Below are 56,957 nucleotides of genomic sequence, written 5' to 3'. Positions count from 1 at the left end.
GCAAACGCCCCCGGTTCACATCGGGGGTGTTTTTCTTTCACCGGAGACGCAGATGACCGACCGTTACGAACAGTCTATGATGGACAATCTATATTGGTGGGGGATACCGACCCTATTTCGGTGCCCCAATCAAGGTCCCGAAGGGCAGGACATCGCTTTGGTCGGAGTGCCGCATTCGGCAGGCAACGGCACAACCGAGCGGGATCAGCATTTGGGCCCGCGTGCTTTGCGGCATGTCTCTGCCGTACAGCGGCGGGTACATTCGGTGTTTGAAATTGATCCGTGGAATTGTGCGAAGATTGCAGATGTAGGCGACGTTCCATTTCCGCGGGCAAACGATAACGAAGACTGCATCGAACGGATTACGGCTTTTTACAAAGACATCGATGCAGCCGGTGCGCGCCCGGTGTCGATTGGCGGCGACCACTCCATCACTGGCGGGATCGTGCAAGCGCTGGGTCGCGGTAAACTGGCTGGTGGAGAGCCTGTCAGCTTTCTGCATTTGGACGCGCATACGGACGTCTTCACCAAGGTCGATCATTTCCTGGGGGCGAAGAAATCAGCGGCCCATTGGGGCGCGTATCTGGCGGATCAGGGGCAGGTCGACCCCACGCGATCCATGCAAATCGGACTTAGGGGCCATCCGCGAAGCTTGGACTGGCTGCAGCCGTCCTACGACTATGGCTACAACATCGTCACCATGCGTGAGTTTCGCCAGCGCGGGTTGGAAGACGTCGTGGCTCAGACCAAAGAAGTGCTGGGGGACCGCCCGGTCTATATCACGTTCGATCTGGATTGCCTTGATCCCACTGTCGCGCCTGCCGTGTCCAATCTGGAACCGGGCGAGAAGGGTTTCGATATTGACGAGGCTGTCGGCATTCTGCGCGCCGCGCGCGGGTTGAACATTGTGGGCGGGGACGTCGTCTGCATGATGCCAACCAAGGACAGCCCGAACAACATCACCGCGCTAACGGCAGCTGCGGTGATGTTCGAAATGATTTCAATGATCGCCGAAAACGCCAGCTAGCGCCGTGCGTCCACAGCCTGCGCCAAAACGCAGAGCAGTTCGAACATCAGCGAAATGCCCAGCCACGCGGTGCCTCCGTTCGGATCGAATGGGGGCGATACTTCGACCAGATCAGCGCCAATCAGGTTGATACCAGACATCCGGCGGATGACCTGCTGCGCCTGAAAACTGTTTGGTCCGCCGATCTCGGGCGTTCCGGTGCCCGGGGCGTAGGTTGGGTCAACAAAATCAATGTCATAGGTGCAATAGGTTGGTGCTTTTCCAACGATACCGCGCACTTCGGCCATCACGTCGTTAATGCCCCGATCGAACAGTTCTTCGATACGGATGATGCGGATACCCTGTGCCTCGCCCCATTCGATGTCTTCGGTGTTGTACGCAGTGCCCCGGATGCCAACCTGAACAAAGCGTTTTGGGTCGACCAATCCTTCTTCTACCGCGCGGCGAAACGGGGTGCCGTGGGTGAACTTGTGGCCGCCAAAATAGCTGTCGAACAGGTCCGTGTGGCTGTCGAACTGGATCAGGCCGACAGGGCCTGCGGCGGCAAGCGCACGCAAAACGGGCAGGGTGGTCAGGTGGTCCCCGCCAGCGGTGAGCGGAACAATGCCTTTTGCCTGTAGGGTTGAGTAGAAATCCGTAACCCGGTTCAGAGTATCTTCGATATCAACCGGATTGGGCGCAACGTCGCCAAGATCGGCGCAATTGACCATTGAGAACGGCGCGACGCCTGTGACTGGGTTCATCGCGCGGATCATCGTGGAATAGTCCCGCAATTGTCGCGGACCATGCCGCGCGCCGGGGCGATTGGTGGTGCCGCCATCCCACGGGATGCCGATGAGACCGACCTGAACATCCAAAATCCGTTCGTGATCCAGGCCCAGGCTGGGCAAACGCATGAACGAGGGGATGCCGGCAAACCGGGCCAGCTCCATCGCCGATACCGGCTGAAAAAATGAATCGGTCATGGCCTTATCCTTCGCGCAATTCCCATTGGACCCTAGCGGCCCAATGAAGTGTTGGGAATGCTCTGTGGCTTTTATATCAGAATGCGGAAACGTTTCCGGATTTCGGCATCCTGTTCGGCGCTCAAATTTTCTGGGTGATGGCTGGCCAGAACTTCTTTGGCGTGATGCCGGGCAGATGACCATGCGTCTTTGGCACCATCGTTTTGCCACGTGTGGGGCTCTTGTCGATCGGCGAGTTCGGGGTAAAAGTAGTCCCGCTCCATCGCCGCATAGGTCTGCGCGCTTCCCAAGAAATGCCCGTCACCCAGAACAGAATGGCAGATGGCGTCAAAACCCAGGTTTTCCTCGCTCACCTCAATTCCGCGCAGCGCCCGATAAGTGTGTGAGTGCATTTCGTTGTCCAGAACAAACCCCTCGAAACTTGCGCCTAACAAGGATGCGGTCATTCCCGAGCTTTCATAGATCAGGTTGCCCCCGGCCAAGGCCGCCGCAAGCGAGGTCATGCCTTTTTCCAGGCCATATTGTGCGTCGATGGCCTTTGCGTCGGTCATGGACGCGGCTACGCCCGAGGGCAGGCCTAACCAGTTCGTGATCTGCGCTGAGGCGGCGTTCAAAACAGCCGTCTCTCCGCTGCCGCCGGCAAAAGACCCGGTCCTGAGGTCTACGATGAAAGGCCAATTGGAAAACACCATCGGAAATCCGGGTCTGATAGCGTAGACCATGACAAGGCTGGCCAATGTCTCGGCCAGCGATTGCGCCAAAAACCCGGCCAAAGTTGCCGGGGCCGTGGCGCCGGCCTGCGCCGCCGTGATGCACGACATTGGGATGTTGTGGGCGACGCATTCATAGACGACATCAACCGCATCTTCCCCATACCGCAGTGGCGAAATCACCGGGCTGATATGAGCTTTCAGAAAGGGACGTTTGGCGAATTCACCCGGCCCTCCGGCGACGATATCCAGCATCTCGACAATGGGGCCTACATGTTCGGCCAGGGTAAACGATGTTGCCACTGGTTTGGTCGTATTGCGCACAAGAGCGTAGGCTGTGTTGAAGTCCAGATCGAATACATCAGGTACATCTGTGGCCACGCAGCATCGGGTGAACCAGCTGACATTGGCCAGCGTGTCCTGCAATCGGGTGAAGTCGTGCAAATCCGCCAAGGTAGAGGGGCGATAAAGGCCGCTATCGATGTCCAGCGTTTGAACGGCGGCGCCACCCGTGCCGAAATACACGCGGTCGCCGCCAACCTCGATCGAGCGGTTTTCGTCCCGGCCATGCAACACGAAACTTTTGGGGGCTGTATCGATTGCGCGCTGAACCATTTCACGCGGGAACAGCAACCGGTCTTGTTGACCCGCCTGCGCACCTGCGGCTTTGAGGTCTGCCGCCAATCTGTCTGGCACGTTTCCCATGCCCAAACGCTCGAGCAGCCGCAGTGCCGTGTCGTATATCTGTTCGATCTCGCGTTGGCTCAGAGGTTTATACGCGCCGCCCTTCTGGCCGGGTGGGCAGGGGTCAACGACCGGTTTGGCGGCGCGCTGGGCATGCCGCGCTTTTCGGCCGCTGCGTTTAGAACCCTCTGATGACATCCGGTCCAATTCCTTTTTTCACTTTCCTGCACCGTAAGGGGCGGAACATCCCGGCATCAAAGGCGAATTGCCGTTTTCAGAATCCGAAATCGCAGTTTCGATTTTCCTGCACCGGCATCTGCGCAGTTGTCGTCCCAGCCTTTTCTTCCGCAAGACTTGGACGAAATTTTACGGAGCAAAGCCAATGAAGTCGCGTACCAAAGTCGTTGTGATAGGTGGCGGCATCGCCGGATGTTCGACCCTCTATCATTTGACGCAAGAGGGGTGGACCGACGTGGTGCTGGTCGAACGGAACGAATTGACCTCGGGCACGACATGGCATTCGGCCGCGCAGGTGACGAACTTTGGCATGAACCAGACGATGGTGGGCCTGAAAACGCACTCAATCCAATTGTACAAGGAGTTAGCCGACGATCCGGATTATCCGATCAACTACCACCACGGGGATGGGGGGATACGCCTCGCCAACACCGAAGGCCAGATGCAGGGCTATCGCCACTTTGCATCCATGGCGCGGGGTATGGATGTGCACTTCGAGGTGATTGACGCGGACGAATGCGCCCGCCGCCACCCTCTGATTTCGACCGACAACCTTATTGGCGGGCTGTGGGATCCGCTGGACGGGGATATTGACCCTGCTCAGCTGTGTCAGGCCTTGGCGCGCCGGGCACGCAAGGCCGGGGCAGAAGTTTATCGGAATACACCAGTGACGGGTCTGGTGCAGCACAACGACGACACCTGGACTGTGCAGACAGAGCATGGTGACATCGACTGTGACATCGTGGTCAACGCCTGCGGATATCGCGTCAACGAAGTCGGCGCCATGATGGGCGTTCATCATCCTGTTTCGTCAATGGAGCACCAGTACTTCCTGACCGAAGAGATTCAAGCGATACGCGACGCGGGTCACCGAATGCCGCTGCTGCGTTGTCCGATCAGCGACTATTACTGCAGACAGGAAAAGAACGGGCTGTTGCTTGGGTTTTACGAACAGGACTGCAAGACCTGGGGTATGGACGGGATTGATCCGAACTTTGTGAATGCCCTTTGCCCCGACGATTTGGATCGCGTGACGGACGTGTTGGAGGGTGCATTCGCGCGGATGCCCGCGCTGATGGAGGTTGGCATTCACACCGTGGTCAATGGGCCGATTACTTATACGATCGACGGGGCTCCGCTGGTGGGGCCAATCCCTGGCAAACGTAACGCCTTTTGTATTATCGGTCTGCGCGCGGGGCTGGGCGAAGGTGGCGGGCATGGGTGGTTGCTGGCCCAGCAGATCGTGCATGGTGAGGCTTGTTACGATACGTGGTGCCTCGATCCCCGGCGGTTCACTGGTCATGCAAATGTCGAATTGACCGCGCTCAAGGCCATCGAAGATTATCAAAACGAATTCCGGTTCCACTTTCCGCATGAACATCGCCCTGCAGGGCGTCCCGCCAAGACCACACCTCTGACGCCGGTGCTGGCGGCGGAAGGGGCCGAGTTCACCGTGGTCAACGGGTGGGAGAGGGTGGATTATATCAAACCCTCGCCCGAGTTTACGCCGACGCATAGTTTCGGTTTTGACGAAACATTTGACGTCGTCGCCGCTGAGGTTCGGAATGTGCAATCGGGTGTTGGACTGGCGGAGGTGAACGGGTTCAATCGGATCGAAATCACTGGAAACGACCGGCATGCTTTTCTGGACCGGATGTTCTGCGGGCTTGTGACCCGGCGCGAGGGGCGTGTTGGGCTAGGGTACCTGCTGAACCATCATGGTATGATCAAAGCCGAGGCTACGATCGCCAATTTACCGGCCAGCGACCGGGGGGAGGCGCGCGTCTGGTATGGCTCAGCCGCAGCAAGCGAATTTCATGACATGGATTGGCTGCGTCAGCACATGCACGGCGATGAAGACGTTCATTTGCGCAGTCTGACAAATGATCAAACCATATTGGTGCTCGCTGGCCCGAAGGCGCGAGACGTCTTATCGGCCTGCGCGCGCGGTTATTGGTCGGCCGAGGTTTTCCCATGGCTCAGTGTGCGCGAGTGCTTTGTTGGCATCGCCCCGGCTACAGTCATGAACCTCAGCTTTTCCGGTGAATTGGCTTATGAGATACACGTGCCCAACGCTTCGCTCTACGCGGCCTATCTGGCGTTACGGCAAGCAGGTGAGGCGCACGGGTTGAAACTGTTCGGAGCGCGGGCCGTTGAATCGATGCGGATGGAGAAGAGCTTTCTTCATTGGAAAGCAGACCTGATCACCGAGTTCGATCCGTTTGAAACCGGATTGGACAGGTTCGTCCGATTGAATAGGGGTGATTTTGTCGGGCGCGACGCGTTGATGGAACGGCAATCGGAAGGGCCTCGCAAAAAGCTTGCCGCACTTCAGGTCTCCTCGACCCTGGGTCCTGCACATCCCGGAGCGTCCTTGATGCTGGGGGATCAGGTGGTCGGCACCGTCACGTCAGGCGAATGGGGGCACCGCACCGGGCTGAACCTAGCGCATGCATTTGTCGACCCCGTGTACACGGATATAGGCTCCGAAATGGAATTGGAAAGCTGCGGGCAAAGGGTGCACGCAACGGTCATTCCGCCATGCCCTTATGACCCGGGCTTTGACCGGATGAGGGCGTAAGCCTGAACCCAAAGTCAAATTCAGCATTGCCGTGCGGTCAAATCTTTGCTTGGCTAGTTTCGAGCAAATCGAAACAATGATTGGCACCCATGTCCAAATCGCTGAGCCTGAGATGGTTGGAAATCTTCCAATTGATCGCCAAATCCGGATCGATCCAACAGGTCGCGTCCGAAACGGGTCTGTCGATCAGCACAGTCTCGAACCACCTGCGCAGCTTGGAGAATACGCTTGGAATCGAGCTGGTTGATCATGGGCGCAGACCCATGGGCCTGACACCCGCGGGCGAGGTCTTTGCGCGGTACGTCCGCGACGGTTTGACTGTTCTAAAGCGGGGCGAGGCCGAAATCCGAACGGGCAACTGGCAACACGCGACCGACTTGCGATTGGCGCTTATTGACGATTTCGACAACCAGATCGCGCCTGATATGGTCCGGTTTCTGGCGCAGGCATTGCCGCGCTGCAATTTTCGTCACTATACGCGTCCGAGTCACGAAATCCTCTCCAAGCTACAGGAACACAAACTGGATGTGGGCGTTGCCACCCGACCACCGGGACGAACCGAAGGGTTGATCGAGTACCCATTGATGCGCGACCCGTTTTTGGTCGTGCTTCCCAACAGTTTTGAAGGGTCGCCCGAAGAGTTGTTTCACCCGGACGCGGATCTACCCCTGTTGCGATATTCTCGGGACTATGTGATCGGGAAGCAAATCGAGATCCAACTGGCGCGTAGCAAGTTCAGTTTGCCGAACAGGTTCGAACTGGAGTGCAATCAGTCCATTATCGGTTTGGTGGCCCAGGGTAGCGGTTGGGCTATCACAACGGCCGCCTGTTTTCATCGGACTCAGCGGTTCCATAACAGCGTCAAAGCAATGCCGTTTCCCGGCAGAAACTTCGTGCGAACCGTGTCGCTGTTCACGACCGAAGTGTATCCCGTGACGACCTCGGAATTGATCCAGAAAGTTATGATGAAACTGATCCGGCAACATTTTACGCGCCCAATGTGCGCCAAGCATCCTTGGTTGAAAGACGACTTCCGCACGATGGAGGGGGAGGCGGCTTAGCCCGGCGCGGGCTTGCCAAGCGACGGTCGATTTACAATTCTCGTCGCCAGTTGTTCGCCAGTCCCTGCGGTGTGGTTCTCGACCATCTCAATCAATTGCAGGGCTGCTTTATGCCCCATTTCACGGTGAGGGACATGCACTGTGGTCAGAGCCGGGGAGACGATCCGGGCCAGTTCGATATCATCGAAGCCCGTGATAGAAACATCGCCGGGTACATTGAGTCCCATTTTTTGCGCCTGTCGCAAAGCACCAACGGCTAACACGTCATTACCACACAGGATTGCTGTCGGCGGCGTGGCGGCGTTCATCAGGTCGCTAAAGGCTTTGGCACCGTTTTCGATTTCATACGACGTTTCGATAACGGTCAGATTGTTGGCCACAAGCCCACGATCAGCCACTGCTTCTCGGATGCCCTGAACCCTGAGACGGGCGCGGTCATTTCCGTCAACGCGAGCAGAGATCACGCCAATCCGAGTGTGCCCCAACCCGATAACGTGACTAGCGAGGTCGAACATCGCCGCGCGATTGTCAAAGCCGACCGAAGGCAGTTTGGAGTCCGGCAGATATGACCAGGCGACCAAAGCGGGAATATTGCGCTGGTCCAGAAAGCCATAGATCTCGGGATCGCGGTCATGCCCGATTAGCAGCAACCCGTCAGCCCCACGCGCAATCAAGGTCCGGATTTGTTCTTCTTCGATTTCCGGTTTGTAGGCCGAACTTGAAACCAAAAGCGTATAGCCGCGCTGGTGCAGTTCCTCCTGAAAGGCCTGAAGGCCTCGCGCAAAAATCGCGTTTTCCATGGTTGGAATGATCGCGCCGATGGTGAACGACCGTTTGGCCGCCATTACGCGGGCTGCAAAGTTTGGCGTGTACCCAAGCGCATCAACTGCGGACTGCACGCGTTCACGGGTCGCTTCGACCACCCGGTCCGGACTGTTGAGGCAACGCGACACAGTGGCCGTCGAAACACCTGCCATTTTTGCCACATCATCCAGTGTCGGCACCGACCGGGGTTTCGCCATTTCCAAACTCGCAATTTGCTTTTGCTGATAACTCTAAACTCAACTGCGGTGATAGGAAAGCAATTATGTAAGCGCTTGCATTTTGCATGTAAGCGCTTACAAATGACGTTGGGCCGAATCTGAAAAGGGAGTCCAAGAGATGTTTCTTGCTGCGTCCGCACTCGTGTTTGTCATTTATTTTGCGAACGTGGCGCTGGGGGCTTTTGCAAACAGCGCCTTTCTTGGTGATGTCGGAGAGATGTTGGTTCTGTTCGCGGCGTCGATCCTGTTCGTTGTCGCAATTCTAAAAAAGGAAGCCGCTCGCGACGCAAAAAGCGATGGCTGATTTTTTGCTTGGGAGGGCACTTAATGAAAAACGATAGAAATGAACTGGCGTCCGTCGAACGTCGTAATTTCCTGAAGCTCAGCGCCAGTGGTTCATTCACTGCTGCGCTGGTTGCAGGTGCCGGTGGCGTCCTGTGGTCGTCCGAAGCTGTGGCGCAGACAGCCAAAGAAGAAAGCGAGCGTGAAAAGGCAGCGGACCACGTCATGACGGTCGCGACCGCATATGTGCTGGGTGCGTCACGTAGCTACCCGATCATGCAGCTTGATCTGAAAGAAAACATCCAAAACGCAACAAACGGCAAAGTGTACGTCAAGCTTGCGCCTGGTGGTCAGCTGGGTGCCGGTGGTGCCTTGGTGCAGAAGGTGCAGGGCGGGACGATTCAGGCAGCGCAGCATTCGCTGTCCAACTTCGCACCATTCGCGTCGACCGTTGACCTTATCAACATGCCGTATCTGTGCGGTTCGAACCAGCGGTTCACCAACCTTGTGCATTCCGACACATGGCAGAACGAAGTTCACCCCAAAGTCGAGGCCGCCGGGTTCAAGGCACTGTTCTATGTGGTGATCGACCCGCGCGTCGTTGCCGTACGTCAGGGTGGTAATGCAATCATCACGCCCGGTGACATGAGCGGTGTGAAATTCCGCGTGCCCGGCTCGAAAATGCTGCAGCAGTACTACCGCATGGTCGGTGCAAACCCGACGCCTGTTGCTTGGGGTGAAACCCCCTCGGCGATCAAACAGGGTGTTGCGGATGCGCTCGATCCGTCGGTCGGAGCGCTGTATGTGTTTGGCTTCAAGGACATCCTCAGCCACGTGACCTTTACGCAGGCCGTTCCGGACAGTCAGGTTTATTCGTGTAACCTCGAATGGTTCAATTCGATGCCGCCAGACGTTCAGGAAGGCATCATGTGGGGTTCGGAAATGACCAGCCATCAGAACCTTTCCAAAGTTCCCTCGGCCCGTGCCTTTGCCATGGCCGAACTGAACAAGGCCGGAGTGGAGTTCCATTCGCTTAACGCGGATCAACTGGCTGAATGGGAAAGCGTTGGCGGCTATCAAAACGCCGATTGGGATCCGTTTAAGACAGAGCTGGCGGGGTCGATGGACGCCTTTGAAAAACTTGTCGAGGCGGCCGGGACGCAGGGCAAGTACTACGTCCACGACGCATGACCTAATCCGGCGGGCGTCTTTTAGACGTCCGCAATCACTCAATAGCAGTCAGGCCTGAAAGGGCCCGAAACAGAAGGCCGCGCCTGACTGTTCTGTCGCCGAGGGAACACGATGACCTTACTCCGAAATATTGATCGCAACGCCGAGCGTTGGCTGCTGCTGGTGTTCTACGTGATGCTGGTCATCACCATGGCCATCGAGGTTCTGCGGCGTGAGATCTTCGCTTATTCCTCGATCTGGGGAGAAGAAATCGTCCGATATTCCTTCATCTATCTGGCTTGGATCGGTGCTGCGGCAGCGATCAAAGAGCGGGCGCATATCCGTATTGATGTCGTCATGCATTACCTCGGGCCGCGTCCCAAGGCCCTGCTGTACATCTTCGGCGATCTGGTGATGTTCGCAGTCGCTGTGATCGCGCTCTACTGGTCATATGAGGCGGTTCACGTCTCGGCCAAGTTCGGGTCAGTGACTGATGGCCTCCGGGTGTCCAAAGTCTGGTTCCTGATGGCGGTGCCGACCGGCTTTGCGCTGATGATCTGGCGGCTGATCCAATCGTTTTTGCGTGACATCAAATCCCTTCGCGACGGCACGCCCGTCTTCGAAGGTGACAAGCTGTTTGACTGAGGGGATCTGAGATGCTCTGGAACACTCTCAATCAAACCGTAGAACTGGGCTGGGATTTCTACCTGCCCGTCATTCTGTTCGTTGTTCTGATCGCCATGGCTGTTCCGGTGTGGGCAGCGATTGGTTCTGCTGCCATCGTCATGTTGGTCATGTCGGGCGATCTACCGCTTAGTCTGGTGGGCGAGAGCCTGTTTACCGGGATCGACGCCTTTGCCCTGACTGCCGTGCCGCTGTTTATCCTGACAGGTGACGTGCTGGTCCGTACCGGTTTGTCACGTAAATTCCTGGATGTGGCTGAGGCGCTGACTTGCTTCGCCAAAGGCGGGTTTGGCTCGGCCACCGTTCTGGTTTGCGGCATGTTCGCCGCCATTTCGGGTTCGGATGCCGCTGGCGCGGCCGCTGTCGGTCGCATGACCATCAACCGGTTGGTCGAAAGCGGGTATCCGCGCCCCTACGCCTGCGCCTTGGTCGCGGCCGGGGCTTGTACCGGTATCCTGATCCCGCCCTCGATTGCCTACATCATCATCGGTCTAGTGCTGGGGATTTCTGCTTCGACCCTGTTTCTGGCCGCCCTGATTCCAGGTCTGGCCATTCTGGTTTCGATCCTGATCACCAACATCATCATGAACCGTCTTTACGCCTATGAGGGTGGCGGCTTGATGACGATGGGCGAGTGGCTGGCCAATTTGGGCAAAGCCCTGAAATCCGGCTGGTACGCCTTTATTGTGCCCGGGATTATCTTCTATGGCATCTTCTCGGGTCGCCTGACCCCGACCGAGGCGGGTGCTACTGCCGTGGTTGTCACCATCATCATGGGTTTCATCATGCGCACCCTGACACTGGCCGACTTTCCGTCGATGTTGGTCAGCTCAGCCAAGGTGAACGGGGTGATCCTGCCGATCATTGCCTTTTCAGCCCCCCTGGCCGAGGCACTGGCGATCATGGGCGTGCCGCAGGGGTTCGTCGCCTCGATCACTTCGCTGACCGACGATCCGTACCTGCTGATCCTGCTGATGATCGGTATCCTGATTGCTGCGGGCTGCGTTATGGAAACGACCCCCAACATCGTGATACTCGCCCCGATCCTTAAACCGTTGGCCGATAACATCGGGATGAACGAAATTCAGTTCTGCATCATGATGATTACCGCGCTGGGTGTCGGGTTTATCACGCCGCCGCTTGGCCTGAACTTGTTCGTCGTATCTGGCATTACGGGTGAGTCCATTCTGAAGATTGCGGCCCGTGCTATTCCATTCGTATTAACAATGCTGATCGTGGTTCTTCTGATTGCTTACGTTCCGGCGGTTTCGACCACTTTGCTTCCTGAAATCTACCAATAGGACCTACTGAATATGCCTCGCGACTATCTGAAAAAGGCGACCTTGACGGCTCAATCTCATGCCACGGAAGTGCATGATACAGTGAAGACAATCCTTGCCGACATTGAGGCTGGCGGGGATGCCAAAGCGCTGGAATATGCGGTCAAGTTCGACAAGTTTGACGGCAACGTGTTGATGACCGCCGATGAGATCGAGGCCGCCTGCGCGCTTGTCCCCGATAGGCTCAAGGCGGATATTCGGTTTGCTCACGACAACGTTCGCCGGTTTGCCGAAACGCAGAAATCCACGGTGTCTGACGTTGAGATGGAAATTGTCCCGGGCTTTATCGCTGGCCAAAAGGCCATCCCTGTGGACGCGGCTGGCTGCTATGTGCCCGGCGGACGCTATAGCCATATTGCCAGCGCGATCATGACGGTCACTACGGCAAAGGTTGCCGGGTGCCGCCACATCACAGCCTGTTCGCCGCCACGTCCGGGTGAAGGCGTGGCGCCTGCGATTGTCTATGCAGCGCATATCTGCGGTGCAGACAGCATTCTGGCTATGGGCGGCGTTCAGGGCGTGGCCGCCATGACCTATGGTTTGTTCGGCCTGCCGAGCGCAAATATTCTTGTGGGCCCAGGCAATCAGTTTGTGGCCGAGGCTAAACGTATTCTCTATGGCAAAGTTGGCATCGACATGATTGCCGGGCCGACGGACAGCCTGATCCTTGCGGACGGTTCCGCAGATGCGCATGTCGTTGCCACCGATTTGGTGAGCCAGGCGGAACACGGGTACAATTCTCCGGTTTGGTTGGTGACGGATGACCGGGATCTAGCGCAAAAAGTCATGGAGCTGGTGCCAGCACTGATCGAGGATCTGCCTGAACTCAACCGGGAAAACGCCTTTGCTGCGTGGCGCGATTATGCCGAAGTTATCGTCTGTTCAGATCGTGAAGAAATGGCGGCCTGTTCGGACGATTATGCGCCCGAACACCTGACCGTTCAGGCCGAGGACCTAGATTGGTGGCTGGGTCGGTTGACCTGCTATGGATCGCTGTTCCTGGGTGAAGAAACCACAGTGTCCTACGGTGACAAGGCGACCGGAACGAACCACGTTCTGCCGACATCCGGCGCGGCCAGCTATACCGGCGGCTTGAGCGTTCACAAGTACATGAAGATCGTCACATGGCAGCGCGCTACACGCGAAGGCTCGAAGTCCATTGCCGAGGCGACCGCTCGTATTTCCCGGTTGGAGGGCATGGAGGGGCATGCGCGGGCTGCGGACGTGCGCCTTGCCAAATATTTCCCTGACGAACAGTTCAACCTGACCGCCGATGAATGATCCACGCGCGTTGTTCGATCTGAGTGGGCGTGTCGCTTGCGTGACCGGCGCAAGCGCGGGCCTTGGGCGTCGAGCAGCGCTTGTGTTGGCCTCAGCGGGGGCGTGCGTCGTCGGTGTAGCCCGCCGACCGGAAGCATTGGCAGAATTGCAAGCTGAGGGGGGCAACAGCGTGGCCACAGTTGTTGCCGACGTGGCCGATCGGTCGCGCGTGGCATCGCTCGCCGAAGAGGTCGCAGCCAGTTTTGGCGCGCCAGACATCATTGTGCATGCGGCGGGCATCAATACGCGCGAAGTGGCAGATGACGTGACCGCCGAAGGCTGGGACAAGACGCTTGAGCTGAACCTGAGCGCGCCGTTTTTCCTAAGCCAGGCATTGGTTCCTGCAATGAAAGAACGCGGATGGGGGCGGATCGTGAATTTCGCCTCGCTCCAGACCACGCGGGCTTTTCCGGGCGGTATTGCATACGGAGCCAGTAAGGCCGGGGTTGGGCAACTGACGCGGGCCATGGCCGAGGCATGGTCCGCTGACGGCATCACTGCAAACGCCATCGGGCCGGGGTTTTTCCCGACCGAGCTGACCCAGGCCGTGTTCGATGACCCCGACCGGGCAACCCGTAACGCGGCACAAACCTGTATGAACCGAAACGGGCAGATGGAGGATATCGATGGGCCGATCCTGTTTTTGTGCTCACGGGCGTCAGACTACGTCACAGGGCAAGTTTTGATGGTTGACGGAGGGTTTACAGCGAAATGAAAGCGCTTGTTTATCAGGGTGTTGAGCTTTTGGCTTACGAGGACGTGCCAGATGCCGCGCCGGACATAGGTGAGCAACTGATACGGGTCGAGGCCGTCGGGATTTGCGGCTCGGACATGCACGCCTATTTGGGTCACGACGCGCGCCGGCCTGCGCCGCTTATTCTGGGCCACGAGGCCGCAGGGACGATTGTAGGAGGTCCACGCGACGGTACGCGCGTAACGATCAATCCTTTGGTCAACTGCGGTGTTTGCCCAGCGTGTGAGTCAGGTCGGGAAAACCTGTGTTCCAGTCGGCAGATCATCTCGATGCCACCGCGTGAAGGGGCTTTTGCTCAATATGTCGCAATGCCGGATGCAAATCTGGTTGAGGTGCCGGACCATATATCATTTCAGCAGGCGGCTTTGGCTGAGCCATTGGCGGTTAGCTGGCACGCGGTTCGTTTGGGTCTTGAGGCGCTGCATCAGGGTATGGCGCGTGATGCGTTGGTGATTGGCGGCGGCGCGATTGGTGTGGCGGCAGCTTTGGCACTGGCGGCGGTCGGCGTTGACGATATTGTCATCATCGAACCGAATGATATGCGGCGCGCCTATTTGCAGAGTTTGGGCTCTTTCAATGTGGTTGAAGCCACGGATGATACGTTCTCACTGGTTGTTGACGCTGTGGGGTATTCTGCAACCCGTGCTGCCGCTTCCCATCACGTTCAGCCGGGAGGCGTTATCGTGCATGTTGGGTTGGGTGAGGATGCCGGCGGTTTGGATATACGTCGTATGACCTTGCAGGAGATCACGTTTATCGGCACCTATACTTATACTGCCGATGATTTCAGAAAAACCGCGCAGGCGATATTCGATGGCCGTTTGGGCCCGTTGAACTGGATACAGGAACGGGCCTTGTCTGAAGCTGCCGACGCCTTTCGCGATTTGCGGAAAGGTGCTGTGGCCGCACCTAAGATCATCCTCGCACCCTGGGTCTAGTCCAGGCAGAAACGGAGGTATTCATGTATAAAAAAATTCTCGTCCCAATGGCGCTGGATCATGGGATTTCGCCGCACACTTTGGAAATCGCCAAAGCCTTGTCGGCAGAAGGGGCCGAGATCGTGGCCCTGCATGTCTACGAGATGCCTCAGGGCTCTGTCAGTGCCTATCTCGACAAGGATGTCGTCGCCGAAGGCTTTCGCGCGGCACGCACCTTGTTGCGGGAAAAAGTTTCGGGGCTTGAAGGCGTTCAGGCCGAGATTGTCAAAGGTCACACGGCTCGCACGGTGATCGACTTTGCGACACAAAACAAATTTGACTGCATCGTCATCGGTTCGCACGAACCGGGCGTCAGCGACTATTTTCTGGGATCGACCGCCTCGCGTGTCGTCCGTCATGCGCCTTGCGCCGTGCATGTGCACCGCAGGCTTTAACCCGTCAATCGCGCCTATAGCGCCCATACAGGATTTACATATCGGACATGAACATAGACAAAAAGATCACCGACGATCTGGTGGCCAACGACATCTCATTCGTCACCACGGTTCCGTGCAAGCAATTGGCAGGCGTTATCGACGAAATCGACGCGCGTGAAGACATCTTTCACATTCCGTCGAACAAAGAGGATGAGGGTATGGGCCTGTGCGCCGGTGCCTGGATGGGCGGTAAACGCCCCGCGATCATCATGCAGAACACGGCCATCGGCGTAACCATCAACACGTTGGCAACGTTGATCCAATACTACCGTATGCCTTTGCCGATGTTGATCTCATATCGCGGAGAGTTGCGCGAACCCGTCGCCTGCCAGGTCGAGATGGCGGTGCATACCAAGGCGCTTCTGGCCCAGATGAACATCCCGACCTACCACTTTCATCATCAATCGGATGTCGAAGAGCTGGATGCGATCCTGAAATACACGTTCATGTGCAACAAGCCGGTCGCCATTCTGACCGACGCCAATTTCTGGGGAGGCTATGGCGACCAATGATCCGTTCTGAAATCCTGAAAGAAATCGCGCCGATCCTGCGGGATCAACTGGTTGTCTGTAACATTGGCATTCCCAGCCAGGAGTTACACGCCATCGACGACCAGCCGACGAACTTTTACATGTTGGGCACCATGGGGCTGGCCTCAAGCATCGGCCTGGGTCTGGCCTTGTCTCAGCCAAAGCCGGTCATCGTAATCGACGGCGACGGGTCTATCCTGACCAACCTCGGCACCTTGCCGACCATCGCCAACAACGTGGCTGACAATTACATCTTGCTGATTGTCGACAACGGATCTTATGGGTCGACCGGGGATCAGCCGACTTACGCGGGCAAAAAGACATCGCTGGCGGCTGTGGCGCAGGCCTGTGGTTGCGAGAATGTGGTCGAGTGCCAGGCCGAAGACACTGGCGCCGCATTGCAGGCGGCGCTGGAAAGCGGCCAAATGACAATCATCGTCAGCAAGTGCGAAAGCGGCAATGCCAAGATGCCGGTGATCACGATGGACCCGGTTGTGATCCGCGACCGCTTTATGAAGGCCGTCCAAGCGTCATAAGGCAGTCAACCTGCAGGTATTCAGCTTACGCCGTCCCGATCGGGGCGGCGTTTTTTTGTGCTCGATCGCAACCCAATTTGATGCAGTTTCCTGAATGTGATATGACGCCACGTAAGGTGAATTTCAAAATCATTTTTAGAAGTTTCATCGCAAGGGGGGAATTATGAAAATCAAAATGCTTGCGCAAAGCGTGCTTATCAGTTCTGGGCTGTTGATGGTTGGCCTAACACCGGCGCAGTCTCAGACCCGCGAGGAAAGTCAGGGCATGGTTCTACTGCGCGGTTTGCCGACGTTGGATACAAAGCACAGCATCGCGATTGTCGAGTTGGATCCGGAATCTGACCAGTTCGGAGAGCTACTGAGCGAAGTTGAGCAACCCGATATTCAGCATCCTCTGCATCACCTCTACTACAGCCCGAACGGGCGCCTGTATTCGACCGGCTTGGACCCGTCCTGCAGCCTGGCTGAAATTGGACTATCCCGCGATTCCAGCGGAACGCCGGTGATTGAGGGCTTTACCTGTCTGGATACCCAAGGGCAGATCGTTGGCGAGGACATCATGTGGGCCACGTCGAACGGACAGGAGTATATGTTCGTGACCTTCATGGGTGGCACTGGGGGCGATGATGGCGGCTCGGTCGGTGTTTTTGACACTCAGACTAATGAGGTGGTCAAAATTATCGAAGCACGCAAAAGCCAAGTTGGCGACGGTGAGCCATATATCATGTACCCACACGGGATATCTGCGTTTGACGACCGCATGGTGGTCACGTCGACGATACATCCCGATATGGCGACTGGCGTGGGGAATGTGTTGACGATCATAGACCTCAACACGCTTGAACCCATCCAAAACATCGTGGTGGAAAACGAAAAGCCGTTGGATTTTCCATCTTCACCGGTCGAGGTCCTGTTCGCACGGCCTGACATGCATGCTGACATTGAACCGGCCATTCTGGCCAATACGATGTTCGGATTCGAGACCTGGAAAATCCCCTATGACGCCGGTTCCAAAACCTTTGGTGAAGCCGAAGTCATATATAGTGGTGTGGCCAATGAAACCGCTGTTCCGCTGGAATTCTATGGCACTGAAGATGAGCTGTTCATCTCCCATGGATTACCGGGTGTCGTGAAGCGCTATGAACTGGCAGCTTTGCCAGAGCTTGTGTCCAGCGGGCCGGACATCGTTGCCGACCCGGGTGCACATCACATGATCTTTTTCACGTCCGCTTCGGGCCGGGACCTGATCGCCGTTCAGAATAACCTGCTCAATCTGGGCAACGCGGCTGATGACGACCCAACGGATGTGGATTTCATTGCCGACCTGAGCGCACACACGATCACGATCCATGATCTTGAGACCGGCGAACGTATCGCCGAGGTCAATTTCAAAGAGCGCTACAACAAAGGTGTGGACAACGTTGAAGGGCTGTTCGGTTCGGGTTTTGTACACCACCATTAATGCTCTGGGGGCGTTATGCTTCGGGTGTTTTTGACAGCGGCCGTCGCCGTGGTGATCGCGGCGACGGCGTGGGTCTTCTGGGACCGCGCACGCGGGCCCACGGCAACGCATGTTGCTGGCTTCTCGGCGCCCTTCGTATTTGGACGCTTTGCTGTGCCCCCGGACAACCCGCTGACAGAAGAGGCCTTTGCCCTTGGGCGCCACCTGTTCTACGATCCGATCCTGTCCGGTAACAATCAGGTGTCCTGCGCGACATGCCATATGCAGGCCCTTGCCTTCACTGATGGTCTGGCAAAGTCACCCGCATTGTCTGGCGGAGAGCTGGAGTTCAGCTCCATGAGTTTGATCAACCTTCTTTGGGGCCAAGAGCGGTTCTTCTGGGACGGTCGCGCAACGTCGTTGGAAGCGCAGGCATTGATTCCGATCCAACACCCGGACGAGATGGATCAGGATTTGGAAGAGCTTGTAGCTGAATTGCAGGCAACCCGCGATTATCGACGGATGTTCCGCAAAGCATACGGGGAAATCAGCGCCGAAAACGTGGCCCGGGCGTTGTCGACCTTCATGCGAATGCTGATTTCGTCGGATTCAAAATACGACAGGTTTCTGCGTGGCGAAGCGCGATTGAGCGCACAGGAAGAACACGGGCGCAAACTGTTCATGGCGCATCCGGACACCAAGGTCTCGTTGCGTGGTGGGAACTGCATCGACTGCCACAGCCAGTTTTTGACATCCGGGTTTCGGGACGCATTGGATGGGTTTTCAAACAATGGGCTGGATTCCGATGACGACCTGCCGGATGGCCTGATGGCCGTGACCGGCAATCCGGCGCACAAGGGTTTCTTCAAGGTGCCGACACTGCGCAACATCGCCGTAACCGCGCCCTACATGCATGATGGCCGGTTCGAGACTTTGGAGGAGGTCATGGATCACTACAATGACGGGATAGTCGTCAGCGATACGCTCAGCCCATTGATCCTTGAGGCCGACAACGCGCCAGAGGCCGGGCAAGACACTGTGGGCTTGCGGATGACGCCCGACGAGGTGCAGTCCATCATCGCGTTCCTGCACACGCTGACGGATGAGGGTTTTCTGACAAACACACAGTTTTCTAATCCTTTCGGAGGAGACAGCTGATGCGTATTTGGATGACGGGGCTTGCGATACTGTTGGTCGTTGGCGGAGCGCTGTTCTTTGCTCTTGGTCCGCAGCGCACCACGTCGATCACTTTGACCTTTCACGCGAAGATGGGTGACGATCCGTTGGTATTTGATGAGTTCTTGTACGAAAACCCCGGCGGGCCCGGCACGTTCAGGGTTCGTGACTTTCGGCTCTACCTCAGCAACCTGACCGTCTCGCAAGATGGGGCACTGTTTGCTGAGCCTGACAGCTATCATCTGCTCCGGTTCGACAATCCGGAAACAACCCATTCGATCAGGCTGATCGACATTCCTCTGGGCAGCATTGAACACGTCCGTTTCATGATCGGCGTAGACCCAGAAGCCAATGGCTCGATCCAAGCGCGCGGGGATCTTGATCCCAACAGTCAAATGGCATGGAATTGGGAGGTCGGCTATAAATTCGTCGTGATGGAAGGAACGCTGCGGATTGGCGCAGAGGTCTCGCCGTTGGTCTATCACGTTGGGTTTTCGGAAAACGCGCGCGAGGTCGATATCCAGTTGCCACCGGATATCGCTGTTGAGGGCGATGTGGACCTGCACATGAACGTCGATGTTGCAAAGCTATTTGACGGGCCCACGCAAGTCGACCTACGTAAGCTCTCATCAGTCAAATTCAACCGCGAAGACGCCGCCATGCTGGCCTACAATTACGCGGTCATGATCACCCCGTCGTTTAAGTGACTTTGGATCGGGTAAGGTTTGAAGGGCTAAAAGAGCCCCTCAGAACCGATAAGTCGCACCAATCATGGGGCCGGACTGTTCGAACGTGAAATCGTTGCCGTCAATCTCGTGATCGAAAGAGATATAGCGATAACCGCCGCGGATCACCCACCTGTCGTTGATTTCATAATCCGCAGTCAGCAAGACCTGCCATGTTTCGCTGTCGCTGCTGAAGCCGCCGTAATCAAAAAAGCCAGTGCCAGACCACCTGTCGTTGAATGCGACGCGGGCTCGAACACCGATGACCGGGTCTGTCCAGCTTTCATCGACACTGACGGACCGGCCCGGGGCTGCTCCGGGAAGGACGGTGAAATCGGTCTGCGTCCGAAACCAGCGGAAACCGCCAACCAAGTCCACGTAGGACGTATCTGTAGTATAAGCCCGGTACCCAACATAGCCGCTGAAAAATTGCGTTGTGAGAGAGGTTTCAAGACCAGAGCTTGCCGGACCGGGCGTGTCATTGCTGAAAGAGACGTCCACATAGTTGTAGTCGGCCAATAGTGACCAGCGACCGTTCGATGCACCAAAGACGCCCATGAAGGCCAGATCGAGATTCTTCAGCGCGTCAGAGAAACTCAGCGTTCCATCAACGGTGCCGCGGGCCGTTTCTTGCGTAACCTCTGTTTCAGGCATGAACAGGTATATTGTTGCCTCATAGGACCAATCGGACTGCTGCGCCACAGCGGCAGTTGTCATTGGAATCCAGGTCGCCACGGCCCACGCAGCGGTTGTTATTGCCCTCTTAAAGACCATTTTGATCCTCCGTTTGTTCCAATTTGGCAATCTGATCTGATTGCTCACTCATTCAGCGGCTTCGCCAGACTGTTGTACGCGCGCACCGACACGGTTGATATCGGTTTCCGGAAAGAACTCGGACCAGACATGCCAGAATACACCCGCTCGCAGGGTCTCGACGCGTTGCAGTTTTCCCTGATCCGACATCCCCCAGAAATCGCAGCGGGTGATGGGCTGGCCTTTGTCATTGTACCAAACGCCAAGGCTTTCGTACTTTGGGTCCAGACTGACAACCACGTCACGCCCACCGACATTTGCGTTTACGATCCAGTCATTCTCGACCACGAAATCATCGGTCCAGCAGGCGGCATCATTGCCGATCGTGATCCCCCAGACATAGGTCTTGTTCGGAAGCCGATTGTCCGCACTGTCCATGTTGTCCATGACGGGCGCATCTTCCTGATGCTGGCGTGCGATCCCCCAGCCAAAGGTTATCTCGGTCACCATGTCCAGCAGCCGCAAGATTGGGTTGGGCGAGGGCGTGTTCAGATACACCTCGCCATCGGGAAACGCTTTTTGAAATCCGCGGAACGTCATCCGATACGTGGGCCAGGGCTGCATCTTTGCTTCGGGGCGCACAGGGCAGGCGGGCCCATCCGCGCCAGTATCGCGATCCGTCTCGCGAAACCCATAGATCTGCTGGATGGGTTCCCCGGTTTCGTTGTCCCGCAGGATCAGGTTGTTGCCATGTTGGGCCAGCACTTCAAGATCCAGCCGGTTGCCTTCGATACGGGGGGCATAGCCCTGCCCAAGGTTGGCCATCGCGCAAAAGGTCATGACGATATCTTCGCCACCCAGCCCGTCAGCATTGCCGGCCAAATGGGGTCGCATGATTTGCGCATCGGGATGCGCGCGGGCGTGACCATTGTTTTCAATAACGATGACCGGCGCGGTTGGGCCGATGAATTTTTGCGCCTCGGCAATAGGAAAGAAGGCCGCATTGTTGAGTTGGTTCCTCAGCCCCAGATGGACCCACACATAGGGAAATCCATACAGAACAAGAACCAATAGCGTCGCGACCAGCCACAGCCAGAACGGCCCGCCGCCCAGAATGAAATGCGCAAGCGTAGCGATGGCAAATCCGCTCAACCCCACTGCGATCAGGCGGTATTCGTGCCGGATAAACCGGATCATGTTTTTGCGTTTAACCTTAAGCACCATTTGCGAAATGTCGCCAAGATCGCGGAAATAGACGAACCCGATACCCAGTGAAACGACTAAACCCAGAGCGAAAATGATGTTTTCTGCCATATGGTTATCCTATATTCGGGTTCCAATAGGCCGCCTGCGGGAAAACTGCGGGCGGTCAGGGATTATTGCTGTGGTGCCGCGCGTTTTATGAGAAACGCATCTACGGCTAGCTGGGTTTCGGGGCGGGTGTTTTCGATCCCCTCATAGGGCGCGCCATAAGCTGGAGGCACATCCGGGAATTTTTCCTTTCGTGCCATGTGACGACCCAAGATGCGCACAAACTCCTGGCCGCCCCATGCGCCAACCTCGGTCGAGACTGAAAATTCTTCACGAGTATCTCTATAGAGGTCAAAGAACTTGGCCGCGATCGGGTTCTTGCCCGGAGGCGGTAAGATGAGTTTGAGCTGATCCTTGACGATCGCCTCGGGTTTTTTGTCCGAATAGATGATCACGTGATCGCGACGCGATTTGGATTCATCGTCAAAAAGTAGCGCAGCGGATTGATCCACTCCGTCAATCAGGCGGTCGCGCGGTATGAACTCATCAGCACCGGCAAAGCGCGACAAGGTGGTATAAAGGTCCGAGACGTGGATGATACTGTTGAGCAGCCCGTCCGCTTCGATCATGCCGGGCCATCGGATAAAGGCGTCAACTCGCACGCCACCTTCAGTGGTATCAGCCTTGCCGCCACGGAAGATCATCGGTGTGAACCCAGATTGCGGTGAATATTTGGTAAAATGGCCGTTGTCGCCCATTACAATAACGATGGTGTTCTCAGCCAATCCAAGCTCGTCAATCTTGGCAAAGAGATCTCCAAGCCATTGGTCAAGTAACTGCATTTTGTCGACATAAAGGCCGCCATTTGCGCTTTTTGGTCCGGTCCGGCCGGTCCGTGTGTTGTCCAGTGGGATCATCGGCCAGTATTGCAGGAAGAACTGATCCTCGCCACCAGCCAAGCGCTCTAGTTCTTCCATGGTCTTGTCTTGGAAGGCTTGGTTCATCTCGTCATACTTGGCCGCGTTCCAGCGTTCGCCGGGTTTCATCCTAATTTCGCGGATGGGACCCCCGGCCTCGCCTTCAATCACGGTCATCATGGCCGAGGCGTCGGGGCGGAACCACTTGTCGACAGTATACTTGTCGTCATAATCGTTGATGGCTACGGAAACCTGCTCCTTAATCGCGTCATCGTGGAATATGGTTAACTGCCCCTGCTGATGAATCGCATGCTGGGCATAGTCAAACCCCTGATTCATTGCCCAGCTTTCTGAAATGTCACCCATATGCCATTTGCCAACATGACTCGTGGAGTAGCCGGCCTGCTTAAGCACTTCAGCGAGTGTAATTTCGCCACCCGGCAGGCCTTCTCCGGCAATATCAACTTGTGTGTTCCCCATACCCATACGGACAGGCAGGCGTCCGGTCATTTGTGCCACGCGCGTTGGTGTGCACGAAGGTTCGGTGTACATCCGAACCATCCGCATGGCCTGATCCGAGAAGTCATTAATGTTTGGTGTTTCATACCCGCGTACTGCATTCAGCTCTGGGATGCCCATATCCCCAAAGCCCAAGTCATCGATCAGTACACTGACGATATTTGGAGGGTTTCCACCGTTACTTTCCCGAAACGCAGCCAACGCTTCGTCAACGGCCGCGTCATCCTGCGCCCATTGCGATCCAAGCTGTGCTTGAAGGATATAGAATTCCGCATCGTGTTGAATTGGGTTTTCCTGCGCTTCAGCTGATAAGGCGGCAAAGCCCATCGACAACACAAAAACACACTGCAATTTCATTCTAATCTCCCCTTCAGAATGCCGACTCCACAGCGCAGGCTGTTTGTCATATTGAAACATTATTATATTTGCTGTTGAAACGCTACGCTGCAAAAGCCGAGTGGATGCTACCTCTCGATTTCTTGGGAAAGTCCGTCACACGCCGGCCGAATGCCACGTGTCTTAGCGGCTGACAGGAGGAACCCCGGAAGGTTGCGCAAAACCACGCGGAATGTACGAGCGCAGCGGCGTGAGTGAACGGCGTGTTTCGGCAGTCAAATACTTGGCCCGAACACTGACCAACCGGTTGCGCGGACCAGTTCCTGAAATGCAATGCTTGCCAGATGAGAGTTGCCTTTTGCGTCCAGTCCCGGGCTCCAGGCTGTGACGGCTGCGACGCCTGGAACAATACACAGGATGCCGCCGCCGACACCGCTTTTGGCAGGAAGTCCGACGCGGAATGCAAACTCGCCCGAGGCGTCATAAGATCCACACATCATCATCAGCGCAGTCACTCTGCGGGCGCGCTGCGCGGACAGAACGGTTGAACCGTCTGCAGGGTTCTGGCCTGCGGCGGCCAAATAGCGGCCCGCAACCGCCAACTGACGACACGACATGGCGATGCTGCATTGGCGGAAATACAGCGACAGAACATCTTCGACCGGCGCTTTTAGGTTTCCCTCGGCTTTCATGAAATGCGCAAGTGCCCTGTTTCTGGACCCTGTCCGCATCTCGGAGTCTGCAACGGCTTTATCCACTTGAATGGACGCATCCTCTGCGAGCGTCCGGCAAAGGTTCAGTACATCGTTGACCGCCTCATCAGAGCTTCGGTCTTCTAGCAGAACGTCGGCCACGACGATGGCGCCGGGGTTAATAAACGGGTTTCTGGGAATTCCACGTTCATGTTCGAGCTGGACGATTGAATTGAACGGATCGCCCGAAGGTTCGCGCCCCACACGTTGCCAAAGGGTCGCGCCCACATGTTGCAGGGCCTCTGTCAGGGAAAAAACCTTGGAAATGCTTTGAATGGAAAACAGCGTGTCCGCATTTCCGGCCGAAACAGGTGCGCCGTCAATGGGCGCGACAGCGATGCCGAACTGGTTCAGGTCAACACTGGCAAGTTCGGGAATATACTGGGCGACCTTCCCGCGGTCGGACATGCCGGCTACCCGATCGGCGATGTCATCCAGAATGACCTGCAATTCGCCGGTTTCAATCACGCTGGGGCTCGGCATGTGCCTCCTCCGTCCAGACCGAGTGATCTACGCCTTTGTCAAATTCAGGGAATTTGCTTGCCACAAAGCGGGGCTCAAGATTCTGTCTGCGCTGCGTGAAATAGTCCACGGTCAGTTTGTACACTGTGCCCGACAGCAGCACGATGGCGACCAGGTTGATGGTTGCCATTACGCCCATGGCTGCATCTGCAAAATTGAACACTGTGCTGACCGCTTGCACCGCGCCCCAGACGACCATGGCAAGACAACCCAGGCGCAAGATGTAGATGGGCACTTTGCCTTCCAGCTTCAGAAACGTCATGGCGTTTTCTGCGTATGAGTAATTGCCCAATATCGACGTAAAGCCAAAAAACACGATTGCGATTGCGATAAAATGGCGGCCGATTTCACCCAGATGGACCGCTGCCGCATCCTGAGTTAGACGCATACCGGTGGCCCCGTCCGGTTCGATAGCGCCAGACAGCAGGATCAGCAATGCGGTCGCGGTGGCGACCAGTATGGTATCCACGAAACAGCCAAACGCCTGAACCAATCCCTGGCTCGAAGGATGATGCGGAGCCGGTGTGGCAACAGCTGCGATATTGGGGGCCGAACCCATGCCAGCTTCGTTTGAAAACAACCCGCGCTTGATACCATTGAGCGCTGCTGCCATCACGCCACCTGTGACGCCGCCTGCGGCTTCCTGAAGGCCAAAGGCTCCTGCAACGATAGACCACAGCATTGCAGGCACCTGTGGCAGGTTCAGGACAACGACGACGCAGGCCAGCAACAGGTAAAGCCCGGCCATGAGCGGCACGACGATTTCGGCAAACCGGGCAATGGTTCGGATGCCGCCAAAAATGACCACAGCAGCGGCAGCCGCCAGCGCCAGACCAGCAATCAATTTGTTCAACCCGAACGCGCCTTCGAACGCCTCGGCGATTGAGTTGGATTGGACGGCGACAAAAACCAGACCGAAACTGACGATCAGGCAGATCGAAAAGATCACACCGGCCCAGGGCGCGTTCAGCGCATTCGCCATGTAAAAAGCAGGACCGCCACGGTACCTCCCGTTCGAAGACGTGACCTTGTAAAGTTGCGCAAGAGTGCTTTCGGAATAAGCCGTGGCCATCCCGACCAAGGCTACGATCCACATCCAGAAGATTGCGCCGGGGCCACCCAGGGTCAAAGCCACAGCGACACCGGCCAGGTTCCCGGTGCCAACGCGTGACGCCAGACTAACGGTCAGTGCCTGAAACGGTGTTATTCCGCGTTTGTCAGTGGATTTGGACGAGGTCAGAACTCGGATCATCTCGCCAAAATGTAGAAACTGCAGCGCGCCCAGACGAATGGTGAAAAATACGCCGACGCCGAGCAACCCGTAGATCAGGACGTAGTTCCAAAGAATAGAGTTAATGCCGTTAACAATAGCTTCCATCGTCCGCCTCCTGAGAATTCAGACCGTTCGAAAAAGCAGCTAAAATACGATGCTTATTCTTCCATCATGCACGAAGGGAGGGTCGCCGAGTCAAGCTTCAAACCCGAAAATCGGCGAAACGCCCGGGCATATACAATTGATTTAGCGATAAGAATTCATTCGGGTGACGACGTCTTGTGCGAATTCGACAACAGAGTGACCCGCGTGTTCCGAAGGTTGTGAGCGAGCTGCGAAAAGCGCATTCGGGGCGCAGACCGTCCCGAATGCCATAGTCATAGAAGCGTCCAGATGAAGTGTGCTTTGCCTATTCAGCGGCCATCTGTGCCGAAGGGGTCGACATCGAAATCACGCGCTCGTCTTCGGTCATATCTTCTTCGATCCCGTCGAAAAGTGGTGTGGAGAGATAGCGCTCGCCCGTGTCTGGCAACATTACCAGCAAAACGGATCCCTTTGGCGCTTGCTCGGCTACTTTCATAGCAACAGCAAACGTCGAGCCACCAGATATTCCCGTGAAAATCCCTTCTTCCGACGCCAGCCGTCTGGACCATTCAATCCCCTCGGCACCGGGGACAGGGATCAATTCATCGTAGTAATCTTTGTCGATCGCCTCTTGCAGAACCCATGGGATAAAGTCTGGGGTCCAGCCCTGAATGGGGTGAGGTTCAAAATTCGGATGGCTTTCGGTGGGCTGGTGACCCTCGTTGCGGGTGTTTGTGTAACCCGATGACACAATCGCTGCGTTGGCGGGCTCTGTCAGGATGATTTTTGTGCCGGGGCGTTCTTTCCGAAGAACGCGCGCGACACCGGAAACCGTTCCGCCGGTGCCATAGCCGGTGACCCAGTAATCCAGCCGCTCACCTTCGAAATCTGCCATGATTTCTCGGGCAGTGGTGTTCTCGTGAATGTCAGCATTTGCCGACGTCTCGAACTGGCTGGCCAGAAACCATCCATTATGTTCGGCTAGTTCCTTGGCTTTGACATACATGCCAAAGCCCTTTTGCGCGCGCGGCGTCAGCACGACCTTCGCCCCCAGAAAGCGCATCAGCTTGCGGCGTTCTACCGAGAAGCTGTCGGCCATGGTCAACACCAGGGGATACCCTTTGGCAGCACACACCATCGCAAGGCCGATCCCGGTGTTGCCGGATGTGGCCTCGACAACAGTTTGTCCAGGTTTCAGCCGCCCGTCACGTTCCGCCGCCTCGATAATGTTCAGCGCCAATCGATCCTTGACCGAAGCTGCAGGATTGAAAGCCTCGAATTTCACATAGACTGTCACATGCGACGGCGCGATCTTGTTGATCCGAATGCAGGGCGTGTCACCTACGGTGTCGAGAACACTGTCATAAAGCCGTTTGCGTCCCTCAGTCTGCCGAATTCCCATGGCAATATCCCTCTCTTGGTTGGAAAAATCCGTGCCAGTTTATACCAAGTTCGCTGCTTCGGCGCTTTAAACATTTGTCTTGGGAATGACCGACGAAGCCCCGTGCTGAACCGCCAGTTCAGGATGCCCATAAGCTTTTGGGTACGTCATCGGCACGAACGGGCCTGCGGGAATGACACCGTTCCAGCTTCGGCCGAAATACCCTTGCCGACAGTGATCCAATGAACTGCTTTTCGCCACCCCGGGCAGGTCATGGACGCGACAAAGCCAGTGCCAGAGGTGCGGGTAATCAAGGATCTTGGCGCCATTTAGCTTCATGCGCAGGTAGTAAACCGGATCATGGCGGTAGAGGGTTGGGAAAAGCCGTAGATCGGCTTCTGTAAAACGGTTCCCGGTAAGAAATGGTCTGCCATCGCTGGTCAAGCGTTCTTCCAACTGCGCCAATGTTTTGAAATAAGTCCCGAAACTGGCGGCATAGACGTTTTGATCAGACGAGAACCCGGCCTTGTATGCCCCGTTGTTGATTGCGACGTAGATTTGCACGTTCAGTTCGTCAATTTCAGCCCGGATCGCAGGATCATACGGGTAAAGGTTGGGCCGGTTGGCTTCATTGCAGAAGCTGCCCAGCAGCGCCGCATTGCCATTCAACATTCGAATGATCTCTGCGCTTTCATTGTTGACGATATGGCCGGCTATTTTGTCATACAGGATCGGAACTGAACGTTCTTCTGAGCCTTCAGTCCGGTAGATTTCGCGAACCAACCTGAAACCTTGTCCCGTTGCGGTTTCCATGGTGCATTCAGGCAACGTCGCCCCAGTTGCCGAAGCAACAAGCTCGGGGGCGAACTGCCAGTTGTTCGGACCCTCTGGGTCGTCTTCTGTGGTGCGATTGGGAAAGACCACATCCATCGAAATGCTGTCCTGCAAACCCAACACATTGCGCGCCAGCGTCACCCGATGACACCATGGGCAATTCAGCGCAACAAACAGGTGATAGCGCCCTGGTTCAGCCGGGAACTCTGGATCGCCGATAGCATGTCGGAATCCACTGACGCCGCGCACGAACTCTCCTCGTGCGCGGCGTTCTGAGGCATGGGCCTGATCTTCCTGTTTGGAATGGTCGGTCATGTGTGGCCTTACCCTCTTAGGCGGTGGTGCAGGATGATTGGAACCGCAAGGTCTTCCTCATCGCTCAGGTGGCGTTTCAGAAAGGCCTCGATGGCCTCTGATGTGTCGCGCAGAGATCCGACCTCGGATCGGGCCTGAGCCTCATCCAATTGAATGAGCTTGATCACACGATTGGCCGTCCTTGTGTATTGGTCAAGGACTAGATCGAGATCGGTATGGGCCTTTGCCAAGACCTTTAGCCCGCAAGTAAGTTCACTGCCCGCTCTGATCAGCGCTCCCAGTTCTCCAGTTATGAATGGCAGATGTTACTGGGCCAAAACAATTTGGAACCCGGCATGAGCCGACGAGCCAATTGGCACGTCAACATCGTCGCCGAGCGCATGATAGGCTTGTCCTTTTGGGATTGGGGTAAGCCCAACGGGATGAGACCTCAGTCAGGAGGTCGAAGACGGGCGGGAGGGTCGCTACGGCCTAGTCCTCGTTCAGCGTCAGGGTGACCCGATCTCCGGCAAATACGGTTCGCCCGAATTCAATCGGCAGACCATTAGGATCTGCGTTTATGCCGACGGAATACAGTACAGGCGCACCTTCTGTCAGTCGCAGGTGCAGGGCCTGTGTTGCCGTCGCCGCGCGCGCATTCAGGCGGGTTGAGATGCGGGTGTAATCCTTAACACCGCAGTGCTGCAAAGCCTTCGTTACCGATTCTGTCTCGGATAGCGCCTCAAGAATGCCGGGCAAGCGGTCCGCGGGAAAGACACTTTGGAACAGCCCGATTGGCTGCCCATCCGCCAGAGACAGTCCGTCATATACGTGTACCTGGTCGCCTGAAGCGATCTCCAGGGCCTCTGCTTCTGTTTCATCTGCGGCGCGCGTTGTGAGTGTCAGGATCTTTTTGCCGGGAATCTTACCGCTGGCCGAGATGCTCTTGTGGTATCGGACGCGCTTTCCGATGGCATAATCGGTCGGACGGGCCGCGACAAAGACACCGGCTCCGCGACGGGCATGCACCAGACCTTGGTCCGCCAGATCCGACAACGCGCGCCGTACCGTATGGCGGTTGACCCCGTGTTTTGCCGCCAGTTGTGCCTCGGTCGGCAGGCGGTCGCCGGTGTTGTACCGACCTTCCGCAATGTCGGATGTCAGGTTCAGGGCGATGCTTTTCCAGACAGGTGTTTTTCTCATGTCATCAAATCTTCACAAGGTTGCGGATTGCCAGCTACAGCAGCGGGATGTAGTATTTGTCTAGTTGTATATATCACGTAGACAACCCGGCCAAGAGGCTTTGATGACAGATCAAACATATAATTCTAAGGCAACGCGACAGGACTGGATGGGCCTGCTGGCGCGTGCGCCCGAAAGCGCGCTGATGCCCCTTTGGGACAAGTACGAAGTACGCCCGAATTTTGAATGGCTGCGCAGCCCCGAAGTGGGCGGCGTCATGGTGCACGGGCGCACTGGTGGCACTGGCGCTCGGTTCAACATTGGCGAAATGACCGTCACGCGGTGTTCTCTGGTGCTGCAGGATGGAACGGTTGGGCATGGATACGTGCAGGGCCGGTCCAAGTCCAAGGCCCAGGCGGCCGCGTTGATTGATGCCTTGATGCAGACCTCGGATGCGGGTGCAGTTCATGACCAAGTGATCGCACCGCTCAAGGGTCAGATGCAGTCCGCCAGAACAGATCGCGCCTCCAAAGCCGCAGCGACGAAGGTTGAGTTTTTCACCATGGTAAGGGGAGAGGACACATGACGGCGCAGACCCAATTTTCCGGGGGTTTTCAGAATGCACCGGTCCAGGCCGCGCATGCATTCCGCGCCACCATGACCGTAATGGCCCAGCCCGGAGAAATCCGTGACCTGAGGGGTGCGCAACCGCCAAAGCCCCTATCGATCGCAGCAGGAACCTTGCTGCTGACTTTGTGTGACCCCGAGACAAAGGTCCATCTGGCGGGCGCGTTCAACAACGATGCGGTGCGCGAGTGGCTGACCTTTCACACAGGTGTGCCCATTTCACAGGCTGCTGTAGCAGATTTCGCCGTAGGGAGTTGGGCCGAGCTCAGCCCACTGGGATCATTTCGTATCGGTACCGCAGAATACCCAGATCGCTCGGCCACCTTGATTGTTGAATGTGACGCGCTGCAACAAGCAGGTGCCATTCTAAGTGGTCCAGGGATCAAAGACACTGCGCGGCTTTCCTTGCCGGATGCTCTGGCAATGCAGGCCAACGCGGCTTTGTACCCGCTTGGATGTGACTTCTTTTTTACCTGCGGCGACCGGGTGGCGGCCCTGCCTCGCAGTACCCAAATCAGTGTGGAGGCCTAGGCAATGTATGTTGCAGTCAAGGGTGGCGAGACGGCCATCGAAAACGCACATGCCTGGTTGGCGGAAGAAAGACGCGGCGCAACCGACATTGACGAACTGAGCATCGCCCAAATCCGCGAACAGCTGGGTTTGGCGGTCAATCGGGTGATGGCCGAGGGGTCCTTGTACGACCCCGATTTGGCGGCCCTGGCCATCAAACAATCGCGCGGTGATCTGATCGAAGCGATCTTTCTGATCCGAGCCTATCGGACGACATTGCCGCGATTTGGCTATTCGAACCCGGTTAAGACTGATGAGATGGCGTGTGATCGCCGGATTTCGGCCACGTTCAAGGATGCGCCGGGCGGGCAGGTGCTGGGGCCAACCTTTGATTACACACACCGATTGCTGGACTTCAAACTGGCCGCAGAAGGTGAGGTTCCGGCGGCGCCTACGGCGCAACCCCGCACCGAGGCGACGCCGCATATCACTGAGTTCCTGAAGGGCGAGGACATCATTCAGGATGAACCCGCCAGTGACACTACCCCGGGTGATCTGACCCGCGAACCGATGGAGTTTCCGTCGAACCGCCCCCTGCGTCTGCAATCCCTGACCCGCGGGGACGAGGGGTTTGTGCTGGGCATGGCCTATTCCACCCAACGCGGCTACGCCCGCAATCACGCTTTCGTCGGTGAGTTGCGGATCGGAAAGGTTGCAGTGGAAATGGACATCCCGGAACTGGGTTTCGCCATCGACATCGGCGAAATCGAATTGACCGAATGCGAGACGGTGAACCAGTTCAAAGGTTCCAAGACGGAACCCCCGCAATTCACCCGTGGCTATGGTTTGGTGTTTGGTCAGTCTGAACGGAAATCCATCGCGATGGCTTTGGTGGATCGCGCCCTGCGTTGGGAAGAGTTGGGCGAAGACAATCTGGGCGCACCCGCGCAGGACGAGGAATTCGTCCTCAGCCACGCGGACAACATTCAGGCGACCGGATTCCTGGAACATATCAAACTGCCGCATTACGTCGACTTTCAGTCCGAACTGGAACTGGTCCGCAAACTGAGCCGTGAGGCCGAAGAGCGGATCACGCCAAAGGAGGCCGCAGAATGATGGCTGCCGTGTTCGATATCGGTGATCTGTTGCTCGACTGGCAGCCCCACTTGGCATGGGCCGACGAACTGGCGTTCGAAGACGCCGCGCAGTCCGTTTGCAAAAGCAGCGTCCACTCTACCTCTCCTCAAGTGTTGGAGGCCGAGCTGTGTGCAAGGGGTCGCTTATGAGCTGGACTGCGTCTGCATCTCCACTGGGGCGCACCAAGCTGACGAATTGCCAAACCTGCCTTACGGGCGTCGCAGGTTTCTACCGGGTGGCGGGTCCGTGCGCGCGCCAACCGAACTCCATTCGCCATTTGGATCCCGCCTTTGCGCACGACGTCGACGCTTCGCATGACGAGAGTGAAAGAAAAGATACACCAATAGCGCCAATAACAGTGCGCCCAACAGAAATACGTCCACAAAAACACCAAAAACAAAGTGATACATCAAAATGAATGAGTATAACTTCGCATATTTGGACGAACAAACCAAGCGAATGATCCGGCGCGCCATTCTGAAAGGTCTGGCTGTGCCCGGTTATCAGGTGCCATTCGCCAGCCGTGAAATGCCGATGCCATATGGCTGGGGCACCGGTGGAGTGCAGGTTTCAGCCGCAACATTAACACCCGAAGACACGTTTAAAGTGATCGATCAGGGTGCCGATGACACCACCAATGCTGTGTCGATCCGCAAGTTTTTTGAGAACACGGCAGGTGTGGAAACGACCGAGGAAACCGAAAAGGCCACTGTCATCCAGACCCGCCACCGCATCCCCGAGGCGAAGCTGCGCAAGGACCAGATCATCGTTTATCAAGTGCCGATCCCGGAACCTCTGCGCTTTCTGGAACCGCGTGAGACCGAGACCCGCAAGATGCACAGCCTCGAAGAATATGGGCTGATGCATGTGAAGCTGTACGAGGACATCAGCCAGCACGGGGCGATTTCGACCGCATATGCCTATCCGGTGAAAGTGTCGGACCGCTACGTGATGGATCCGTCGCCGATCCCGAAATTCGACAACCCAAAACTTGAGATGGACGCGATCCAGCTGTTTGGTGCGGGACGTGAACAGCGGATTTACGCGGTTCCGCCGCATACCAAGGTCGTCAGTCTGGATTTCGAGGATTACCCGTTTGAGGCCACCAAGGCCGATCACCCATGCGATCTTTGTGGGGCAGAGGATAGCTATCTCGACGAAGTGATCATGGATGATGCAGGCAACCGGATGTTCGTCTGTTCCGACACCGATTATTGCCGGTCACGCCGCGAAGCGGGCCACAAGGGCCGATTGGCCGAGGAGAATGCGGCATGACCCCCTTATTGCAGGTCAAAGGCATCGAAAAGCGCTATGGCGCGCGGATCGGGTGCTCGGATGTGAGTTTTGATCTCTTCCCTGGAGAAGTAATGGGGATCGTGGGTGAAAGCGGATCGGGCAAGTCGACGCTGTTGAATTGCATGGCCGGTCATCTGGAACCCGATGCAGGGCAGGTGATTTTTGACACACGTGCTGATGGCCCAGTGGATACGGTCACCATGTTCGAACCGGAACGCCGGATGCTGAGCCGAACGGACTGGGCCTTTGTACATCAGCATGCGCGCGATGGCCTGCGGATGTCGGTCAGTGCTGGCGGCAATATTGGTGAGCGTCTAATGGCGGTGGGGGATCGCCACTATGGCGACATCCGGGCCCGTGCGATCGACTGGCTGGGCCGGGTTGAGATTGAGGAATCTCGTGTAGATGACCGCCCGTCGGCCTTTTCTGGCGGGATGCAGCAGCGATTGCAGATTGCCCGCAATCTGGTCACGGGGCCGCGCCTCGTATTCATGGATGAACCAACGGGTGGGCTGGATGTTTCCGTTCAGGCGCGTCTGCTGGATCTGCTGCGCGGGTTGGTGCGTGAGATGGGGTTGAGCGCGATCATCGTCACCCATGACCTCGCCGTCGTGCGCCTGCTGGCGGATCGACTAATGGTGATGAAAAACGGTCATGTGGTCGAGGCCGGGTTGACCGATCAGGTTCTGGACGATCCACAACATGCCTACACGCAGTTGCTCGTGTCCAGCGTTTTGCAGGTTTGAGTGTTTGGAAAAAGATGAAGTGCTATGATTGAGCTTATCAATGTCAGCAAAAGCTTTACCCTGCATAATCAGGGTAGTGCCGTAATTCCGGTGATGCAGGGTGCATCGCTGAAAGTCGCCGCAGGTGAATGCGTCGCCCTGACCGGAGCCTCGGGGGCAGGAAAATCAACGCTGATGCGGGTTATCTATGGGAATTATCTGGCCGCATCAGGACAGGTTCTTGTCGGTGATCTGGACGTTGCCAAGGCCGAACCGCGCGAAATTCTGACTTTGCGGCGTGAGACGCTTGGCTATGTCAGTCAGTTCCTGCGCGTGGTCCCCAGGGTTCCGACGGTTGAGGTGGTGGCCGAGCCGCTGTTGGCCGTTGGATGCGACAAGCAAGCGGCGCTGGATAAGGCGGCGGGTTTGTTGGGGCGGTTGAACATTCCCGAAAGACTATGGAGCCTGAGCCCGACCACTTTTTCGGGTGGTGAGCAACAGCGGGTGAACATCGCACGTGGATTTGCGCATGATTACCCTGCGATGCTGTTGGACGAACCGACTGCCTCACTGGATGCGCAAAATCGCGAAACGGTGCTGTCTTTGATCGAAGAGGCCAAAGAACGCGGCGCGGCGATTGTTGGCATCTTCCACGATATCGAAGCGCGCAGCCGGGTCTGTGATCGTGAGATCAACGTGTCCAAGTTCACTCCGGGAATGGCGGCATGAGCCTTGCGCCGGTCATAGCCGTTGTTGGTCCGTCTGGCGTCGGTAAAGACAGCGTCATGGAGGCGCTGGTCGCGGCGTCGCCAGGTATCAGACGGGTTCGCCGGGTGATTACTCGTCCCGAGGGCGAAGAAGGCGAGGATTTTGACCGGGTGTCGATTGAAGTCTTCGAACAGATGGTGCTGGACGGAGCCTTTGCGTTGCACTGGAGCGCGCATGGGCTGCACTATGGCATTCCGATTGAAATCGATGACCAGCGGCAAACGGCGAATGCGCTGTTGGTCAATCTGTCCCGTTCGGTTCTGTTGAACGCGCAAGCGGTTTTTGGCGACCTGATCGTGATTTCGTTGACAGCGGACCCTGAGGTGCTGGCGCAGCGCCTCTTTGTACGCGGGCGGGAAAGCGCCTCTGATCAGGCACGTCGTCTGGGACGGGCTGGCACGCCCCTGCCGGACGGGCTGAACCGCGTGATCGAAGTTGATAATTCCGGGCCGCTGGAGGTCACGATTGATGCGATCCTTGCCGGGCTTCAACCGGAAAGCGTGTAGCGATGGATCAGACAAAACCTCCCATCTTCGGCTTCGCCCATAAGCGCCAAATCCTTGATTTGACATGGGGCGGGCAGCAGGGGAACCAGATGGTCCTCCAATGCGAGCTGCACGGTTTTCAGCGTGGGTTTGTCCAGTTTTCCGCTGAGGGTGATGTGGAAGCGGAACGTGTCCATCACGTAAGGGTAACCCCAAAGCAGCAGGTTGGCGTCCTGTTCCGGCGTCAGGCCCGAGGCACGTCGGCGGTCCAGTTCCGCGGCGGGCGCGGGGGCGCGAAAGCTGTCAAGTTCGCGGACGCAAGCCGCTGCAAGCGCGTTCAGCGCGTCGGTATTACCTACCGGCTGCAGGGCCAGAAAACGACCCAGCCGGGCGATCTCGAACCCGTCCAGCGTGACGGGCGGTTGCGTTCCGGCCAACCGTTTGCAGGCATCTTGCAAGTCGGTCAGAGATTGCCCCTTGTTCAGGCGAAACGGCGGCTTCAACGTCGCGTGAAGACCGTATTTGCGCGGAACATCGGTCGCGGCTCCGACGTCCACGCCGTCAATGACAGGATGCGCAACTTCGGTTCCGGCTTCCATGTCCCAGCCCAACCATTGGGTCGCAAAGCTTGTCCATTCGGCCTGAGCCGGTGGCGCAAAATAGATCGCGTATCGCGTGAATGTCACATTGGCCTCCTATGCGTGGCCTTTCCAATAGCTCAAACCTTGTGAAGTTCAGATGACAGAAGAAATGATACTTGCCAATGCCACGCTTGTTCTTCCCGATGAGACGGTCGTGGGCAGCCTTCGGATTGTGGGGGATACGATTGCTGAGGTCGCGACCGGCCCGGCTGTTCCCGCTGGCGTAATTGACTGCGAAGGGGATTATGTCTGCCCTGGTCTGGTCGAACTTCACACGGACAACCTTGAGCGCCACATTCAGCCGCGGCCCAAGGTCGACTGGCCTCATGCAGCCGCTATTCTGGCCCATGATGCCGAACTGGCCAGTACCGGGATCACGACGGTGTTCGACGCGATGCGGATAGGCTCGATCCCGTCCGGGCAACGCTATGTCAAATACGCGCGCGGTCTGTCGCGTGAACTGTGGCAATTGCGGGAACAGGATGCGCTGAAGATCAGCCATTTTCTGCATTTGCGGGCCGAGGTCTGCTCGGAAACCCTGGCCGAAGAATTAAACGAATTTGGGCCCGAAGACCGTGTTGGTCTGGTCTCACTCATGGACCACACGCCCGGACAACGGCAGTTCCGCGATTTGTCGAAACTGGAAGCGTATCTGAAAGGCAAACTGGGGCTTGAGGGAGATGGATTTCTGCAACACGTGGCCGACCTTAAGGCGATGCGCGACCGCTATGGTGATCTGCACGAGGTTGAGACGGTAAAAGCGGCCAAACGGTTTGGTGCAATGCTGGCCAGCCATGATGACACGACGGTTGGACAGGTGCGCGTTTCGGCCGGTCACGGGATCACCCTTGCCGAATTCCCGACCACGGTCGAGGCTGCGCAGTCCTGTCATGATCATGGTATCAAGGTGATGATGGGCGCACCCAATGTGATCCGGGGCGGATCGCATTCCGGCAATGTCGCTGCGCATGAACTGGCGCAGCTGGGCCATCTCGACATACTGTCCTCGGACTATGTGCCATCCGCATTGTTGCTGTCTGCTATGAAACTGGGCGAGATGTGGGGTGATTTTGCCCGCGGTTTGAAAACCGTGACAAAGACACCGGCAGAGGTCGTTGGGCTGGATGATCGTGGTGAGCTGCGGTCGGGCACCCGGGCGGACGTCATCCGGTTCCGGATGCGCGAAGGCACCCCTGCGTTGAATGGCGTTTGGTCACGCGGACGGCGCGTGGCCTGATCAGGCCCTATAGAACAAGTAACGGTCCGGCGCGATGGTGTCCGGGCCGCTTATCTGTTCAAAGCCAACCAAAGGTTGGCCCGAGATTAGCAGACCACCGGGCAACATCACCTGCGCAATCAGTGGGCTGAGGCGCGCCGCTTCGGCAACGTCCTCTTCCTTGACACCCCGCCCGAAATCGTAGTGACCGAAAGCGATCCTGGGTCCACCTTCTGCCAGCTTCTGCAGCATCGGCTCGGCCTCACCTTGCAAAAAATCTTCCGCTGGCGGTGTGCTGGACGGATGGCACTGCAGCACGCGGTCCATGACCCAGATCCTTCGATCCGGCAGAATTTCCCGCAGGTGATCATAAGTGCGCCCGTTTCCAAGGCCCATATCCAGCACGTCGCCTGCCATACCCGAGATCTGATCTACCGCCCAATTCAAACCGTCGCGTTGTGCGGTCAGGCGGCGCAGCATGGAATCCAGTCGGCTCATTCAGATCTCCGTTTTCAATCGGCTTGGGGGGCAGACCAGACAAAGCCCGGCCCGTTCAGCAGCCGGTGCAGCAGGTCGTGGGTAAAGGCCCAGATGTCCTCATCATGAACCAGATGGTGGGTCAAGATGCCAAAGGGCTCGGCGTTGTCTGCGCGACCCCCGCGGCGATCTTGCAGCAGCAGAGTGGTTTTCGCGATCAACATGTCCTGGTCGGCCAGTCCGCGTGATCCGCGCCAGTCGATTGGATCCAGATGCGTGTTGATCTGGGCCAATCCAGGCGCTGCCTGCGGGCTGGACCGTGGCGTGGCGGTCGATAAGATGCGATACCCCGCTGCGGGCAATTCCTGCACCACCTCTGGCGCTATGCGGTTCCATGGCGGCACGAACATCGGGCACAATCGATCTGCAAACAGGGTGCGCAGCCGCGATATCCCCGAGCCGATATCCCCAGTGATATCGTCCATGGGCCGGTGCAGGCGGAATTCGGATTTCTTTTCATCCGGTGGTGCGTGGTTCTGATGGGCCCAACCGTGCACGACCGGGATCAGGTTTGGCTGGGCAGTTACATACTCGATCAGCGTGTCTTGGACATCACGGGGGATGATGGCCAGATGAACAGGCACTCCAAGGTGGTCTGACATCGCGGTCAAGCGATCAAGCTGCGGCGTTGTGGAAACCGCATCATCGTCGCGCCACCACAAAGGCAGCGCCAGTCCTTGTTGACGCCAGATATCCAGCTCATCCGTCAAACTGCGCCAGTCAACACTCATCCGCGGCGCTCCAAAAGTCCCTTGGCGATTCGTACGGATTGCGCAGCGCCGTCGAACCTATGATCTGAGACCGAACGAGGTTCCGATGAAATCACACGGCCCACGGCATGGGCCAGCAGATCTCCGTTCAAATCTTTGCTTGGGATGACATCGATGGCGGGCATTTCCGCCAGGGTGCGGGCGCGGAGGCTCTGCTCGACCTCACTACCATCATCAAATGGGATAAACACGGCAGCGGTTCCTGCCTGCAGAATATCCAATGCTGTATTGTAGCCACACATGCTGACCGAAGCCGCCGCGTGGGGCAGCATCTGGCGAAAATCGGGCCGCACAGGTTCCAAAGTGACAGGGGCATCCGCCACTTGCTTCCGCAATTCGGTAATGCGTGCCTTTGCATCCTGTCCGCCGACCAACAGGCGCCAGTGCCTGTTGGACATCTTTCGGGCGGCCTCGATGGCCGCGTGAAAGATCGGTTGCCCAACCGAACCGCCGCCTGCGCTGACAAGCACTTCGTCTTTGCCGGTTGCATCCTTGTGCGGCGTTGGGGCCAGTGGAGCCACGAAACCCGTGTAAAAAAGGCGGCCCTCTAGTTGCTCAGACACAGGCCAACTGACGTTCAACGGCACTACGCTCTGGTCCGAATGGACAAGGATGCCGTCGTAGTATTTTGCGACGATCTCATCCGCCCGCTCTGCCTTTGTGGGTTTCGAGGGCGGTGCCAGAATGTCACGGATCGATCCCAGAATTACCGGGCGCGGGCGTATTTCACGAGCGGTCTCCAGCGCGGCTGAAAATTCACCTGCCAGAGACCGGCGGCCAAACGGATAAAGCTCGGTGATCAGAACATCCGGTGCGAAGCTGCGAATTGCTTCAACCAGAGCAGTTTTGCGCGCCGCGAAAAACCCCTCATCCGCCACCGTTCCGGCTTGTGTCAAAAGGCGGGTGAAATCAGTGCCATCCGAGCGCAAAGGGGGCAGGCCCAACAGCGTCATTCCGGCCGTGTCCAACTGAGGAGCGGGCATCCCACCAGAGACCACGAAGGTATCATGCCCATCCGCGACAAAGGCACGGCCCAGCGTCAACGCGCGGCTCAGGTGCCCGGTGCCCAACAGGTGGGTGACAACAATCATGACTTTCATTCGCGGGGGCCTTGTCGCAGCAGTCGAACTGGTTCGGGTTGCGGCTGAAAACTATCCAGATCAATGACATAAAGTCGGTTGCGCTTGATCTTGAACGGGGCGGTGCCGTCAAAGTTCCATCCCCAGGCCGAGGCCAGAATGACGCGCATGATCCCGATGTGACACACGGCGACGGTGTCGCCCTGCAATCCGTCCAGCCAGGGTTGCAATCGCGCCCGCACGTCCGCCGGGCTTTCGCCGTTTGGTGGGCAATAGTCCCAACCCCAATCCTCGATATGGCGATATCCGCTGTCGTCGTCTGCAATCAGGTCGACGCCGCGCTTTCCTTCCCAGTCGCCCCAGTTCATCTCGGTCAGGGCTTCGGACACCATGGGCTCTCGCCCCGCGACCAATGCGGCGGTTTCGCTGGCGCGCTGCAGGGGGCTGGACCAGAGCGCTGCCTTGTTCCATGACTCGGGCAATTCATATCCGGCCAGTTCGGTGCGCGCGTCATCGTCCAGCGGGATGTCACTGCGGCCCTGAATACGGCCAGCGCGGTTCCAATGGGTGTGGCCGTGGCGCAAAAGAGCAAGTTGGCTCATGCGGTGCCTCCGATCAAAGGCCGCGCAGCCTGCCAGAACCGTTCGGTTGCTGCGGGCATCAGGTGGCGGTTGGACACGTATTCCCGGGCTGTCGTACCAAGCGAACGGCGCAGGGCAGGGTCTCCAAGCAGCGTCTGTAGCCTGGCGGCAAGCGCTTCGGGTCCTGCTTCGACCTCGGGGTAGTCGGCCGGCGCCAGAACATCGCGGACACCGGGCCTGTTCTGCGCAACAACCGGAACTCCGCTGGCCTGAGCCTCAAGGTAAATCATGCCAAATGCCTCATTCACGCCGGGCCACACCAAGATGGACGCATTTGCGTATAAGTTTTGCAGGGCGTCACGATCCAGTTGCCCCAGAAACCGGACCTTGGAGCCAAACGGTGTCATAAGGTCTTCGATCTCAGCCCGCGCAGGTCCATCCCCTGCAATATCCAAAGCCCAATCCCCGTTCAAATGCGACAGCGCCTGCGCCAGCAGTTGGTACGACGCCAGTTTGTCACCATGCCGCATCATTCCCACCGTCAGCATCGGCCCGTCACATGAGGAAGCGGGCGGCAGGCTCGAGATTGGCAAAAAGGGCGGCAATTCGACCAGACGCTGATCCTCGAATTTTTCACGTTCCAGCGTGATTAGATCGTTGGCCGTGTGGTAAAAAATGACGTTCGCCGCGTCGCAGGCATCATGTGCGGCTTGCGCAAAGCCGGACCATGGGCCGCGTAACCTGCTGGTCGCACGGGTACTTTCCAATTGCACATAGGGGATGCCCCGAGCGGCGCACACTTTAGGGCCCAGCAGATCGGGGGCCTTGTAGTAGTTGTGATACGTCACCCACAAATCCGTGTCGTGGGTCATGTCCGCGATCAGTCGCCGGGCTTCGGCATCGGCGTCAGAACAGAGACGTTGTTGAACCGCCGGATCGCCCGTTTTGTCGTAAATGCGCAAGTCCGATACGAGATCGACCTCGTCGCCCTGCGCCCCGATCGCCCTGATCAGATTGCGCGCCATTTCCCTGTCACCCGATGGCACCGGGCTGTCCGGAGATTTCATCGGTGAGAAAAAGGCGACGCGGGCCATCAGTCTTTGCCCGCGCCCAATGCGCTGAGCCGTTTGGACAACAGGGCAATGCCGGGGTCCATGCGGAACTCGGCAATCAGGCGGGAATAGGCAGCGTTGGCCATAGATGCAGTACGCTCAGGAGCGGCGGCCATTTCGGTGATCGCGCTGGCAAGTGCGGACGGGTTGTCGTCGGACAAAACGCCATGCGTTCCGGTTTTTATGAATTCCGGAATGGCGGAAACCGGTGTCGACAGGATCGGCAACAGTTGAGACGCAGCCTCCATCAGAACATTTGGCAACCCGTCGCGATCTCCGTCAGCCGCGATCCGGCTGGGCAACACGAACAGATCAGAGCCGCGCATCGCCTCGATCACTTCGGGCTGGTCACAGGCGCCCTTCCAGGTGATCCGGTCCGCGATACCTTGGGCCTCAGCCCGTTCGCGCAGCGCATCACCAAGCGCACCGCCACCAATATGTGTCCAGTGCCAGTCCAGCGAATTGGGTAGCGTGGCGAACGCATCGATCAGGCGATCAAAGCCCTTTTTCTCGACCAGACGACCGACTGAGAGCATGTGAAACCGCCCATCCGGTGCCCGAGCTGCGCGGGTCGGTGGGTCGGGAAAACGGTTCAGGTCCAAGCCATGATAGATCAGATCGACCCGCGCCGGATCATCGGCCAAACTGCGCAAGTGTTCCGCCCCAATGGCAGTACAGGTTGCGCCAAAAGCGGCCCCATGCGTGCTGGCCTGCAGTTTTTCGGCTTTCTCCCAATCGGGTGACGTCCAGATGTCTTTGGCGTGTGCCGAAAAGCTCCAGGGCAGGCCGCGCATGATGGCGGCGTAGCGTGCGACCGACGACGGCGTGTGCATGAAATGCGCATACATCACCTGCGTTTCCCCGGGCAACTCGGCGGCCAGAACACAGGCCTGCCCGAAACGCCGGATGCGGTTCTGTGTCGGGTCGCGCCGCAGATCAGAGCGCCAGACCTTATAAGCCTCGGTATAGCCGGGCAGGGTCTGCGCGATGTGGCGCGCGGCCCAAACGCGATCAGGTTCTTCATACAGGTACTCGGGCAGGTAGTGGACTTGTCCCTTGAACCGATCATGCAGTGGATGACGTTTGGTGTCGGTCGGGTGGCGCAGGGACCAGATGTCAAAGCTGTGGCCTGCGTCCTGCAAGGCGACCAGTTCCTGTGCGATAAACGTCTCTGAAAGGCGCGGCCATCCTTTGACCAGCACCGCGAGCTTGGGTTTTCCTGAAGTCATCCGGTGGCTCGTTCCCGTTCCCCACCAAGCAGCGCATCTACGCGGCTTGTGACATAGTCCAGACCATCAAGCAGGCCGTCGCGGATTGCCTGAGAAGGCAAGGGCTGATCGGGCAGATTGCGAATAGCCTCAATCATCGCGTCCGCCGTCAACCCGTCACGGTTTTCGTCCAGCATTCTGACAAGTCCCAGACCCTCGGCGCGTGAGGCGCGGATCCACTGTTCCAGCCGTGGTGTCGTGCGTGGAACGATGACGGCGCGTTTGTCGAACGAGAGCACCTCGCAGAACGTATTGTAGCCTCCCATGCAGACCACACCTGCAGCGCCGGCGAACAGCGTTTCGATCTGCGATTCAAAGCCAACAGCCGTGACCCGACCATTCAGCGCAGCAACGCGGGTTTCGAAATCGTCGCGCAGCTCGCCCGAAAGGAAGGGGCCGTAGACAAGGACAGCGCGCGGTGACAGGTTGGGATCCTTTTCATAGGCACACAAAACCTGGTTCACCATAGCTTTGCCGTCACCGCCGCCGCCCGGCGTAATCAGGATGTAGGGTTGTTCAGGCGGATCGCCTATCGGCCCGAGATCGCGGCGCAAATAACCGGTCCAATGGATACGCGACTGCGCGGCAGGGCTGAGCGGCAGGCCCTCGGTCGGATCATAGATCGAGCGCAACCCGTACACCCAGATTTCGTCGTAGAACCTTTCGGTTGCTGCAATGGCTTCTTTCCGCTCCCACTCGGCGGCCAACACTTCGGGTTCATCCAAAACGTCACGCAGGCCCAGGACCATTTTGGTGCGGCGGGACCGCAGCAAATTTTCCAGGGTGGGCAACAGCTCGCTGCGGAAACCGGTTGGTTCCTTGTCGACGATAAGAACGTCGGGATCGAATTGCTGAACCGCCGTCTGGATCAGACCCGCCCGCAACTCTGTCACTTCCTCGATGCCCATGCCAATTGTCTGGGATGCATAAGACCCGTCGGCGCGTTTGGTCACACCTGGCAAACGCACGTGGTCGACGCGACGCGGAAAGGTGAACCGCCCGGCCACGGGTGACCCGGTCAGGATCAGCGCCGATGCCGATGGGTCAGCCTGCGTCATCGCACCAGCCAGTGCACGGGATCGGCGCAAGTGACCCAACCCGAACGTATCGTGGCTGTAGAACAAGATGCGCGGCGCACGGCCGGTTGTATCGTTTTGTCTTCCTAGGCTCATGCCTTTGCCCAATTCAGTGTTCCGGTGCAACTCCGCGCGCTTGCACCCGTATCGTATATATTTTTTTCAGCCGCGTGCAAAATCACTGATCCCACCAGTCGTTACCGGCTTGTATCGATTTTAGCCGTGGGTTTCGCATCGGCGCCCTGTTCTATATCAAATTTCCTGCCCATCCGTCATGATGACAGCGTCTGGTTGGTCATATTCAGTTTTTTCCGGGTTGCAAACACTTCTGTTCACAGCATGGTGCGGGGAACACGGCTTGATAAGATGTTGAGGCTGCGGGGGTTGAATATTTGAACCCGCCACCGGGCTTCGATAACCTGTGTTACGAATGGCGAACTGGAAAAATATCCGATGACACGAACATTGCTGGCTGGATTAACGTTTGTAATCTGGTCCCTTACTCTGGCGCTGGTCACCGGTGCAGTTGCGCAGACCTCTCTGATACCGGGGTACCCCTCAGCCGGGGGCAGCAGCTCGGACACAGCCAGCGACAGCGATCTGGCTACGGCGATCCGTTCCGCGACCGAAGCCGGGGCGAGTGTGATTGTCATCGACAGCACCGGGCAAATCGTGTCTTCCGGCCAGCAAAACAGTGTCACCCCCGAGGCTGCACCCGGGGATCCGATGGGCGACGGTTCGCAGCTTATGAAAGCGCAGGAGCGGTTTTCGAGATTTCGCGACTCGATGAATTCACGGCTTCAGGCGCTGCCTTATTCGATTTTCGAGGTGCAATACATCCTGCGTCAAACCAGCCCGGATGGCCGAATACAGACCTATGTCGAGGTCCTGTTCTGGAACGTTCTCTTCCTTTTGATCGGACGATGGTTGTCGATTGAAATCTACGGCAAGCGCATCGCAAAGCGAATCGTCGTCGCGCGATCCAAGGAAGATCCGCAAGGTTATCGCGAGAAGATGCCGTTTTTGGTGTTCCGGTTCCTTATGGGGATAGGCGCCACGATTTTTGCCATGGTGATGGCGCTTATCGTCGGTTTCGTGTTTTTCGGCGAGGCTGAGGACATCTCGATCCAGTTTACGGTCACAGCAATTTTTACCGCCTTCTTCCTGTCGCGTACGGTGTCTGATCTGTGGCGCATGGTTCTATCCCCGTATCTAAGCCAATATCGCTTGCCGCCGTTCTCGGATCGTGATGCCAAACGCCTGTATATCTGGGCTTCGGCGCTGGCGACCTACGACATTACCGTCGTGCTTTTTGCCACTTGGGTAGCTGATTTTGGGTTGAACTATAACGTCTACGCCTTGGTCTATGGCGGTCTGACCATGTTTGGTGCGATCGGCAATGTCCTGATGATCCTGTTCAATGCCCGCGCCATTTCGAACGCTATTCGCGGCGGGCGCTCACCGGATCAGGTGTCGTGGATTCTGCGCCTGATCTCGTTCGCATGGGCGCCGGTGCTGATCCTGTACATGGTGTTCAGCTGGTTCAAACTGGCCGTCGACCTTGTGCTGGAAAATCAAAACTCGATCCCGATCGTGGCCAGCAGCTATGCCATCTTCATGTCGGTCGTGGTTGCCTATGGGGCCATGAACTATCTTCTGGAACGGTACTTCAATCGCAACAGCCAGCTGGACGCAATGAATGCCGATGCTGATGAGGCGGATGCCGAGGTTGAAGTGATCGAAACGCCGCAGGCCGAGATGCGCAAGCACTCGATCCTGACCTACGAAGATCTGGCGCGGCGGGTTGCCGGTATTCTGGCTTTTGTTGTCGGTCTGTATGCGTTGGTTGTCATCTGGAATCCGGATGCCAGCTGGAGCGAGGACCTGCCGATCGAGCGGGCGCTGGACGTGATGGTGATCCTCTTCATGGGTTACATCCTGTTCCATTTCTTCCGCATCGGGATCGACTCGAAGATCGCGCAGGAGATTGACGACGGCGGTGGTGAGGCTGAGCTGGGCGATGAAGGCGGAGAAGGTGGGCAAAGCCGCCTTGCAACATTGTTGCCTTTGTTCCGCGGGGCCATTCTGGCCGTAGTTGTTGTGACCATAGCGCTGATTGCCCTGATGGAATTGGGTATCAATGTCAGTCCGCTATTCGCGGGTGCTGGTGTCGTGGGCCTGGCCGTGGGCTTTGGGTCGCAGACATTGGTCCGCGATATCTTTTCGGGGGCGTTCTTCCTGATGGATGACGCATTCCGCAAGGGTGAATATATCGACATCGGCGACGTGAAGGGGACTGTCGAAAAGATCTCGGTTCGGTCGTTCCAGCTGCGTCACCATCTGGGCGCGCTGAACACGATCCCCTTTGGTGAGATCAAGGTTCTGACCAACTATTCCCGCGACTGGGTGATCATGAAACTGCCGTTACGGGTGACGTATGACACCGATGTCGAGAAGGTGCGCAAGCTGATCAAGAAGTTGGGTCAAGAGTTGTTGAGCGACCCGGTGATCGGCGACAACTTTATCCAACCGCTGAAGTCGCAAGGCGTGATCGAAATGCAGGACTCTGCGATGATCATTCGGGTCAAGTTCATGACCAAGCCGGGCGATCAATGGCTGGTGCGCAAGAAAGTCTATCAGGATATCCGCGAATTGTTCGCCCGCGAAGGCATCAAGTTCGCACACCGTGAGGTCACCGTGCGCCTGGCCGAAGGCAAGGACCCCGAGGATTTGACACCCAAGCAGCGCGAAGCTGTGACGGGTGCGGTGCAGGCGGCGATTGACGAGGATTATCTGGACGATATCGGTCCGGGTGGGGACGATCGCTGAGGGGGTTTCCCGCCCCTTCGGGTGACGTCTCTGGCGAGACGTGACCCAAAGCGTTGGGCCGGGCCGCGCGTACCGCGCGGCGGTTGGTTCAGGTGATGGCCGTGGCCCAGACCGGAGCCGACGTGCCTAGTTTAGGTGCAGGCTTGTCCCAGAACATCTTGGCGTTGCCAACGGTCAGAGCAGGTTTCAGGCGGTTACCGGAGCCCCAGCCAGATTCTTCGAGAGCTTGGCTGTAGTCTGACGGACTGGCACCGGTGATGACCTCTTTCGTGTCGGACTTGCTGAGAATGGCCAACAACTCGGCCGTGCGTGCGAGAGAGAGTTGGCCCAGCATGATCGCGTTGCCCGAGGCGGCCTCAGCCAGGGCGGACAGCACAGCGGCGGCCATCAGATAGCCGGTTGCATGATCCAGCGCCTGAACCGGCAATGGTGTTGGTTTGTCCGCATTCGCCCAGTCACGGCCTGCATCCGCGATGCCTGCGCTCATTTGGACAAGGCTGTCAAACCCGCGCCGTGCGGCCCATGGGCCTTGCCAGCCATAAGCATCCAAAGTGACTTCGACCCGGTTTGGGGCCAATTCATCGCGCTTGGCCCTGGTCAGGCCGAGCGCATCCAAAGCGCCGGGGCGATACCCGTGGACGAACACATCGGCCTGAGACAGCAACTCTTGCAGCTTTTCCAAACCTGAGGGCGATTTCAGATCGAGGTAAGTGCAGGATTTACCCAATGAGATGTCGGGTATGACACCGGGCTCGTCCCAACCGGGCGGGTCGACACGCAGAACGTCAGCACCAAAACCGGCAAGGGTTCGCGTTGAAACCGGCCCAGCCAGCACGCGCGTCAGGTCGAGGACGCGCAACCCTGCCAAAGGGCGCTCAGCCGTGGCCTCGGATCGATCTCGCAGTTTGATCTGTCGCGGGCTGTGCCAACCGATCAGTGGATCGCGGGACACGGCCCGACCTTGCGGATGCTCTAACCACACTGCCCGGCTGCGCATGGCTGCGGAAACGCCACCCTGGGCAACGATTGCCGATTCCAGCTCGCTTGCGGACCATCGCCGCACTGCTTGAGAGACCGCGTCCCGATCTGCTTTGACCTCAAGAACCTTAAGTGCCGCCGCTCGGTGGCGGGGCAGGTTGGTGTGCAACCTGATCCAACCATCCGCAGTCTGGTAGTCGCCTGCTATCGCATCCCAGAGACTAGGCATCTCCCAACCATTGGGCTTGAAGGAGTATTGATACCAAAGCGAGGCCAACCGGTGATCCACAGACACGTCCGGCGCGCTGGGCGACAGGTTCAGCGCCGTCGTCAGACGTGCCAGTTCCTGACCCACCGCGCCAAAAGTTGCCGTCGCCAGTTCAGATACCGCATAGACACTGGACCAAGCCCCAGTGCCCGTTTTACGGTATCCGTCGGTTGCGGGAAGGGCTGAAATCAAGCTCATTGCTGGTATGGATCCAGACTGTCACGCAGCCCGTCACCCAGGAAATTGAAAGCCAGCACGATAACAATGATCGGTAGCATCGGGATTGCCGTCCAGGGGTAGATCTCGATCGAGGCCAGGTTCTGCGCGTCGTTCAGCATTACCCCCCAACTGACGGCCGGGGCCCGCAGACCAAGACCCAGGAAGCTGAGCGCGGTTTCCCCAAGGATCATGGCTGGTATCGACAACGTGGCCGAGGCGATCAGGTGAGACATGAAGTTCGGCAGCAGGTGCTTGCGGATCACACGGCCCGAGCTTGCGCCCATCATCTCGGCGGCGCGGACGTATTCCTCTTCCCTTAGGGACAGGAATTTCGCGCGTACCGAACGGGCGAGGCCGGGCCAATCGAGAATCCCGAGGATGATCGAGATGATGAAGAAAACAGCAACCGGGCTCCAGTTTGAGGGCACCGCCGCCGATAGGGCAAGCCAGAGCGGCAGCTCAGGTAGCGAGCGCAAGACCTCGATCACGCGGTTGATGACCCAATCGATCTTGCCGCCGAAATACCCGGCGATTGATCCAAAAAAGATGCCAAGGGTGAATGATACCGAAATGCCGATCAGGCCGACAGTCAGCGACAGCTGCGCGCCATATAGAATGCGGCTGAACACATCGCGGCCCAAACGATCGGATCCCCAAAGGAACAGCGTTGCGCCCTCTGGCGCACAGAACAGGTGGGTGTCTGATTTTATAAGACCTGCAAGCCTGTACTCGGTCCCCTCGCAGAAAAAGCGGATCGGGCGAGGGTCTTCCGTGTCGGGCACAAATTTCCATTGAAAGGTCTCAAGATCAGCTTCGGCCACGATCGGATAGACATACGGGCCAATGAAGGAGCCATCGTGGAACCAATTGATGCTTTGTGGTGGGGCGTAAAGGTGTTCGCCGTTTCGTTCATTCGGGCCATAGGGGGCGATGAATCCAGCGAAGGGCAGCATCAGGTAGCAGAACAGTAGGAAAACGCCTGAAATCAAACCCAGCTTATGGGTTTTGAACTTGCGCCAGACCAGAACCCAGTTGGGTGCGTCCAGATCTGCGCGCTCTAACTGTTGCAGGGCGGCATCCGCGTCGAAGGGTGCATCGTCGACAAAGCGACCGTCGGTGTGTTTGGTCACGCTTCACGCCCCTCGTACCGAATGCGCGGGTCCAGCATGACCAGCAAGATATCAGAGATCATGGTGCCGATCAGGGTCAGCAAGGCCACGAACATCAGAATGAAGGCAGACAGAAATTGGTCCTGGGTCTTGAGTGCGGTCAGCAAGGTCGGGCCGATGGTTTGCAGACCAAGCACGACTGAGACCAGTACCGACCCGGATACCATCGACGGCAGCAAGTTCCCGATATCTGCAACAAATGGGTTGAACGCCACGCGCAGCGGGTACTTTGTCAGCATTCGCGATGGTGCCATACCCTTGGCAATGGCCGTTTCCACATAAGGTTTGCCCAGTTCATCCAGCATGTTCGCACGCAGACGCTGCATCATGGCAGAGGCGCCAGATGTGCCAATGACGAAAGTCGGTACGATCAGGTGGACAAGAATGGACTTCAGCTTTTCCCAGCTCATCGGCTGACCTTCGAAGGATGGGTCCATCAGGCCGCCGATGGGCAGGTTGAAGTAGCGGTGTCCGTAATAGAACAGGATCAGTGCCAGCAGGAAGTTGGGCGTCGCCAAACCAAGATAGCCAACAAAGGCCGACGTATAGTCAATCCAGGTTCGCGATTTTGCTGCGGCGAGGACGCCCAGCGGTAGGGCAACGGCATAAACGAATAGGATAGCGGCCAGGTTGACCACAACAGTCAGCCATAGGGTATCGCCGACGATCTCGGCCACGGGGCGGTCGAATTCAAAAGACCAGCCGTAATTGCCCTGAAGAAGGCCCTCAAACCCGTGCGGTCCGGGCCAGAAGCCCATCCAAACCAGGTACTGTTCCCATATGGGGCGATCCAGGGCGTATTCCGCGCGCAGGAATTCAGCCTTGGCGACCCCGGCAGATTGGCCCGAGGCCTGCAATTCCGCGATCTGATTGCTCAGATAATCGCCGGGTGGCAGGTTGATGATCACGAAGATCAGAACCGACACCACCAGCAAAGTCAGCAGCATCGTGAAAAAGCGATATACCGCATAGCGCAGCATTACCATTTAGCTGCTCCTGATTAGTCGGCGAAAAAGAATTCGTCGGGGCGGTGAATGCCAAAATGTGCGCCGGGCTCCCACGCCCACATGCCTTGCTCGGGCACGTTGCGCAGACGGTTGGACACTACGATGGGCTGCGGTGCGCCGTTCAGAATTCCGATGGCGAAAAGCTGATCAGCGTGGATGCTCAGCATTTCTGACCAGACTGCCGAACGCTCTTCGTCGGTGGTAGCAACCTCCCAATCATGGGCCAGCTGCATTAGACGTTCAGCCTCAGGCATGTCAGGCGCTTCACCAACATCGCCGCCGGTTTGGTAAAATTGTCCCCATTTGGGCCAGGCCAGAAACACCTGATCCGTAGGTGCCAAATAAGCAGGGGAAGTGTGCGCCTGCGGGATACCGTCATCCCAACCGAACCAAACTGAGGCCATGGTGTTGCCAGCAAAAACGCGGTTGCGCAGAATGTCCCGGTCCAGTGGGCGCATGATCAGGTCCACACCAATTTCACGCCATGTATCGGTGACGATCTGAAGCGCGTTCTCAACCTCTTGCCGCTCTCCTGCGGTTTCGATGATCAGTTCCATCGGGCGCCCATCCGGCAGCAGGCGAATGCCGTTTTTATCGCGCTCGGCCAGGCCAGCTTCGTCCAGGAGGGCGTTGGCCATCTCAACGTCATACTGCGCCCAGGCTTTTGCGTTTTCCTCGTCATAGAACGGAGACGCGGGTAAAACGGACATCGCACCGGGATGGGCCAGCTTGAAATAGAGCGCTTGATTGATGGTTTTGCGGTCGATGGCCAGGGACAGCGCCCGCCGAACACGAACATCGCGCAGAACGTCGCGCCAAACTTCATCCGAGTAGTTCAGGTTCGGGTAGATCGCGATTTGCGATGCGACACCGGTCTTCCACAGCAGAGTTTTGTAGTCTCCGCCGGCTTCACCCTTTTTCAGGATAGATGCATCGCGAAACGCCAGACCGCGCCCCTGCAGATCAGTTTCGCCAGCATTGGTCTTGGCCGCGACCAAGCCAGCGGCGACGATTTCCATCTCGACGATGTCGATATAGGGCAACTGAACGCCGTTGGAATCGATGCGGTGATAATAAGGGTTGCGAACGAAATTGTGGCGGATCTTCTTGCCCGAACTTGCATTCAGCCAAGGCTGCAGCGTCGGGAGTTCGTGGTTGTCGAACTTGTAGAGGTTGTCCAGCTTGTTGTGCAGCGCCGCCCAGCTTTTGACCCGTGCGTCTTCGACCTGAAAGGCGAGGTCTTCAGCATCTGCGAACTTCTCGTGATACTGTTTGAGGAATTCAGACGGCCGGTAGATGAATGGCGGGCGCGCTTGGGCCAGCGACTGCAGGAAATCAGGATTTGGGTTTTCCCACTCAAAGACAATAGTTGTCTCATCCGGGAAGGTCACGGTTGGCGTTTTACCTTCAACAATCAGGAAATCAGGTGGGCCAGATGGGCTGAGCAACTCGTTGTTAGCGACATCTTCCCACCAATACCGGAAGTCTTCGGATGTGAACGGCGATCCATCGGACCACTTGTGCCCGTCACGCAGATGCAGGGTGAATTTCCGGTTGCCGTCATTTTCATAGGATTCAAGTAGATCGGGGACGATGTCGTAGTTTTCGTCAAACCCAACCAGTCGCGCATACCCGTAGACGACCATCTGGCGGATGTCTTTTGACCGGGTCACCATGGTGCGCAGGGTACCACCGGGGGCACCAAACTCGCGGCCTTTGGCTGCCAGATCCACGATCAAAGGTTCGGCCGGTAGGCGTTCTGCGACCGGCGGCAGATTCCCGGCGCTGACCTCGGCTTGCCAGAATTCGCTTTCCTGAGGGGTCGGTGTTCCAGCAGTGGCGGGCAGGACCAAAGTGGCGACCAACGTGGCAGCCAGAATGAGCGGGCGAGTGGTTTTAAACATGGCATCGTACCTTATGGCCGGGCTCCATCTCTACCAGTGAGGGTATCACGGAGTCCGTAAATCGGAAGGTGTCATCCCAACTGTCTGGTGAACCAGCGCCCAACGCAACCAGTTTAAGGTCGATGGGCCGGTTGATGTCGGGTTCTGGTTGGGCGGCAATCAGCGCCTTGGTGTAAGGGTGTCGGGGGTTATAAAACAACGTCTCGGGCGGGGCCTGTTCGACGACAAGACCCCGGCGCATCACGGCCACTTCGTCGGCAATGCGCGCCACAACCGCAAGGTCGTGAGAGATGAACAGGTAGGACAAGTTCAACCGGTCCTGCAGGTTTTCCAGCAAGGTCAGGATCTGTTCCTGAACCGATACATCCAGTGCCGATGTCGGCTCGTCACAGACAATCAGCTGCGGGTCCAGCATCATCGCCCGCGCAATCGAAAGGCGTTGCCGCTGTCCGCCGGAAAAGGCGTGTGGATAGCGTTTGAGCATATCACCATTCAGTCCCACACGCTGAAGCATCTCGACCGCTTTGTCCCGCTGTTCAGCGGTCGAACCAATGGAGTGGATTTCCAAAGGCTCGGTCAGCGCGTCTTGAATGCGCATCCGCGGACTGAGAGAGCTGTACGGGTCCTGAAACACCATCTGCGCCTTGCGTTGAAAGGCCGTGCGCTGAGAGCGGTTCATGTGGTGCACAGTGATCGGGTCTTCGCCAGGCGCGGTGCGAAACAGTACCTCGCCACCCGGATCGGGTAGTTCCGCACCAAGGGCGATCCGCGCGGCCGTTGTTTTGCCCGAGCCACTTTCGCCGACGATTGCCAGTGTTTTGCCGCGGGCTAATTTCAGATCCACACCTCGGCAGGCATGGATCAGCTTGTCCCCCTGCCAGCCCCTGCTGGACCGCATAGTGTAGGTCTTGGACACCCCCTTCATCTGTAGAATGAGGTCATCATCCGGCATAGGCAGCCCGACCGAATCTTCGTCGGGAATTGCAGGGGCCGCGTTGAACAATTGTTGTGTGTAGGGGTGCGCCGGGGCGCTTAGGATCGGGGCGGCAGCCCCTGCCTCCATCACGCGGCCTTTGTGCATGACAACGACCTGTTCCGCCATATTGGCAACCACACCAAGATCGTGCGTCACAAGGATCAGGGCCATTCCTGTCTCGCGCTGTAGTTCCTTGATCAGACCAAGCACTTGCGCTTGTGTCGTTACGTCCAGCGCGGTCGTCGGCTCATCCGCGATCAGCAGTTCTGGCTTGGAAACCATGGCCATCGCAATCATGGCGCGCTGGCGCATGCCGCCCGACAACTCGAACGGGTAAGAATCATACGCACGCTGCGGGTCAGGAAAGCCTACGCGTTCGAATTGGGTCAGGACCTCTTTGCGGGCTTGCGCCTCGGACGCGCTCCGATGCAGCCACAAGACCTCGCTGACCTGATTGCCGATCTTGTGCAACGGGGACAGCGATCGCATCGGTTCCTGAAAAATCATCGAAATCCGATTGCCGCGAATGTCGCGCATCTGGCGTTCGCTGATCTTGGTAAGATCCTCGAAGCCTTTCGAATCGTTCAGGGTAATCGTTCCACTGCGAATTTGCGCGGCACGTGGAAGAATGCGCAAGGCCGCCCGGCACGAGATGGTTTTTCCCGATCCGGATTCGCCAACCAGAGCCAATGTCTGCCCGGCCTCGACATCAAAGTTGACTCCTTTGACAACTGAGTCGCCCGCACCAAAACCGATGCTGAGGTCTCTGACGGACAACAACGCAGTCATGCGGGTTTTCCACCCGTTCGTCCGTGGTTCGACATCGGCGTATTCAACTCCCTGTGTTTTTTGACTTAGTCTCGCGCGGTTGTGCCCGTGTAGTCAAACCCGTTCTTGGGCCCAATTGTCGCGAAAATGTGAAACTTAGGCCAATTTACCTACACAAATCCTTGAGGATTTGTCATCACATGCGGTGTCGGCCCCAAATCATGAGCTGACTGATATCAAGGAGAGATTTCCCCGTGCCCGACAACCAAAGCCGCCTGGATCTGTTCATCGACCGTATGGTGTCCCAACGGGCCTGCCTAGATTATGCCATCTCTCAGACCAAAGGAATGCCTGGGCCAGTGTTCGAACTGGGGTTGGGCAATGGGCGCACCTATCATCACATGGTGCAGTATGTTTCAGGTCGACCTGTCTATGTATTCGAGCGCGCCGTGGCGTCGCATCCGGATTCCACGCCGCCCGAAGATCGGGTGATTTTGGGGGATGTGCGCGAAACACTACCTGCCTCGGTGGATCGGTTCGGAGCCACAGCCAGTCTGATCCACGCGGACTTGGGCGGTCACAACCGCAAAAAGAACGACGACTTCGCCAGATTTGTTTCACCGCTGATCGAGCCGCTGTTGGCCGAGGGTGGTTTGATGGTATCCAGCGACCGGATGTATTTCGATACCTTGACCGAAGTTTCCCTGCCCGAAGGGGCCGTCGAGGGGCGCTGTTTCATTTACCGCCGCTAACCAGGCAGGAGAGTCCGATGCTTTTTTATGATTGTTCCACGGCCCCCAATCCACGGCGCGCGCGCATGTTCATTGCCGAGAAGGGCTTGGACATCGAAACCCGAGAAATCTCGATCGGCAAAGGTGAGCAACTCAGCGATGAATTTCGCGCGGTGAACCCGAACGCAACTATACCCGTGTTGGTGACGGATGAGGGCATCGCGTTGACCGAGAATCTTGGGATAGCTGCTTACCTTGAGGCGCGGTTTCCTGAGCCACCATTGATGGGCCGCACTCCGGATGAAAAGGGGCAGGTTCTGATGTGGAACAGCATTGTCGAACAGCAGGGCGGCATGCCTGTAGCCGAGGCGTTGCGCAATACCCATCCAGCCTTTGCCGACAGGGCAATTCCGGGCGCGGTGAATCACGCGCAAATCCCGGAACTGGCGCAGCGCGGTTCAACGCGCGTTGACCATTTCTTTTCGCTTCTGGAACAGCGACTGAGCGAAAGCGCGTTTATCGCAGGTTCGGATTTCACTCTGGCTGACATTTCCACCTTTGTCTTCGTTGACTTTGCCCGCGTGATCAAGAAGCGGATTCCACAAGAAAATACCGCCACTTTGGCATGGTTCGACAAGGTCGCATCCCGTCCCAGCGCGCAGCTCTAGAAACTGCTGATCCGAGGCCGTTTCTTCGCTAGCGCAGAACTGTACAGAAATGTCTAGACAGAAGTGAACAGTGCCGCTAGCGTCCTTCCTTAATCATGCAGGGGAGCGCAGGATGAAATCTCAGTATCGCGTTGTGGTTATCGGGGGCGGCGTAGTGGGTGCCTCGGTTCTGTATCATCTGGCCAAGTTTGGCTGGTCGGATGTGGTAATGCTGGAACGGCGGCGGCTGGCGTCTGGCTCGTCCTGGCACGCGGCCGGCGGTATCCATGCGCTGAATGCCGACCCGAACATGGCATCCTTACAAGCCTATACTATCGACCTGCTCAGCGAGATCGAAAAGGAATCGGGTCAGAATATCGGCTTGCACATGACCGGTGGTCTGACGCTGGCCGGCACGCTCGAACGATGGGAGTGGCTGCAGGCGAACTATCGCATTTTCCAGTCTATCGGCATTGATGACTGCGAATTGCTGTCTCCGGAAGAGGCGCAAAGGCGTTGCCCCATCATGTCCACCGACGGCGTGTTGGGCGCGATGTGGGCAGACCGTGAGGGGTATATCGACACGACCGGCACGGTACAGGCCTATGCAACAGCGGCGAAAAAGCGGGGCGCGGAGTATTACGAAGAAACCAAGGTCGAAGAACTGATCCAAACCGACGATGGCTGGCAGGTCGTCACCGACAAGGGCACGATCACCTGTGAACACGTGGTTAACGCCGCTGGCCTCTGGGCCAAGCAGGTCGGGCGTATGGCGGGGGTGGAGCTGCCGGTTTCACCGCTCAAGCACCACTATCTTATCACTGATACCGTGCCCGAGGTCGCCGAGGCAGATTTCGAAATGCCGATGACCGTCGACCTCGAAGGGTTCACCTATATGCGGCAGGATCAGAAAGGCGTTCTGGTGGGGATCTATGAGGTCGATCATGAACACTGGGCGATGGACGGCGCGCCGTGGAACTATGGTGAAGAACTGTTTCAGGAACAGCTCGACCGGATCGAGAATGAGCTGACACTGGGCTTCGAACGTTATCCGTCGATCCAGAACGTGGGCATCAAAACCTGGGTAAACGGTGCCTTTACCTTTGCCCCCGACGGCAACCCGCTGGTCGGCCCGGTGCCGGGCAAGCGCGGCTACTGGTCGGCCTGTGCGGTTATGGCAGGTTTCCTGCAGGGCGGAGGTGTCGGCAAAACGCTGGCTGAATGGATGATCCATGGCGAGCCCGAGGCGGATGCCTGGCCGATGGATGTGGCGCGCTTTGGCGACTTTGCGCAGAACAAGCGGTATATCCGTGAAACCACGGGCCAGTTTTATTCCCGTCGCTTCGTAATGACCTACCCGAACGAGCAACTGCCCGCGGGCCGACCGCTAAAGATGGCCCCTGCGCATGACGCGATGACGGATGCGGGCTGCAAATGGGGCGTCAGCTGGGATCTTGAAGTGCCGTTGTATTTCGCGCCAAAAGGGTTTGAGGAAACACCGACGCTGAAACGCTCGAACGCGCATGACATCGTGGCCGACGAATGCAAGGTAATCCGCGAAGGTGTCGGCTTGATGGATATCTCGGGATTTTCACGGTTTGAGGTCAGTGGCCCGAATGCTGAGGTTTGGCTGGGCAAAGTCATGGCCTCAAAACTGCCGGCGCCCGGTCGGGCGAAGCTGGCGCCGATGCTGGGCGAGAACGGGCGGCTCAAAGGGGATCTGACCGTTCTGAACTGGGGCGATGGCACATGGTGGATCATGGGCAGCTATTACCTGCGGGCCTGGCACATGCGCTGGTTTGACGATCACATGATCGACGACGTCAATGTTCGTGATCTGGGCGAGGAATATTGC

Annotated in this window: 54 protein-coding genes (1 of these 54 running past the window's edge); 29 read left to right on the top strand and 25 right to left on the bottom strand. The window is 57.4% G+C overall.

Translation table 11 applies throughout. The features are described from left to right. Nucleotides 1-52: 52 nt before the first annotated feature. Nucleotides 53-1,027: an arginase family protein gene (locus tag QMP16_RS12865; RefSeq protein WP_282152692.1), complete on the top strand. Its 975-nt coding sequence runs from the start codon at nt 53-55 to the stop codon at nt 1,025-1,027. Here QMP16_RS12865 and QMP16_RS12860 read toward each other — a convergent pair. Beyond that, complete coding sequence (locus QMP16_RS12860; RefSeq protein ID WP_282152691.1) at nt 1,024-1,992, bottom strand: agmatinase; 969 nt, start codon at nt 1,990-1,992, stop codon at nt 1,024-1,026. The two genes, QMP16_RS12865 and QMP16_RS12860, sit on opposite strands and share 4 nt — an antisense overlap. A 71-nt stretch (nt 1,993-2,063) precedes the next feature. Next, nucleotides 2,064-3,584 (bottom strand): trimethylamine methyltransferase family protein, encoded by a 1,521-nt coding sequence (locus QMP16_RS12855; protein WP_282152690.1) that lies wholly within the window; start codon nt 3,582-3,584, stop codon nt 2,064-2,066. Nucleotides 3,585-3,768: 184 nt separating this feature from the next. Between QMP16_RS12855 and QMP16_RS12850 the strand changes: the two genes are divergently transcribed. Further along, nucleotides 3,769-6,204, top strand: coding sequence for a GcvT family protein (locus tag QMP16_RS12850; RefSeq protein ID WP_282152689.1), 2,436 nt, complete (start codon nt 3,769-3,771; stop codon nt 6,202-6,204). A gap of 89 nt (nt 6,205-6,293) precedes the next feature. After that, complete coding sequence (locus QMP16_RS12845) at nt 6,294-7,265, top strand: LysR family transcriptional regulator (protein ID WP_282152688.1); 972 nt, start codon at nt 6,294-6,296, stop codon at nt 7,263-7,265. On the opposite strand, the gene QMP16_RS12840 is transcribed toward QMP16_RS12845, so the two are convergent. Continuing rightward, on the bottom strand, nt 7,262-8,287 hold the full coding sequence (locus tag QMP16_RS12840) for a LacI family DNA-binding transcriptional regulator (RefSeq protein ID WP_282152687.1): 1,026 nt from the start codon (nt 8,285-8,287) through the stop codon (nt 7,262-7,264). The genes QMP16_RS12845 and QMP16_RS12840 overlap by 4 nt on opposite strands. Nucleotides 8,288-8,426: 139 nt before the next feature. Here QMP16_RS12840 and QMP16_RS12835 point away from each other — a divergent pair, with 139 nt between their 5' ends. From QMP16_RS12835 to QMP16_RS12775, 13 genes are all read left to right on the top strand, one after another. Continuing rightward, nucleotides 8,427-8,612 (top strand): hypothetical protein, encoded by a 186-nt coding sequence (locus QMP16_RS12835; RefSeq protein WP_282152686.1) that lies wholly within the window; start codon nt 8,427-8,429, stop codon nt 8,610-8,612. A 23-nt stretch (nt 8,613-8,635) separates the two neighbouring features. Next, complete coding sequence (locus tag QMP16_RS12830; RefSeq protein ID WP_058275419.1) at nt 8,636-9,781, top strand: TRAP transporter substrate-binding protein; 1,146 nt, start codon at nt 8,636-8,638, stop codon at nt 9,779-9,781. A 111-nt stretch (nt 9,782-9,892) separates the two neighbouring features. Then, a complete protein-coding gene (locus tag QMP16_RS12825) occupies nt 9,893-10,405 on the top strand; it encodes a TRAP transporter small permease (RefSeq protein WP_282152685.1) in 513 nt (170 codons plus the stop codon). Between the two features lie 11 nt (nt 10,406-10,416). Then, nucleotides 10,417-11,745, top strand: coding sequence for a TRAP transporter large permease (locus QMP16_RS12820; protein WP_058275421.1), 1,329 nt, complete (start codon nt 10,417-10,419; stop codon nt 11,743-11,745). Nucleotides 11,746-11,757: 12 nt separating this feature from the next. After that, the gene (gene hisD / locus QMP16_RS12815) at nt 11,758-13,065 is read left to right on the top strand and encodes a histidinol dehydrogenase (RefSeq protein WP_282152684.1); all 1,308 of its coding nucleotides are present in this window, start codon (nt 11,758-11,760) and stop codon (nt 13,063-13,065) included. Then, on the top strand, nt 13,058-13,819 hold the full coding sequence (locus QMP16_RS12810) for an SDR family NAD(P)-dependent oxidoreductase (RefSeq protein WP_282152683.1): 762 nt from the start codon (nt 13,058-13,060) through the stop codon (nt 13,817-13,819). Before hisD ends, QMP16_RS12810 begins: the two co-directional genes overlap by 8 nt. Further along, entirely contained in the window at nt 13,816-14,796 is a 981-nt protein-coding gene (locus QMP16_RS12805; protein ID WP_282152682.1) for a zinc-dependent alcohol dehydrogenase, read from the top strand. The genes QMP16_RS12810 and QMP16_RS12805 overlap by 4 nt, the downstream gene beginning before the upstream one ends. Nucleotides 14,797-14,819: 23 nt before the next feature. Beyond that, a complete protein-coding gene (locus tag QMP16_RS12800; protein ID WP_108860897.1) occupies nt 14,820-15,230 on the top strand; it encodes a universal stress protein in 411 nt (136 codons plus the stop codon). Between the two features lie 47 nt (nt 15,231-15,277). Further along, nucleotides 15,278-15,784, top strand: coding sequence for a sulfopyruvate decarboxylase subunit alpha (comD, locus tag QMP16_RS12795; protein ID WP_282152681.1), 507 nt, complete (start codon nt 15,278-15,280; stop codon nt 15,782-15,784). Then, a complete protein-coding gene (gene comE, locus QMP16_RS12790; RefSeq protein WP_282152680.1) occupies nt 15,781-16,338 on the top strand; it encodes a sulfopyruvate decarboxylase subunit beta in 558 nt (185 codons plus the stop codon). Before comD ends, comE begins: the two co-directional genes overlap by 4 nt. A 163-nt stretch (nt 16,339-16,501) precedes the next feature. After that, the gene (locus tag QMP16_RS12785; RefSeq protein WP_282152679.1) at nt 16,502-17,800 is read left to right on the top strand and encodes a hypothetical protein; all 1,299 of its coding nucleotides are present in this window, start codon (nt 16,502-16,504) and stop codon (nt 17,798-17,800) included. Between the two features lie 15 nt (nt 17,801-17,815). Further along, complete coding sequence (locus QMP16_RS12780) at nt 17,816-18,937, top strand: cytochrome-c peroxidase (RefSeq protein ID WP_282152678.1); 1,122 nt, start codon at nt 17,816-17,818, stop codon at nt 18,935-18,937. Beyond that, nucleotides 18,937-19,662, top strand: a complete 726-nt coding sequence (locus QMP16_RS12775; protein ID WP_282152677.1) for an MbnP family protein — start codon at nt 18,937-18,939, stop codon at nt 19,660-19,662. Before QMP16_RS12780 ends, QMP16_RS12775 begins: the two co-directional genes overlap by 1 nt. A gap of 39 nt (nt 19,663-19,701) precedes the next feature. Here QMP16_RS12775 and QMP16_RS12770 read toward each other — a convergent pair whose 3' ends face one another. From QMP16_RS12770 to phnF, 9 genes are all read right to left on the bottom strand, one after another. Then, nucleotides 19,702-20,397, bottom strand: a complete 696-nt coding sequence (locus tag QMP16_RS12770) for an outer membrane protein (protein ID WP_109312619.1) — start codon at nt 20,395-20,397, stop codon at nt 19,702-19,704. Nucleotides 20,398-20,502: 105 nt separating this feature from the next. Then, nucleotides 20,503-21,747, bottom strand: a complete 1,245-nt coding sequence (locus QMP16_RS12765; protein ID WP_282152676.1) for a DUF3179 domain-containing (seleno)protein — start codon at nt 21,745-21,747, stop codon at nt 20,503-20,505. A gap of 62 nt (nt 21,748-21,809) precedes the next feature. Further along, nucleotides 21,810-23,477: a sulfatase-like hydrolase/transferase gene (locus QMP16_RS12760; RefSeq protein WP_282152675.1), complete on the bottom strand. Its 1,668-nt coding sequence runs from the start codon at nt 23,475-23,477 to the stop codon at nt 21,810-21,812. 254 nt (nt 23,478-23,731) lie between these two features. Beyond that, nucleotides 23,732-24,691: a glutaminase gene (locus QMP16_RS12755; protein WP_282152674.1), complete on the bottom strand. Its 960-nt coding sequence runs from the start codon at nt 24,689-24,691 to the stop codon at nt 23,732-23,734. After that, nucleotides 24,669-26,108 (bottom strand): alanine/glycine:cation symporter family protein, encoded by a 1,440-nt coding sequence (locus QMP16_RS12750; RefSeq protein ID WP_282152673.1) that lies wholly within the window; start codon nt 26,106-26,108, stop codon nt 24,669-24,671. Before QMP16_RS12750 ends, QMP16_RS12755 begins: the two co-directional genes overlap by 23 nt. A 304-nt stretch (nt 26,109-26,412) precedes the next feature. Further along, complete coding sequence (locus tag QMP16_RS12745) at nt 26,413-27,489, bottom strand: PLP-dependent cysteine synthase family protein (RefSeq protein ID WP_282152672.1); 1,077 nt, start codon at nt 27,487-27,489, stop codon at nt 26,413-26,415. Between the two features lie 66 nt (nt 27,490-27,555). Next, a complete protein-coding gene (locus QMP16_RS12740; protein WP_282152671.1) occupies nt 27,556-28,617 on the bottom strand; it encodes a glutathione S-transferase C-terminal domain-containing protein in 1,062 nt (353 codons plus the stop codon). A gap of 8 nt (nt 28,618-28,625) precedes the next feature. Further along, nucleotides 28,626-28,784 carry a hypothetical protein gene (locus QMP16_RS12735; RefSeq protein ID WP_282152670.1) on the bottom strand — a complete coding sequence of 53 codons (159 nt, stop codon included), beginning with the start codon at nt 28,782-28,784 and terminating at the stop codon, nt 28,626-28,628. 304 nt (nt 28,785-29,088) lie between these two features. Continuing rightward, a complete protein-coding gene (gene phnF / locus QMP16_RS12730; protein WP_282120764.1) occupies nt 29,089-29,799 on the bottom strand; it encodes a phosphonate metabolism transcriptional regulator PhnF in 711 nt (236 codons plus the stop codon). Between the two features lie 103 nt (nt 29,800-29,902). Here phnF and phnG point away from each other — a divergent pair, with 103 nt between their 5' ends. The 8 genes from phnG to phnN all read left to right on the top strand — a co-directional run bounded on the left by phnG (nt 29,903) and on the right by phnN (nt 35,347). Then, complete coding sequence (gene phnG / locus QMP16_RS12725) at nt 29,903-30,364, top strand: phosphonate C-P lyase system protein PhnG (protein WP_282152669.1); 462 nt, start codon at nt 29,903-29,905, stop codon at nt 30,362-30,364. Next, entirely contained in the window at nt 30,361-30,936 is a 576-nt protein-coding gene (phnH, locus tag QMP16_RS12720; RefSeq protein WP_282152668.1) for a phosphonate C-P lyase system protein PhnH, read from the top strand. The genes phnG and phnH overlap by 4 nt, the downstream gene beginning before the upstream one ends. Before the next feature lie 3 nt (nt 30,937-30,939). Further along, on the top strand, nt 30,940-32,031 hold the full coding sequence (locus tag QMP16_RS12715) for a carbon-phosphorus lyase complex subunit PhnI (protein WP_282152667.1): 1,092 nt from the start codon (nt 30,940-30,942) through the stop codon (nt 32,029-32,031). Continuing rightward, nucleotides 32,028-32,201 (top strand): hypothetical protein, encoded by a 174-nt coding sequence (locus tag QMP16_RS12710; RefSeq protein WP_282152666.1) that lies wholly within the window; start codon nt 32,028-32,030, stop codon nt 32,199-32,201. The genes QMP16_RS12715 and QMP16_RS12710 overlap by 4 nt, the downstream gene beginning before the upstream one ends. 265 nt (nt 32,202-32,466) lie before the next feature. Continuing rightward, nucleotides 32,467-33,327, top strand: a complete 861-nt coding sequence (locus QMP16_RS12705; RefSeq protein ID WP_058279424.1) for an alpha-D-ribose 1-methylphosphonate 5-phosphate C-P-lyase PhnJ — start codon at nt 32,467-32,469, stop codon at nt 33,325-33,327. Next, entirely contained in the window at nt 33,324-34,094 is a 771-nt protein-coding gene (gene phnK, locus QMP16_RS12700; RefSeq protein ID WP_282152665.1) for a phosphonate C-P lyase system protein PhnK, read from the top strand. Before QMP16_RS12705 ends, phnK begins: the two co-directional genes overlap by 4 nt. 24 nt (nt 34,095-34,118) lie before the next feature. Beyond that, nucleotides 34,119-34,802 carry a phosphonate C-P lyase system protein PhnL gene (gene phnL / locus QMP16_RS12695; RefSeq protein WP_282152664.1) on the top strand — a complete coding sequence of 228 codons (684 nt, stop codon included), beginning with the start codon at nt 34,119-34,121 and terminating at the stop codon, nt 34,800-34,802. Continuing rightward, nucleotides 34,799-35,347, top strand: coding sequence for a phosphonate metabolism protein/1,5-bisphosphokinase (PRPP-forming) PhnN (gene phnN / locus QMP16_RS12690; RefSeq protein ID WP_282152663.1), 549 nt, complete (start codon nt 34,799-34,801; stop codon nt 35,345-35,347). The genes phnL and phnN overlap by 4 nt, the downstream gene beginning before the upstream one ends. Here the strand turns inward: phnN and QMP16_RS12685 are convergent. After that, the gene (locus tag QMP16_RS12685) at nt 35,329-36,012 is read right to left on the bottom strand and encodes a DUF1045 domain-containing protein (RefSeq protein WP_282152662.1); all 684 of its coding nucleotides are present in this window, start codon (nt 36,010-36,012) and stop codon (nt 35,329-35,331) included. The genes phnN and QMP16_RS12685 overlap by 19 nt on opposite strands. 52 nt (nt 36,013-36,064) lie before the next feature. Between QMP16_RS12685 and QMP16_RS12680 the strand changes: the two genes are divergently transcribed. After that, a complete protein-coding gene (locus QMP16_RS12680) occupies nt 36,065-37,204 on the top strand; it encodes an alpha-D-ribose 1-methylphosphonate 5-triphosphate diphosphatase (protein ID WP_282152661.1) in 1,140 nt (379 codons plus the stop codon). Here the strand turns inward: QMP16_RS12680 and QMP16_RS12675 are convergent, their stop codons facing one another. From QMP16_RS12675 to QMP16_RS12645, 7 genes are read right to left on the bottom strand one after another with little or no spacing between them, the layout of a single operon-like run. Beyond that, a complete protein-coding gene (locus QMP16_RS12675; protein WP_282152660.1) occupies nt 37,205-37,681 on the bottom strand; it encodes a class I SAM-dependent methyltransferase in 477 nt (158 codons plus the stop codon). Nucleotides 37,682-37,695: 14 nt separating this feature from the next. Further along, entirely contained in the window at nt 37,696-38,451 is a 756-nt protein-coding gene (locus QMP16_RS12670; protein WP_282152659.1) for a polysaccharide deacetylase family protein, read from the bottom strand. Then, nucleotides 38,448-39,590 (bottom strand): glycosyltransferase family protein, encoded by a 1,143-nt coding sequence (locus tag QMP16_RS12665; protein ID WP_282152658.1) that lies wholly within the window; start codon nt 39,588-39,590, stop codon nt 38,448-38,450. The genes QMP16_RS12670 and QMP16_RS12665 overlap by 4 nt, the downstream gene beginning before the upstream one ends. After that, nucleotides 39,587-40,171 carry a histidine phosphatase family protein gene (locus QMP16_RS12660; RefSeq protein WP_282152657.1) on the bottom strand — a complete coding sequence of 195 codons (585 nt, stop codon included), beginning with the start codon at nt 40,169-40,171 and terminating at the stop codon, nt 39,587-39,589. Before QMP16_RS12660 ends, QMP16_RS12665 begins: the two co-directional genes overlap by 4 nt. Next, nucleotides 40,168-41,244 (bottom strand): glycosyltransferase family 4 protein, encoded by a 1,077-nt coding sequence (locus QMP16_RS12655; RefSeq protein WP_282152656.1) that lies wholly within the window; start codon nt 41,242-41,244, stop codon nt 40,168-40,170. Before QMP16_RS12655 ends, QMP16_RS12660 begins: the two co-directional genes overlap by 4 nt. Continuing rightward, a complete protein-coding gene (locus QMP16_RS12650) occupies nt 41,244-42,491 on the bottom strand; it encodes a glycosyltransferase family 4 protein (protein ID WP_282152655.1) in 1,248 nt (415 codons plus the stop codon). Before QMP16_RS12650 ends, QMP16_RS12655 begins: the two co-directional genes overlap by 1 nt. Further along, nucleotides 42,488-43,702 (bottom strand): glycosyltransferase family protein, encoded by a 1,215-nt coding sequence (locus tag QMP16_RS12645; protein ID WP_282152654.1) that lies wholly within the window; start codon nt 43,700-43,702, stop codon nt 42,488-42,490. The genes QMP16_RS12650 and QMP16_RS12645 overlap by 4 nt, the downstream gene beginning before the upstream one ends. Before the next feature lie 357 nt (nt 43,703-44,059). Between QMP16_RS12645 and QMP16_RS12640 the strand changes: the two genes are divergently transcribed. Continuing rightward, nucleotides 44,060-46,435 (top strand): mechanosensitive ion channel family protein, encoded by a 2,376-nt coding sequence (locus QMP16_RS12640; protein ID WP_282152653.1) that lies wholly within the window; start codon nt 44,060-44,062, stop codon nt 46,433-46,435. A gap of 88 nt (nt 46,436-46,523) precedes the next feature. Here QMP16_RS12640 and QMP16_RS12635 read toward each other — a convergent pair whose 3' ends face one another. The 5 genes from QMP16_RS12635 to QMP16_RS12615 are packed head-to-tail and all read right to left on the bottom strand — an operon-like array spanning nt 46,524 to nt 53,745. After that, nucleotides 46,524-47,879, bottom strand: a complete 1,356-nt coding sequence (locus QMP16_RS12635) for a CoA transferase (RefSeq protein ID WP_282152652.1) — start codon at nt 47,877-47,879, stop codon at nt 46,524-46,526. After that, nucleotides 47,876-49,030, bottom strand: coding sequence for an ABC transporter permease (locus tag QMP16_RS12630; RefSeq protein WP_109312530.1), 1,155 nt, complete (start codon nt 49,028-49,030; stop codon nt 47,876-47,878). Before QMP16_RS12630 ends, QMP16_RS12635 begins: the two co-directional genes overlap by 4 nt. Continuing rightward, entirely contained in the window at nt 49,027-50,055 is a 1,029-nt protein-coding gene (locus QMP16_RS12625; RefSeq protein WP_108860926.1) for an ABC transporter permease, read from the bottom strand. Before QMP16_RS12625 ends, QMP16_RS12630 begins: the two co-directional genes overlap by 4 nt. A gap of 14 nt (nt 50,056-50,069) precedes the next feature. After that, nucleotides 50,070-51,980, bottom strand: coding sequence for an ABC transporter substrate-binding protein (locus QMP16_RS12620; protein WP_282152651.1), 1,911 nt, complete (start codon nt 51,978-51,980; stop codon nt 50,070-50,072). Next, the gene (locus QMP16_RS12615) at nt 51,973-53,745 is read right to left on the bottom strand and encodes an ABC transporter ATP-binding protein (protein ID WP_282152650.1); all 1,773 of its coding nucleotides are present in this window, start codon (nt 53,743-53,745) and stop codon (nt 51,973-51,975) included. Before QMP16_RS12615 ends, QMP16_RS12620 begins: the two co-directional genes overlap by 8 nt. Before the next feature lie 233 nt (nt 53,746-53,978). On the opposite strand from QMP16_RS12615, the gene QMP16_RS12610 reads away from it, so the two are divergent. From QMP16_RS12610 to QMP16_RS12600, 3 genes are all read left to right on the top strand, one after another. Then, complete coding sequence (locus QMP16_RS12610) at nt 53,979-54,476, top strand: class I SAM-dependent methyltransferase (RefSeq protein ID WP_282152649.1); 498 nt, start codon at nt 53,979-53,981, stop codon at nt 54,474-54,476. Nucleotides 54,477-54,493: 17 nt separating this feature from the next. Continuing rightward, nucleotides 54,494-55,123, top strand: coding sequence for a glutathione S-transferase family protein (locus tag QMP16_RS12605; RefSeq protein ID WP_282152648.1), 630 nt, complete (start codon nt 54,494-54,496; stop codon nt 55,121-55,123). Between the two features lie 112 nt (nt 55,124-55,235). Beyond that, nucleotides 55,236-56,957: the 5' portion of a GcvT family protein gene (locus tag QMP16_RS12600; RefSeq protein ID WP_282152647.1), read on the top strand. It continues 681 nt past the right edge of the window; the window shows 1,722 of its 2,403 coding nt (coding positions 1-1,722); it begins with the start codon at nt 55,236-55,238; its stop codon lies beyond the right edge, outside the window.

This window comes from Ruegeria atlantica (genome assembly GCF_947495585.1).
GTDB classification, from domain to species: Bacteria; Pseudomonadota; Alphaproteobacteria; order Rhodobacterales; family Rhodobacteraceae; genus Ruegeria; species Ruegeria atlantica_G.
Note: the sequence above shows the minus strand (reverse complement) of the source record. Positions and strands in the feature narration are given on the sequence as shown.

Bases quoted from the DNA above. Each gene is read 5' to 3' on its own strand.
- QMP16_RS12820 (WP_058275421.1), top strand. From the start codon at position 10,417: ATGCTCTGGAACACTCTCAATCAAACCGTAGAACTGGGCTGGGATTTC.
- QMP16_RS12765 (WP_282152676.1), bottom strand. From the start codon at position 21,747: ATGGCAGAAAACATCATTTTCGCTCTGGGTTTAGTCGTTTCACTGGGT.
- QMP16_RS12660 (WP_282152657.1), bottom strand. From the start codon at position 40,171: ATGAGCCAACTTGCTCTTTTGCGCCACGGCCACACCCATTGGAACCGC.
- QMP16_RS12655 (WP_282152656.1), bottom strand. From the start codon at position 41,244: ATGGCCCGCGTCGCCTTTTTCTCACCGATGAAATCTCCGGACAGCCCG.
- QMP16_RS12640 (WP_282152653.1), top strand. From the start codon at position 44,060: ATGACACGAACATTGCTGGCTGGATTAACGTTTGTAATCTGGTCCCTT.
- QMP16_RS12705 (WP_058279424.1), top strand. From the start codon at position 32,467: ATGAATGAGTATAACTTCGCATATTTGGACGAACAAACCAAGCGAATG.
- QMP16_RS12605 (WP_282152648.1), top strand. From the start codon at position 54,494: ATGCTTTTTTATGATTGTTCCACGGCCCCCAATCCACGGCGCGCGCGC.
- QMP16_RS12810 (WP_282152683.1), top strand. From the start codon at position 13,058: ATGAATGATCCACGCGCGTTGTTCGATCTGAGTGGGCGTGTCGCTTGC.
- phnN (WP_282152663.1), top strand. From the start codon at position 34,799: ATGAGCCTTGCGCCGGTCATAGCCGTTGTTGGTCCGTCTGGCGTCGGT.
- QMP16_RS12670 (WP_282152659.1), bottom strand. From the start codon at position 38,451: ATGAGTGTTGACTGGCGCAGTTTGACGGATGAGCTGGATATCTGGCGT.
- phnK (WP_282152665.1), top strand. From the start codon at position 33,324: ATGACCCCCTTATTGCAGGTCAAAGGCATCGAAAAGCGCTATGGCGCG.
- QMP16_RS12850 (WP_282152689.1), top strand. From the start codon at position 3,769: ATGAAGTCGCGTACCAAAGTCGTTGTGATAGGTGGCGGCATCGCCGGA.
- QMP16_RS12625 (WP_108860926.1), bottom strand. From the start codon at position 50,055: ATGGTAATGCTGCGCTATGCGGTATATCGCTTTTTCACGATGCTGCTG.
- hisD (WP_282152684.1), top strand. From the start codon at position 11,758: ATGCCTCGCGACTATCTGAAAAAGGCGACCTTGACGGCTCAATCTCAT.
- QMP16_RS12825 (WP_282152685.1), top strand. From the start codon at position 9,893: ATGACCTTACTCCGAAATATTGATCGCAACGCCGAGCGTTGGCTGCTG.
- QMP16_RS12855 (WP_282152690.1), bottom strand. From the start codon at position 3,584: ATGTCATCAGAGGGTTCTAAACGCAGCGGCCGAAAAGCGCGGCATGCC.
- QMP16_RS12785 (WP_282152679.1), top strand. From the start codon at position 16,502: ATGAAAATCAAAATGCTTGCGCAAAGCGTGCTTATCAGTTCTGGGCTG.
- QMP16_RS12750 (WP_282152673.1), bottom strand. From the start codon at position 26,108: ATGGAAGCTATTGTTAACGGCATTAACTCTATTCTTTGGAACTACGTC.
- QMP16_RS12760 (WP_282152675.1), bottom strand. From the start codon at position 23,477: ATGAAATTGCAGTGTGTTTTTGTGTTGTCGATGGGCTTTGCCGCCTTA.
- phnH (WP_282152668.1), top strand. From the start codon at position 30,361: ATGACGGCGCAGACCCAATTTTCCGGGGGTTTTCAGAATGCACCGGTC.
- QMP16_RS12715 (WP_282152667.1), top strand. From the start codon at position 30,940: ATGTATGTTGCAGTCAAGGGTGGCGAGACGGCCATCGAAAACGCACAT.
- QMP16_RS12755 (WP_282152674.1), bottom strand. From the start codon at position 24,691: ATGCCGAGCCCCAGCGTGATTGAAACCGGCGAATTGCAGGTCATTCTG.
- QMP16_RS12620 (WP_282152651.1), bottom strand. From the start codon at position 51,980: ATGTTTAAAACCACTCGCCCGCTCATTCTGGCTGCCACGTTGGTCGCC.
- QMP16_RS12645 (WP_282152654.1), bottom strand. From the start codon at position 43,702: ATGAGCCTAGGAAGACAAAACGATACAACCGGCCGTGCGCCGCGCATC.
- QMP16_RS12805 (WP_282152682.1), top strand. From the start codon at position 13,816: ATGAAAGCGCTTGTTTATCAGGGTGTTGAGCTTTTGGCTTACGAGGAC.
- comE (WP_282152680.1), top strand. From the start codon at position 15,781: ATGATCCGTTCTGAAATCCTGAAAGAAATCGCGCCGATCCTGCGGGAT.
- comD (WP_282152681.1), top strand. From the start codon at position 15,278: ATGAACATAGACAAAAAGATCACCGACGATCTGGTGGCCAACGACATC.
- QMP16_RS12740 (WP_282152671.1), bottom strand. From the start codon at position 28,617: ATGACCGACCATTCCAAACAGGAAGATCAGGCCCATGCCTCAGAACGC.
- QMP16_RS12860 (WP_282152691.1), bottom strand. From the start codon at position 1,992: ATGACCGATTCATTTTTTCAGCCGGTATCGGCGATGGAGCTGGCCCGG.
- phnF (WP_282120764.1), bottom strand. From the start codon at position 29,799: ATGAGAAAAACACCTGTCTGGAAAAGCATCGCCCTGAACCTGACATCC.
- QMP16_RS12845 (WP_282152688.1), top strand. From the start codon at position 6,294: ATGTCCAAATCGCTGAGCCTGAGATGGTTGGAAATCTTCCAATTGATC.
- QMP16_RS12745 (WP_282152672.1), bottom strand. From the start codon at position 27,489: ATGGGAATTCGGCAGACTGAGGGACGCAAACGGCTTTATGACAGTGTT.
- QMP16_RS12665 (WP_282152658.1), bottom strand. From the start codon at position 39,590: ATGAAAGTCATGATTGTTGTCACCCACCTGTTGGGCACCGGGCACCTG.
- QMP16_RS12780 (WP_282152678.1), top strand. From the start codon at position 17,816: ATGCTTCGGGTGTTTTTGACAGCGGCCGTCGCCGTGGTGATCGCGGCG.
- QMP16_RS12830 (WP_058275419.1), top strand. From the start codon at position 8,636: ATGAAAAACGATAGAAATGAACTGGCGTCCGTCGAACGTCGTAATTTC.
- QMP16_RS12615 (WP_282152650.1), bottom strand. From the start codon at position 53,745: ATGACTGCGTTGTTGTCCGTCAGAGACCTCAGCATCGGTTTTGGTGCG.
- QMP16_RS12775 (WP_282152677.1), top strand. From the start codon at position 18,937: ATGCGTATTTGGATGACGGGGCTTGCGATACTGTTGGTCGTTGGCGGA.
- QMP16_RS12675 (WP_282152660.1), bottom strand. From the start codon at position 37,681: ATGAGCCGACTGGATTCCATGCTGCGCCGCCTGACCGCACAACGCGAC.
- QMP16_RS12770 (WP_109312619.1), bottom strand. From the start codon at position 20,397: ATGACAACTGCCGCTGTGGCGCAGCAGTCCGATTGGTCCTATGAGGCA.
- QMP16_RS12865 (WP_282152692.1), top strand. From the start codon at position 53: ATGACCGACCGTTACGAACAGTCTATGATGGACAATCTATATTGGTGG.
- QMP16_RS12710 (WP_282152666.1), top strand. From the start codon at position 32,028: ATGATGGCTGCCGTGTTCGATATCGGTGATCTGTTGCTCGACTGGCAG.
- QMP16_RS12635 (WP_282152652.1), bottom strand. From the start codon at position 47,879: ATGAGCTTGATTTCAGCCCTTCCCGCAACCGACGGATACCGTAAAACG.
- QMP16_RS12840 (WP_282152687.1), bottom strand. From the start codon at position 8,287: ATGGCGAAACCCCGGTCGGTGCCGACACTGGATGATGTGGCAAAAATG.
- phnL (WP_282152664.1), top strand. From the start codon at position 34,119: ATGATTGAGCTTATCAATGTCAGCAAAAGCTTTACCCTGCATAATCAG.
- QMP16_RS12800 (WP_108860897.1), top strand. From the start codon at position 14,820: ATGTATAAAAAAATTCTCGTCCCAATGGCGCTGGATCATGGGATTTCG.
- QMP16_RS12680 (WP_282152661.1), top strand. From the start codon at position 36,065: ATGACAGAAGAAATGATACTTGCCAATGCCACGCTTGTTCTTCCCGAT.
- QMP16_RS12835 (WP_282152686.1), top strand. From the start codon at position 8,427: ATGTTTCTTGCTGCGTCCGCACTCGTGTTTGTCATTTATTTTGCGAAC.
- QMP16_RS12650 (WP_282152655.1), bottom strand. From the start codon at position 42,491: ATGACTTCAGGAAAACCCAAGCTCGCGGTGCTGGTCAAAGGATGGCCG.
- phnG (WP_282152669.1), top strand. From the start codon at position 29,903: ATGACAGATCAAACATATAATTCTAAGGCAACGCGACAGGACTGGATG.